A 44,257-nucleotide genomic window follows, 5' to 3' on the forward strand; every position below is an offset into this window, starting at 1 on the left:
AAAACAGCAATTTTCAAACTTTTTTTGTCTTGGTTTAAATGGAAAATGTGGAAATTAGAAGTTTTAGAATTTTGTATTATGGTTGTAAAAATGAATTATATAATTTGTAATAAACTTGATGGACTTGGGACTAGACTAAGTGCTGTATGTTACAATCTCTATTTAGTAAATATATTTGGCGATAAAAATTGTTTTAAGTTTATAAGGTTAAAAAATTCATTAAAAGAGACAAATTATAGACCTCTTGAAAGTTATTTTGATTATAAAGAAGCCTTAAAGATAAAGGAATATTTTTCTTATCAATTAGGACTTGCTTTTATAAAAGCTTATAAAAATAAATGGCGTGGAGATTTGATTAAGTTTTATTTTAAAGATAGAACAGAGTTAAAGGCAAGGTATAAAAAATGAAAAAAATGGTAAATATCATACTTTGCGGAGGTAGTGGTACTAGGCTTTGGCCCTTAAGTAGAACCTTTATGCCTAAGCAATTTTTGCAAATTTTTGACAATTTTTCCTTGTTTCAACTTTGCTTCAAAAGAAATTTAAAGCTTTGCGATAAAACCTTGATAGTTTCAAATATTTCTCAATATTTTTTAGCACTTGACCAAATCAATGAACTTAATGAAAATTCCAACACTTCTTATATCTTAGAACCCTTTGGTAAAAATACAGCCCCTGCCATTAGTCTAGCTTGTTTATCCTTAAATAAGGATGATATTGTCTTAGTTACTCCAAGTGACCATTTAATAAAAGATGAAGAAGCCTATCAAAAGGCAGTTTTAAAGGCTAAGGAGTTAGCAGAACAAAATTTTTTAGTTACTTTTGGGATAACTTGTGATTTTGTATCAACGGGTTATGGATACATTAAATTTAAAAATGAAAACGAGGTTTGTGGCTTTTTTGAAAAGCCTGATTTTCAAAGGGCACAAGAATTTGTAGAGTCAAAAGAATATTTATTTAATTCGGGCATGTTTGCCTTTAAGGTTGGTTTTTTCTTAGAACAAATGCAAAAATTTGCACCCGATATTTATGAAAGTTCTTTAAATGCCTTTAATAACGCCTTAAAGCAAGAAAATTTAGTAAAAATTTATGAAAAAGATATGCAAGAACTTCCAAATTTAAGCATTGATTATGCCTTAATGGAAAAATCAAGCTCAATCAAGGTCGTTAAAAGCGATATAAGATGGAGTGATGTTGGTAGTTTTGAGTCTTTGTCTAAGGAATTTAAAAGCGATAAAAATGGCAATTTTAACAACGCAAAGGGTATATTTTTAGATTCTTATAATAATTTTGTCTTGGCAAATAAAAAATTTATAGCCACCATTGACATTAATGATTTAATGATTATTGACACCGATGATGCCTTGCTTATTGGTAAAAAAGAGTCAGCTCAAAGGGTAAAAGAAATTTATGAAAATATCAAAAATGATGATATAGGAACGACCCCTATAACCATGCACAGACCTTGGGGTACTTATACTACTTTAGAAGATGAAAAGGGCTATAAGATAAAAAGGATAGTGGTTAGACCTGGAAAAAGGCTTTCTTTACAAAAGCATTTTCATAGAAACGAACACTGGATAGTTTTAAGTGGTACGGCTAGTGTGCAAGTAGAAGATGAAATAAGACTTGTTAGGCCAAATGAGTCAATTTATGTAAAAATGGGGCATACTCACAGACTTAGCAATGAGGGCAAAATTCCAGTTGTCTTAATAGAGGTTCAAGTTGGAGAATACACAAAAGAAGATGACATAGTAAGAATAGAAGATGATTTTAACAGAGGTAAATTATGAAAAAGGCTTTAATTACAGGGGTTACAGGTCAAGATGGGGCTTATTTGTCCGAGTTTTTATTAAAAAAGGGATACGAAGTACATGGCATAAAAAGAAGGTCTTCGCTTTTTAATACTGATAGAATAGACCATTTATTTGAAGGCCATCATAGTAAGGATAGCAAATTTCACTTACACTTTGGGGATATGACAGATTCTATGAATTTAACAAAGTTAATAGCCCAAATTCAACCTGATGAAATTTATAACCTAGCAGCAATGTCTCATGTAGGGGTTAGTTTTGAAACGCCAGAATATACAGCAAATGCCGATGGAGTTGGAACTTTAAGAATTTTGGATGCAGTTAGATTTTTAGGACTTATTGAAAAAACTAGAATTTATCAAGCTTCAACTAGTGAATTATATGGCAAGGTACAAGAAATTCCACAAAATGAAAACACCCCTTTTTATCCAAGGAGCCCTTATGCAGTGGCAAAAATGTATGCTTATTGGATTACTATAAATTATAGAGAAGCTTATAATATCTTTGCTTGTAATGGAATTTTATTTAACCATGAAAGCCCTGTTAGAGGTGAAACTTTTGTAACCAGAAAAATCACTCGTGCAGCATCTAAAATAGCCTTAAATTTGCAAGATAAGTTATATTTAGGAAATTTGGACGCAAAAAGGGATTGGGGACATGCAAAAGATTATATAAAAATGATGTGGTTAATTTTACAATATGAAAAGGCAGAAGACTGGGTAATAGCCACGGGTCAAACTACTATGGTGCGTGATTTTGTAAGACTTGCTTTTGAATATTGTGGAATAAAGCTTGATTTTAAGGGCAGTGGCTTAGATGAAAAGGGAATAATTGATGATTTAGACCTAAATAGGGCTAGTGAGCTTGGGCTTGATTTTAGCCATTTACAAAAGGGGCAAGTAGTAGTTGAGGTTGATAAAAGGTATTTTAGACCAACTGAGGTGGATATATTGCTTGGCGACCCTAGTAAAGCAGAAAAAAAATTAGGGTGGAGTAGAGAGTTTAACTTGCAAGATTTGGTAAATGATATGATGAAAAGTGATTTAAAAATGATGAAAAAAGATGTTTATCTTAAAAATGGTGGTTATACCATTTTAAGATATTTTGAATAAGGAGCTAAAAATGCAAACGTTTTTGCAAAATTTAAATGAAAAATTAAAACTAAATAACGAATTAAACTACCAGCTTTTAATGTCACAAATCATTTTAAATTTAAGCATTGATAAAAAAGACAAAGAACTTTTATTATTATTGCTTCAAAATAGGTATAAAAATTATATTAGAATTAATCATAATGAGGGGTGTTTTGAAAATGTAAAAAGCTATCTAAGGCTTTTAAGACCATTAAAGCTACCTAGAAAAAATTTAACTCGCATAGGTGGCAAGAACGATGGAGGCTATGTAATGCACTCAATGGGGGGGGGGATTTGAGTAAGATAAAAGCCCTTTCTCTTGGGGTAAGTGAGCATTCTCCTTGGGATTTGGAAATGGCAAATTTAGGCATTAAGGTTATAGAGTATGATGCAAGTATACAAAACTCACCTTATAAGCATGAAAATATAAGCTTTCATAAGAAATTTATATCAAATAAAAACGATGATTTAAATATCACCTTTGAGAAAGTTTTAAAGGATAATGAGCTTAAAGGTGATGAAAATATCTTGCAATGTGATATAGAAAATAGCGAATGGGATATGCTAGAAAATTTAGATATAAGGGAGCTAAAAAGGTATTTTTCTCAAATTATCTTTGAATTTCATGGGTGTAATCCAGAAGAATCAAGTGGCTTTGAAAAAAGGATAAAGATTTTAAATAAATTAAATAGCGAATTTACGCCCTTTCATACGCATTTAAATAACCATGGAAAAATTTTTTATTCTAGGGGCTTATTTTTTAGTACTACCATTGAAGTAAGCTTTTTAAGAAAGGATATAGCAAGTAAGTATAAGCAAGTTTATTATAAAAAGGGTGGAAATATAAAGAATTTAGATTATCCAAGTGTGCCATATAATCCAGAATTACCACTTTATTTTGAAAGGCTTGATAGGTGAAGACTATATTTTTAACAGGCGGTAGAGGCATGGTAGGGCAAAACATATTAAAATGTGAATTTGCTAAAAATTATAAAATTTTAGCCCCTAGTAAGTATGAGTTAAATTTATTAGATAAAGGGGCAATTGATAGCTTTTTAAAGGCAAATAAAATTGATTATGTAATCCATGCAGCAGGGCTAGTTGGGGGCATTGCAGCAAATGTAGCAAATCCTGTTAAGTTTTTAGTACATAATGCTTATATGGGTTTAAATTTAATAACTTCTTGCTTTGAAAATAATATAAAAAATTTTTTAAATTTAGCAAGTTCGTGCATGTACCCAAAGGATTTTAACGGGCTTTTAAAAGAAAATTTAATTTTGAGTGCTAGTTTAGAACCTACAAATGAAGGCTATGCCTTGGCTAAGATTTTAAATACTAGGCTTTGTGAGTATATAAACAAAGAAGATAAAAATAAAACTTATAAGACCTTGATACCTTGTAATCTATATGGTAAATTTGATAAATTTGACAAAAACGCCCATTTAATCCCAGCTATCATTGCAAAAATTCATTTTGCTAAAAGCAATGATTTAAATATAGTTGAAATTTGGGGGGATGGTAGTGCAAAAAGGGAATTTATGTATGCAAGTGACTTAGCTAAAATTTGCTTTTTTTCGCTTGAAAATTTTAATAACCTGCCAAATAATTTAAATGTAGGCACGGGAAAGGATTATAGTATTTTGCAGTACTATAAAATAGTAGCTAGGGTGCTTGGTTATAAAGGAGAATTTAGTTTTGATTTAACTAAGCCTGTTGGAATGAAGCAAAAATTGCTTGATATTTCTAAGTTAAAAGCCCTTGGCTTTGACACTTATACCAATTTAGAAAGAGGAATTATGCAAACTTATGAGTATTATAAAAGTACCTTAACGGGGGGGGATTAGGTCTTAACAAAACCACAAAACAAATCCCTAGCAAGGTGGCGTAAATGGGATTTAGTTTTGATATACAAGAATCTAAGTTAGCAGGGGTTTTTATAATAAAACCAAATATAGCTTGGGATAACAGAGGTAGTATTTATACTTCATTTTACAAAGATGACATAGAAAAGCTTTTACCAAAGAATCTTTTTTTTAAACACGATAAATTTTCCCTATCTTGCAAAAATGTTTTAAGAGGAATTCATGGAGACTCTAAGTCCTATAAATTAGTAAGTTGCGTTTATGGGGAGATTATTCAAGTTGTAGTTGATTTAAGAAAGGAAAGTCCTACCTATCTAAAATGGGAAAAATTTATCATAAATAAAGACAATCAACTTTTTATTTTAATGCCACCAAATATGGGTAATGCGTATTTTGTAAAATCTAACGAAGCTTTGTATCATTATAAATATGCTTATACAGGCGAGTACCTTGACGTACATGAGCAATTTAGTCTTGCTTACAATGATAAAAGCATTAATATAAACTGGGGCGATATAGACCCTATATTAAGTAGTAGAGACCTTAACCATGGATAGTAAAATTTACATTGCAGGGCACATGGGAAGTGGTGGAAGTGCTATAAAGGGGTATTTATTAAAAAATGGCTATACGAATTTAGTATATAAAAATCACAAAGAATTAGATTTAACAAATCAAAAAGCAGTAAGTGAGTTTTTTAAAAGTGAAAAACCTGATTTTGTATTTTTATGTGCAGTTTTACCATGTGGGGTTGCAAATACCTTACAAAAGGCTGATTTTTTATATGTAAATACCATGATAGTAAATAATATTTTATACAGTGCTTATGAAAATAAGATTAAAAAGCTTATTTGTTATGGTTCAGGCTATATGTATCCAAAAAATGCTATAAACCCTATAAAAGAAGAAAGCTTGCTTGATTCAAAGTTAGAAAAAAGCGTGAGTTATTATGGGCTTTCAAAAATTCATACAGCCATGCTTTGTGAGGCCTTTAACTTACAATATAACACAAATTTTTTATGTCTAGCCTTAAATAATCTTTATGGCATAAGTGCAAATTTTGACCTTGCAAATGCTAGGGTTTTACCTGCCTTGCTTAGAAAATTTCACCTTGCAAGATTGTTAGAAGAAGATAAAGAAGATTTAGTTTTAAAAGATTTAAATATGAGCTTAAAGGATGCTAAAAAATACCTTAGTGATTTTGGCATAAGCAAAGAAAGCGTAGAAATTTGGGGAACAGGACAGACTAGAAGGGAATTTTTACACAGCCAAGACTTTGCAAGTGCGTCCTTTTATGTAATGCAAAATGTGGATTTTAAGGACTTAAAGGATAATGCCTTGCTTAATATAGGAAGTGGGGTGGATTATTCCATAAAAGAAGTTGCCTTAATGGTTAAAAAGATAGTTGGCTTTAATGGGGACTTAGTATTTAATGCTAATAAGCCAGATAACACAACGCCTCGTCTCATGGATACTTCAAAGATAAATTCACTTGGATGGAAAAGTAAAATTGACTTAGAAAGGGGTATTAAAATGATGTATGAGTGGTATAAAAACACTTATGGGGGGGGGGATTTAGTTCTTAACAATTTAATCTTCCTTAAAAGTGCTTAGGAGGATTAAATGAAATTATATGAATTTTTACAAAAAGACTATGAAGAAATTTGCGTTTTAAATCTTAAAAAACTAAAAAATAAAACTATCTTAATAACGGGCAGTAATGGGCTAATAGGTAGTAATTTACTTTCTTTTTTATATTTTATAGACAAAAAAGAAAGGCTAAATTTAAAATTAATAGCCCATTCTTTTTCAAAGCCAAATTTAACTTTGCCAAGGGATGAAAATATCACTTATTTAAATTCTGATTTAAGTAAACAAGGCTTAAATGTAGATTTTGATTATTTGATACACGCAGCAACTTACGCCCAACCTAAAAAGGTACTTCAAAATTTATATCAAAGCATAAATTTAAATGTAAATTCTTTTTATGAGTTATTACAAAGGGCAGAAAGTAATAAAGCTAAGGTTTTATTTTTAAGTTCATCTTCTATTTATGGCGAAGTGGACGATTCTTTGCATTTTGGTATAAGAGAGATTTATAAAGGCAATATTGATATAAGTAAAATTTCTTCTATTTATGGAGAAGCTAAAAGAATGGGAGAATTAATAGCCCAAAGCTTTGCTGATAAAATCGACATTAAAATTGCAAGAATTGCCATAGCCTATGGTCCTGGAGTTAAATTTGATGATAAAAGATTTATAGCTGAATTTATCAAAAAAGCCTTGATTTTAGGCAAAATTGAGATGATGGATAGTGGTCTTGCAAGTAGGCAAATTTGTTATATAAGCGATGTTATAGAAATGCTTTTAAATGTTTTGTTAAATGGCAAAGAAAGAATTTATAATATAAGTGGGGCATTTTATGGTGGATATGGGGCTAGGATAAAAGATATCGCCAAAATCATAGCAAAATATACAAATGCAAAGCTTATAAGCCCAAAAGAAGATAAGGGCGTTGAGGGTGCTTATAAAAACGTGGTTTTAGACATTAGCAAATATACAAACGAATTTGAAAAGGCTAATTTTAAATCGATTGATTATGGCATTAAAAGAAGTATTGAGTATTTTCAAAGTTTTTTTGATAAAGAATTAAAAGGGGTGAAAAATGTTAAGTAAGGAGTTAAGAAAAGACATTTTAAAAATTTCAAATAAGGCTAAAAGTTCTCATATAGGCTCAAATCTTTCTTGCATAGATATCTTAATAGCCCTTTATTTTAAGGTAATGTATATAAATAAAGAAGACTTTGCAAATAGGGATATTTTTATACTCTCAAAGGCCCATGCAGCTTTGTCTTTGTATGTTACGCTTTATCATAAAGGCTTTTTAAGCAAGGAAAGTTTAGATAGTTTTTATCAAAATAATGGCACTTTGCCAGCTCATTTAGATAAATTTAGCAATGAATTTATAGAAAGTTCAGCAGGAAGCCTAGGCCATGGTTTGCCAATAGCCCTTGGAATTGCTTTGAGTTTAAAATTAAATTTTGAAAAGGGGGCTAAATTTAGAAAGGTCTTTTGTTTAATGGGTGATGGGGAAAGCCAAGAAGGTAGCGTTTGGGAGGCCATTATGTTAGCCCCTGTTTTAAGGCTTAATAACTTAAGGCTTTTAATTGATTATAACAACTTACAAGCCTATGCTAGGACAAATGATATTTTGCCCTTAAATTCGCTAAGCGCTAAATTACTAGCATTTGGCTGGGAGGTTTTTGAGTGTGATGGGCATGATATAGAAAAAATTTCTAGCTTGATTAATGATTATAAAGGTTCTAAGCCCTTATGTTTGATTTGCAAGACTATTAAAGGTAAGGGCGTTAGCTTTATGCAAGATAAATTGCATTGGCATTATTACGCGTTAAGTGATGAAGAATTACAACTTGCCTTAGAGGAGTTAAAATGAGAAACGAGGTGGCAAAAATTATTATTAATACAGCAAAAAATGATGAAAGATTATTTTTAGTAGCAGGGGATGCAGGGCTTGGTTTATGGGATGAATTTAAGCAAAATCAAAGGCAGTATTTTAACCCCGGCATTAACGAGGCTTGTTCTATAGGATTTTGTGCAGGCTTAGCATTAAGTGGTAGAAAGGCAATTTATTACAATATCGCCCCCTTTGTTTTAATGAGACCATACGAACAAGTAAGAAACGATATTTGCTACCAAGAATTACCCGTTATTTTAATAGCCATAGGAAGTGGACTAACTTATGCACCAAGTGGCATTACTCATTATGCAGTAGAAGACATAGGCTTAGCCTTAACCTTGTCAAATTTACAAATTTTTTCTCCAAGCGATAGCATAGAAGCAAGAAAAAGTTTTGAGTATGCTTATAAAAGCGATAAGCCAAGTTATATTAGGCTTACAAAGGCAAATGACCCTATTTTACATAAGCAAGATATAAGAGATATTACTTCTTTGCAAATTCATTTAAGTGGAGATAGTGATTGTTTAATAATAAGCCATTCTGTGATTATAAACGAGCTTTTTGATATAGCTAAAAGCTTAAATATTACCCTTGCAAGTTTGCCTTTTATAAATTCAAATAACATAGAAAATTTAAATTTTATGCATAAGTTTAAAACTATAATAGTAGTTGAAGAACATTTTAATTTTGGTGGTTTGGGTTCCTTTTTAGAATATAAATTAAAAAGATATGTGCATAAAATAGGCATTAAAAATCACTTTATACACGAGATAGGAAAGCAAGATTTTTTAAGGAAAAAATTTCACCTTGATAAAGATAGCTTAGAAGTAACAATTAACAAAATTATAAAGGATGAAAGATGTTAAAAAGAAAGGGTTCAAATTTTCATTCTTTTTTATTTTCTAAGCTTAGAAAGGTAAAAATTTCACATGGTGGGGCTAAGATTGTAGTTTATGAGTATAGATTTTGTGGAATTTTGTTTTTTAAAAAGAGCATTGATTTTTCAAAAAATTTAGTTTTAGATGGGGGGGGGGTCTTTGGCCTTTTCTTTAAGCGAGGGCTTTTTTGATGAAAAGTATTTAAATACGCATTTGCCAAAATTAATTAAAAATTTGGATAAAAAAAGTTGTGAGGTAGTGTTTAGCATAATCAATAGGCTTAAATTTACTTATAAAAATAATAAGCATATTTTTCCCTTTTTAACCAGTAAAGAAAAGGCTTGTTTAAAGGATATAAGGGAAAATTTTCAAAATAAAATTTTTAAGATTAATGAGAATTTATATTTTTATGATGGCTTTTATTTGCCTGTGTCAGCCTTTGAAATTTCTGTGTTTTATCATAAACATAGTATGCATGTTTTAAGGCATTTGGATAAGCTTAAAGATAAGGATATTATGGATATTGGAGCTTATATTGGTGATAGTGCTTTGATTTTGTCAAAATTTACTAATAAAAAAATTTATAGCTTTGAACTAGATAAGAAAAATTTCTCACTTTTAAAAGAAAGCATAAGATTAAACAAGCTTGAAGATAAGATTAAGCCCTTTAATCTTGGACTTGGTAAGCAAAGAGATAGTTTTTATGTAAAAAGTGGTGGGATAGGTTCTTGTATAGATAAAAATTTAAAAACGCAAGAATTAGCACAAATTACAAGTTTAGATGAATTTGTAAAAGAAGTAAATGTAAATATAGGCTTTATAAAGGTAGATATAGAAGGGGCTGAGATGGATTTTTTACAAGGTGCAAAACACAGTATTTGTAAATATAAACCTGCAATGTTAATTAGTATATATCATGGGGTTAGGGATTTTTTTGAGATAAAGCCCTTAATAGAATCGTGGAATTTAGGTTATAGCTTTAAAATTTATAAGCCAATTGATACAAATATATCAGCCGAAACTGCTTTGTATTGTGAAATTTTAGATTAGTATTTAAAAAGATATTGTAAAATGCTTTTATTTAAAGGATAACTATGAAAGATTATATTTTAGCAAGTTCTACCTGGGATAAGGAAGAATTAGACGCTATAGCTGAGGTGATTAAAAATAATACTTTTACAATGGGTAAAAAGGTAGCCCAATTTGAAAAGGATTTTGCTAACTTTGTTGGTTCAAAATACACTGTTATGACAAGTTCAGGTTCAACTGCAAATTTAATAGCCGTGGCCTCTTTGTTTTACACTAAAAAGCCTAAATTAAAAAGAGGCGATGAGGTGATAGTTCCTGCTGTATCTTGGAGTACTACTTATTATCCTTTGTATCAATATGGGCTTAAATTAAAATTTGTTGATATAAATTTAAATACTCTAAATTATGACTTATCAGCCTTAAAGGGTGCAATTAGCGATAAAACTAAGATGATAATGTGCGTAAATTTGTTAGGCAATCCTAATGATTTTAACGAGATTAATGCCATTATAAAGAACAAGGATATAATTTTGCTAGAAGATAACTGCGAAAGCATGGGGGCAAGTTTTGAGGGAAAACAAACAGGCACCTTTGGCATAATGGGTACCTTTTCTAGCTTTTTTTCTCATCATATGGCTACTATGGAAGGTGGGCTTGTGGTAACTAATGATGAAGAACTTTATCAAATTTTATTATGCCTTAGAGCACATGGCTGGACTAGGAATTTACCAAAGGATAATTTAATAAGCAAAAAAAGTGACGATTGTTTTAGTGAATCATTTCGCTTTATACTGCCAGGTTATAATGTAAGGCCTGTTGAAATGAGTGGGGCTATAGGTATTAAACAGCTTATAAAATTACCAAAATTTATAGAAGAAAGAAGAAAAAACGCTAAATTATTTTGCGAACTTTTTAAGGATAATAAAAATTTTTTAATACAAGAAGAAATAGGAAAAAGCTCATGGTTTGGCTTTTCTTTTATTATAAAAAAGGATTCAAAACTAAATAGAAAAGAGGTTTTAAAAAGGCTTGAAGAAGCAAGGATAGAATATAGACCTATAGTTGCAGGTGATTTTACTCAAAATGAAGTAATGAAATTTTTTGATTATGAAATTTATAAGGACTTAAAAAACGCTAAAATTTTGCATACAAATGGCTTTTTTGTAGGAAATCACCAAGTAGATATTAGCAAGCATTTAAATAAATTAGCAAAAGTGTTAAATGGGGGGGGGTTAGACTAAATTTAAAAACACTTACGCCATTGTGCAAAAAGGCTGCATAATGGCTATTTGTTTTGATATTAAAGAAAGTAAGATAATAAGTGGCGTTTATATCATAAGCCCTAGTAAATTTAAGGATTTAAGGGGTGAAATTTGGACTGCTTATAATGATGATTTAGATAGTTTATTGCCAAGTGATATTCATTTTAAGCATGATAAATTTATAACTTCTTCTTATAATGTTTTAAGGGGGATTCATTATGATGATAAGACTTATAAGCTTGTTACTTGCATACATGGGGAGTTAATTCAAGTTGTAGTTGATTTAAGAAAAGATAGTCCTAGTTATTTAAAATATGAAAAATTTGTTGTAAACCCTTGCAATCAGCTTTTAATTTTACTGCCACCAAATGTAGGAAACGCACATTATATAAGTTCTAAAAATGGTGGGGTGTATTATTATAAACTAGCCTATAATGGCGAGTATTGTGACGCACCAAATCAACAAACCCTAGCTTATAATGATAAAAAAGTAAATATTGACTGGGGCGATATAAGCCCTATATTAAGCGATAGGGACAAGTTAAATAAGGGTTAGTATTTAATGTTATTAACCCTTAAAAAATCCCTTAATTTTTCATACTCATTATTTTCTAAAAAGCGGTACTTTCCAGGCTTTAACATGCCAAGTTCTAACACTCCAAAGGCTACCCTTTTTAAATCCATAACTTCTAGGTCAAAATGCCCAAAAAAGCGTCTAAGTTCTCTATTTTTACCCTCATTTATAATAACCCTAAGCTTTGTAAAACCACCACTATAACCAAAAATTTCATAGTCTAAGAATGGGGCTATTTTCATTGAAGTAATCTTTGTTTTTGCGTGAGCGCCTTTTTTTTCATTGTGAAGTTTAATGCCTTCTTGCATGGCTAAAATTACTTTTTCACTAATTTGCCCTTTTATTTTTAAATAATATTCCCTTTCTAAATCACTATTTATAAGTGCATTTGCCACACTTACGCTATCACTTAACAAAAGTAAACCCTCGCTGGTAAAATCAAGCCTTCCAACACTTACCCACGATGAAAAGCCCTTTGGCAAGCTATCATAAATGATTTTTCGCCCCCTATCATCTTTTTTACTAACTAATTCACCCCTTTGTTTATGATACATGATGACGCTAAATTTAGTGCGTTTAGCAATTTTTGTTCCCTTTATATAAAGTTTATCATCATCTTTTATACTATCTCCAAGCTGTGCGATTTTAGAATTTATCTTAACTAGGCCTTGTTTTATAAGGTTATCAGCTTCCTTTCTTGAGTATTTAGTATTATGTGAGATAAATTTATTAATACGCATAAAAATCCTTGAAAAAAATTGTTTAATTCTAACTTCAAGCATTTTAAAACAAGGTTAAAAATAAAAGTAAGAAAAAAATTTTTTCTTTTAATATTTTTTTACTTAAAATAGGTTATTATTACAAAATCATTAATAAAGGTTTGAAAATGCGTATAAAATTACCTCATATTCCTTATATTACGAATAAAATTATCCTTGATATTGAAAATGCATCTTTTATTGAGATAAAAGACCAGGAAGATAAGCTAAAACAATGTATTAAAAAGGTTTTAGAAGAAGATATAGCCAATGAAAGAAGACTTGATGAAAGGGCAAAGGATTTATTAGAAGAACAAGAAGATAATGTAGATTTTGCACAAGTTGATAGGAAAAATATGTTTTGGCTAGTTAAAAAGCAACTAGCTAATGAATTTGGTGTTTTTTTAAATACAGAAGATAGGCACAATCACTTAGCCCATAAAATTTTAAATGCCTTAGTAGATGAGGATTTTGTAAATTTCGTAGTTAGTGAAAATCGCGTTAAGAATTTGATATTTTCAAGCATAGAAGGCTATTTAAAAATTTATGAAGATATAGAAGATTTAGTTTATGAAAAAATAGATACTTATAAAAATAAACCTATTCCTGGCAGTGAAGAATACGAGCTTTTATTTGAAAAATTATACGAAGAAGAACTTCGCAAAAAAGGCATGTTTTAATGAAAGCAGTACTTTATTTAGAAAATGGACTTTACTTAGAAGCTAGTGCCTTTGGTAAGGGTGGTACCTTTGTAGCTGAACTTGTTTTTAATACCTCTATGACAGGCTATCAAGAAATAATATCAGATCCTTCATACGCAGGGCAATTTATAGTTTTTTCTATGCCTGAACTTGGCGTAGTTGGGACAAATAAAGATGATAATGAAAGTGCTGAGATTTTTGCAAGTGGGATTATATTAAGGCAGTTAAGTTCTTTTTATTCAAATTTTAGGGCACAGCAAAGTTTAAGTGATTATTTAGCTAAGCAAGGAAAAATTGGAATTTGCAATGTTGATACTAGGTACTTAGTAAAATTAATTAGAGATTTTGGGAATTTAAGGGCTATTATATCTACTGAAATTTTTGATAAAGATGAACTTAAAGAAAAGCTTAATTCAAGCAAAAGGATAGAAGAGACAAATTTAGTAGAAGAAGTTAGCACTAAGCAAACTTATACGCATAATCAAGGTATTTGGAACGGCAAGGCATATAACTTGGCTAAAAAAAGTGGTAAAAAAATAGCGGTGATTGATTATGGGGTTAAGAAAAATATCTTAAATGAGCTTGTAGAAGCTGGTTTTGAGTTAGAAATTTATCCCTTTAATACAAAGGCTGAGGTCTTTATAGATTTATTTAATAAGGGCGAACTTTGTGGGGTGTTTTTATCAAATGGGCCAGGAGAGCCAAAAATTTTACAAAATGAGATAGAACAGATTAAAAAACTAGCAAAGGCAAAAATTCCAATGTTAGGAATTTGTCTAGGGCACCAACTTTTAAGCAATGCCTTTGGTTATGAAACTTATAAAATGAAATTTGGACAACATGGGGCAAATCATCCTGTTATAAATTTAGAAAATAAAAGGGTAGAAATTACTGCACAAAATCATAATTATAATGTACCAGAAAATTTAAGCGAAGTAGCCTTTATAACGCATAGAAATTTATTTGGTGATAATGTTGAGGGCGTTCGTTATAAAGATTATCCAATCATATCGGTCCAACACCACCCAGAAAGTAGCTCAGGCCCACATGAAAGTAGATATATTTTTAAAGAATTTATGAAATTAGTGTGAATATAAGTGAAATTTTAGCCATTATTAGCGTGGCTGTTTTGTCTAGTTTTGGACATTGCTATTCTATGTGTGGAGGCTTTAATATAGCCTTTGTAAGACTTAATCAAAATGAGCAAAATCCCTTTATCTTAAGCCTTGTTTATCATAGTTTTAGAATTTTAGCCTATGTTTGTCTGGGTTTTTTATTTGGTAGTTTTGGCTCAATTTTGGCAATAAATGCTAAAATTCAAAATCTTTCTTTTTTCTTACTTGGTCTTTTTATGGTTTTTTTAGGACTTGCTTTGATAATTAGGGGTAAAATTCTAGCCTTAATTGAAAATGCCTTTATCTATGAGAAGTTCTTAAAAGTTCCTATAAAAAGGGCTATGAATTTTAAAGGCATAAAAGGAGGCGTAATCTTAGGCTTTTTAAATGGCTTAATCCCTTGCGGTTTAGTATATTTTTACCTAGCTAGTGCCATGAGTAAAAACTCAATAAACGGGGCGTTAATAATGCTTATTTTTGGACTTTCAACCCTGCCAGCCCTTTTATTTTTTAGCCTTATATCAAATGCCTTAAATCAAAATTTTAAACAACTTTTTAGCATACTTAGCTATATATTAATCATACTTTATGGCATAATACTTGCCTATTTAGGACTTAGAGGATTTAAATGAAAAGGGTACAAACTCAAATTTTTGATAGCTTAAAAAATAATTTTATATTTGTTAGACTTAATGAAAAAGATGAATTTAGCTTTGTGAGCGATGATTTTTGTAAAATTAGTGGCTATACGCAAAAAGAACTTTTAGGGCAAAAATATCATATTTTAAAACACCCTGATATTGATAAAACTTTTTTTGATAGATTATTAAAGGGACAAAACACTCACCATGTTATTTTTAAGCACATAGATAAAAAGGGCGAGGTTTTTTACTTAGATACTAAGATTATCCCTATTGTAGATGATAAAAATATTTTGCAAGAAAGAATTTTAATATCCTATGATGTAAGTAATTCTTATAAATTAAGCGAAGAATTAATAATCCACCACATAAGACTTAGGCAAATGAGTATGCAGCTTGATAATATAAGCAAAAAACATAAAAAAGAAAATGATAAATTACTAGCAAATTTTAATGATTCTTTTACAAAGGCCTTGCAAAAAAATGACGCCAATCACAAAGAAGTTTTTAAAAGAGTGCTTCAAACAAGCCTTGAAAAGCTAGTAAGTGATATAGCACACCAATGGAGACAGCCCTTAAATGGACTAGGCATTGCTATGTTTGAAATGAAACAAAGGGTGAAGGATGAACGAGGTTTTAGTGAAATTTATCTAAAATCAAAGGATGTTATTAAGTCTATGTCAGAACTTATAGATAATTCTAGGAATTTTTTTAATCAACATTTAGAAGACAATTACACCTCTTTAAAACAAACATTAAACGAAGTGTTACAAATTTTATTTGAAATGCTTGAAAAAAATAACATTAAAGTAATATGTAAATTTAAACAAGATTTTAAGGTTTTAGCCTATAAAAATGACTTACTGCGCGTTTTTGCAAATATACTTCTCAATTCAATTGAGGCTTTTAATTTGCAAAAAAATAAAGAAATTTCGGTTAATTTTACTAAATTTGGACTAAATTATATTAAAATAAGTATTAAGGATAATGCTGGTGGCATTGAAGAAGAAAATTTGGATAAAATCTTTTTTCCATATTTTTCTAGCAAACATCCGAGTCAGGGCGTTGGAGTTGGACTTTGCATTTGTAAGCAGATTGTGGAGAACTTAGGGGGTAGTATCAAAGCAAGAAATGTGGCAAATGGAGTTTGTATTGAGATATTTTTAAAATTTATTAAGGACAGCTATGCAAGATTTTAAAGATTTAGTTATTATGGTCGTAGAAGATGAGGCTAAAATTAGAGAAGGCTTAGTTTCTATGCTAACCTTGTATTTTAATAAGGTTATCGGGGCTCAAAATGGTAACGAGGGCTTAAAGAAATTTAAGAAATTTAATCCTAATCTAGTTTTAACCGATATTGCTATGCCTATAATGGATGGACTTGATATGGCAAGGAGCATCAAGGAAATCGCAAAGGATACGCCTATTATTGTATTAAGTGCGTTTTCTGAAAAAGAACGGCTTTTAAAGTCTATTGATATAGGTATTGATAAGTATTTAATCAAGCCTGTTGATATTGAAGAATTGTTTAGGGTGCTAGAATCTGTTGTAAGCAATAAAATTCACGCTAGCAACATATTAGACATAAATGAACATTATCAATTCAACAAAACAAAAAGAACCCTCGTAAGAGATGGTAAAGACATAGACTTAACTAAAAAAGAACTTGCTTTTATAAGTTTAATGATAAAGCAACCCGGCGTTTTAGTACTTCACGATGATATTAAAAAAAATGTCTGGATTGATGAAAAGGTAACAGAAACTGCGGTTCGAACCTTTGTAAAAAGGATACGCGATAAGGTAGGTAGTGATTTTATAAAAAATGTTCCAGGACTTGGATATAAAATCAATGTGTAATATTTCTAGGGGACTTCAAACACTTTTTTAAAGGTGCTTAAAGGCTAGTCATTGTTTAAAGCGATGCTAAAATTAGCCTTTTTTAACTTTCACAAATTTTTAGCTTAAAATTAAATATAAATTAAATAAATATTTTTGATAAAAATTTTTTTTAATATAATTTACAAATATAACTCAAGCTTCAATTTTAAAAGAAAAAGCCATTATTCACTTTAAGTAAATTTCAAAAATACACAATAAAATTTTTATTTTGTAATAAAAATTTCACAAAGAAAAAATGTAATCTAATAGCCTAAATTTAGGTATTTTAAGACCATTAAAATTAGGATAAGAATAATATCAAATCTTTTTTTAGATAAAAAAACAATAAAAAATTAATGAAAAGAATCTTTTTAAAAAAAAATTTTGTTTATTTATCTTATAATAATATGTTAATCTAAATTTTTAAGGAGACTTAATGCATCCAGGTAATGTATTAAATTACGACTATACGGTTGCTAAATATTTTATGTTTGCGACCATATTGTTTGGGATTGTGGGCATGGCTATAGGGACGCTTATAGCCTTTCAGATGGCATACCCTGATTTAAATTATATAGCAGGTGAGTATGCGACTTTTTCAAGACTTAGACCACTACATACTTCTGGTGTAATCTTTGGCTTTATGCTTTCAGGTATTTGGGCTACTTGGTATTACATAGGACAACGCGTTTTAAAAGTAAGTATGGCAGAATCTGGCTTTTTAATGTTTATTGGAAAATTACATTTTTGGCTTTACATGATACTTATGGTAATTGCTGTAATCACACTTTTTGCCGGTGTTTCTACTTCAAAAGAATATGCTGAGTTAGAGTGGCCTTTGGATATTCTTGTAGTTGTAGTATGGGTTTTGTGGGGAGTTAGCATTTTTGGGCTTATTGGAATTCGCCGTGAAAAAACTCTTTATATTTCTCTTTGGTATTATATAGCTACTTTCTTGGGTATTGCTATGCTATATTTATTTAATAATATGTCTGTTCCTACTTATTTTGTTAGTGGAATGGGTAATTGGTGGCATTCTGTTTCTATGTATGCTGGTACAAATGATGCTTTAGTTCAATGGTGGTATGGACATAACGCAGTTGCGTTCGTATTCACAGTTGGGATTATCGCACAAATTTATTATTTTCTACCAAAAGAAAGTGGTCAGCCGATTTTTTCTTATAAATTATCACTTTTTGCGTTTTGGGGCTTGATGTTTGTTTATTTATGGGCTGGTGGTCACCACTTAATCTATTCAACCGTTCCTGATTGGATGCAAACTATGGGTTCAGTTTTTTCTGTTGTGTTAATCTTGCCTTCTTGGGGTTCAGCTATCAATATCTTACTTACAATGAAAGGTGAATGGGAACAATTAAGAGAAAGTCCTTTGATTAAATTTATGATTTTAGCCTCTACTTTTTATATGTTCTCTACACTTGAAGGACCGATATTATCAATTAAATCAGTAAATGCTTTAGCACACTTTACAGATTGGATTCCAGGACATGTGCACGATGGAACACTTGGCTGGGTTGGCTTTATGACAATGGCAGCACTTTATCATATGACTCCTAGAATTTTCAAAAGAGAACTTTATAGTAAATCTTTAATGGAAACTCAATTTTGGGTACAAACCACAGGTATAGTTTTATACTTTGCATCAATGTGGATAGCAGGTATTACTCAAGGTATGATGTGGAGAGCTACTGATGAGTATGGTGGTCTTTTATATACCTTTATTGATACTGTTCTTGCTATCATCCCTTACTATTGGATTAGGGCAATCGGTGGCTTGTTGTATTTAGTTGGTTTCTTTATCTTTACTTATAATCTTTATAAATCAATAGCTAGTGGAAAAGTACTTGACGTAGAACCAAAAAGTGCTTCACCTATGGCAGCATAAAAGGAGATGAAATGTTTAGTTGGTTAGAAAAAAATCCATTCTTTTTTGCTGTGGCAGTGTTTGTAGTTATAGCTTATGCTGGTGTTGTTGAGGTTTTACCACATTTTGCAGAAAATGCAAGACCTGTTGAAAGTAAAAAACCTTACTCCGTTTTGCAACTTGCAGGACGCAATGTTTATATTAAAGATAGCTGTAATGCTTGCCATTCACAACTTATAAGACCATTTAAAAGTGAAACTGATAGATATGGTATGTATTCTGTAAGTGGTGAATTTGCATATGATAGACCATTTTTATGGGGTTCAAAAAGAACAGGGCCTGATTTAGCCCGTGTGGGTAATTATAGAACTGCTGATTGGCATGAAAATCACATGTATGACCCAGTTTCAGTGGTACCTGGTTCGATTATGCCAGCATATAAGCATATGTTTTCAACAAATGCAGATATAGAAACAGCCTATGCTGAAGCTTTAACAGTTAAAAAGGTATTTAATGTACCTTACGATGTAGAAGGACAAACTCCTCTTGGAACTTATGAAGAAGCAAAAGCTTTAGTTCAAGAAGAAGCAGCCGCAATCGTTGAGCAAATGAAAAATCAAGAAATTAAAGATGCCTTTGCAAGAGGCGAGATTAAAGAAATCGTTGCTTTGATTGCATATTTAAATAGCTTAAAGTAAGAGTATGGGTGATTTAGAAGTAGTTTTTGGTGTTGTTAAAAATTTATTGACACTAAATTTATCAGCCATTACTAAGGGCGAGTGGGAAATTTTTCAAGGATATGGCTTTTTCTTTCTTGTCCTATTTTTAGTGGTGGTTTTATACTCATATTGGTTTCATCTGTATAAAAATGAAAAAAAAGGCGAGAGAAACTATGAAAAATACGCAAAACTCGCCCTTGATGATGAAATTGATGATAGTGTTTTAGAAAAGAAAAGGAGTGCTTAATGCAGTGGTTAAATTTAGAAGATAATGTAAATTTGTTATCTTTAGTAGGTGCCATTCTTATCATTTTAATCACGCTTGTGGTTGTTGGTAGAATGTTCCAACAAATGAAAGTTAAAAAAGAAAGTGCTGAACTTGCTGAACATAACTGGGATGGCATAGGTGAATTTAAAAATGCTGTTCCTTTGGGTTGGGCTGTGATATTTTTACTTCTTACTGTATGGGCTATTTGGTATTTTTTATGGGGATATCCTTTAAATTCTTATTCTCAAGTAGGTGAATACAATGAAGAAGTAGCAGCTCATAATGCAAGATTTGCACAAAAATATCAAAATCTTTCAAAAGAAGATAAAATAGCTATGGGAACGAATTTATTCTTAGTACAATGTTCTCAATGCCATGGAATTACAGGCGATGGCATTAATGGCAAGGCTCAAAATTTAAAAATTTGGGGCTCAGAAGAGGGCTTAATCGAAGTTATTACTAATGGTTCTAAGGGTATGGATTATTTAATGGGTGAAATGTCAAGTGCTGCGGATTTAGGCATAGCAAAAGAAGATATTCCTGCTGTGGCTGCTTATGTGGCAAAAGAACTTTCAGCCATTAAAACAACTGCTAATGAAGGGCTTGTGGCAAGAGGTAGGGAAGTATTTGCAACTTGTACTGCTTGTCATGGCGAAGATGGCACAGGTAAAATAGGTGGCGAGGTTTTAGCACCCGATTTAACAAAATATGGGTCATCTGAGTTTATAGTTGAGGTCTTAAATAGAGGTAAGAATGGGGCTATTGGTTCTATGCCTAAATTTAGTAGCGATTTATTAAACGATATTCAAAAGCAAGCTGTTGGCGAATATATAATTTCTCTTTCAAGGGGTGAATAATGGAAAATTCAAGTAGATGTGTATTTGCCTTAAATGGTCTTACAGGTATGTTAATAGCGGTGGTTTTGTTACTTTCTATTTTGGTAGGGCTTACTTGCTGGGGTATTAGTGCACAACAAAGTGTTATGCAAGCACCTTATACCTTGCAAAATAAGCAAGATATTAAAATGTTTGGTTCAAGTAGAAACGACCATGTTATTATAAAAGGAGAAACAAAATGAATAAGATTGTAGAAACTTTGATTATTGTAGCCTTAGTTGTAACAGCAGTTGTTACTGTGTGGTCTGTTTTAACTCCAAATCATCTTTTTATAGGATGAGTATTATTTTTAAAGGCGGCTTAATTGTCGCCTTATTCTTTATACAAATTTTTGCACAAGAGTCTTTAAAAGCCGTAATTTACAATGAAAATGTTTTAAATCAAAAAGTAAGCGATGAGATAAATTTAATAGGCAAGGAAGTTTTTGATAAAACGGGCATTTTTATAGGCGTGGCTGTTAGCAAAGAAAGAAGTGTTGAAGACTTAATAAAAATGCAAGAAGATTTACCAAGACCAAATATTTTATTAATGCTTTCAATTAGCTCTCAAAAAGTAGATATAATAGGCACTAAAGAAGCCTTAACCTTTTTTGACAAAGAAGCTGTTTTAAGCCCTTATGCATCAACTGGTACTATTTTGCCTATACTTGCATCAAAAAAGGGTGATATTTACAATGCTGCTATAATAAATGGTTATGGAGATATAACAGATAGAATAGCAAAATATTTTAATATAAGCTTAGAACACTCCATAGGAAATTCAAACAAAGATACCTTAAATATTTTAAGGATACTAATTTATGGCTTTATTTGTTTTGCTTTGATATACTACATTCAAAGAAGAATAAAGAGGAGAAAAAATGTCTAAAACAAAGACTTTTTGGCCATATGGAATCTTACTTTCTATTTTTGCAATTATCTTAGCTTGTATAGTTACTATTGTTTTTGCAAGTAATTACCCTGTTTATGAGGATGATTTTTACTTTGATAAGTATCAAAATGTTGAAAGTAATTTTGATAAAATTCAACAAAAACAAGCCGAATTTAATAAATTTTTTAATGTAAATTTAGAACTTGATGAAAAATTTGATAAAAAAGATCGCCCCTTTTATGAACTTTATAAAGACCAAAATAATATTATGATTTTCATAAAAGAACTTAGTGATTTAAGTGCTAGTGATATAAAAACAAGTGGGCTTTTAACAAGACCTCATACAAATAAACAAGATAAGAATTTAGACCTTAATTTATATCTTGCAAATGAGCCTATCGCCAATGAGAATGGGGTATTAAACAAGGGGCTTAGGACAAGTTTAAATACCTATGCTTTAAATACTATTTTACCAGAGCTTGAAAATGGCAGGTGGCAGTTAAAATTAAAATTAGAAAAAGATGAAAATACTATAGGCTTTTTTAGCTTTAATCTTTTTGTGCAATGAATTTACGCATATTTAATTCTCAAAGGCAGATTAAAGCTTATTTAGCAAAGGCTAAAGAAAAAAATATTTTGTTAGATAGGCTTATGCTTGATAATGAATTTATAGAAAATATTTGTGAGATAGATTTATTTAGGGCAAATACTTATGAGTGTTTATTGTTATTACAAAAGGCCTGTCTTAAAAGCAAGGATTTAAGTAAAAAGCTTGGAATTTCTAATGAATTTTTTGCCTTTTTAAAAAGCCATACTTATCTTTTTTCATTTTTTAAAGAACTTGCCATTGAAAATAAAAGCGTGGACGATTTAAAAAGCAATGATTATTATGCAAGTTATATAGAACATTTAGAAATTTTAGACGAGGTTTTTAAGAATTATTTAGCAAATTTAAAGGAAAATAAGCTTTTTGATGATATTTCTTTGTGTAAAGAATATAGCTTAAATGTAGATTTTTTACAACAATATGACTTGATAATTTACAATATGCAAGGCTTTTTAAATTATTTTATGAGTAATTTATTAGAACAAATTTCAAAGCATAAAAGGGTGATTTTATGTTTTCGTACTAGTAAATTTAATATGGATGCCTTAAAAAAACTAAGCTTTTTAAATGATATAGAATTTAAACTAAACGTATATTATGAGATTGATATTAGTAGCAAAGAAATTTTAAGAAAGCAAGAATGTATTAATAAAAACAAAGAACTTAACCTTAAAAGCTTTGATTTACGCACCCTACAAGCTACTTTTGTACAAGATGAACTTAGTAATTTTATAGCTAAGGGCGTAGACCCACAAGATATTATAATAATAACCCCTGATGAGAGTTTTTGTGAGCTTTTACACCTTTATGATAAAAACAATAATTTAAATTTTGCAAGTGGCTTTAAGCTAAGTAATACCTTATTTTATCAAGCCTTACAAGCCTTATTTGAAAGTGTTAAATTAATAAAATACGAACAGGATAAGGATTATTTTAAAAACGCTAGTTTTTTTGATTATCAACATAGCATATTAAATATTTTAGATTTTAATACCGAATTTATCAATACTTTCAAGGTTAAATTTAAGCAAGATTGCGATTTTGTATTTTTAGAAAAAATTTTAAATGATTTAGCAAAAAATGAGAGTAACGAACTTAAAGAATATATTAAAAAAGAATTATATCTTATAAAAGAACTTTTAAACTCTTATACACTAAGCCTTGAGACCATTTTAGAACTTTTATTTATATCTTTTAATAAACTTAGCCTTAGCCATACAAGTGGGGGTAAAGTAACTGTTGCTGGACTTTTAGAAAGTAGGGGTTTAAGCTTTAAGGGTGTGATAATAGTTGATTTTAACGATGAATTTGTGCCTACAAGGGATATTAATGAGTTATTTTTAAATAATGAAATACGCAAAAAAGCAGGTTTAATAAGCTATGAAACAAGGGAAAATTTACAAAGATTTTATTATGAAAATTTAATTAAAAATGCTGAATTTGTAAGTATTTCTTATATACAAAATGATGAATTTACAAAATCTCGCTTTTTAGATGAACTCGATATAAAAGCAAATTTTAAAGATGATATTAGTAACGAGGCCTATTTAAATGCCTTAAATTTAAACTATGAAAGTGTTATTTTAAATTTAACTCCTCTAAATGCCCCTATTATGTGGCATGATATCTTTAAAAATCCACTATCTTTTAGTCGTTTAAATTGTTTTTTAAAATGCAAAAGAACCTATTATTATAAGTATATTTTAAATTTACAAGAAGCAAGGTCCTTTGGGCAAGATGATAAAAAAGCCTTGAAAATGGGAAATTTTGTGCATGATTTATTAGAGAAATTTTATACAAATTCAAGTAAGGATTATTTTGATGAAAGGGCTTTTTTTGAATTTTTTAAAGAACACAGCAAAGAACTTAACGCACTTGATAGGGCTATGTTAAAAATTAGGCTTAAAAATTTTGCACAAAAAGAAAAAGAACATTTTGAAAATGGCTATAAAATCAAGGCTTTGGAATTAAATTTTAATAGTAGCAATGTTAAGATTTATAAAATTGCTGATAGAGAGATTAAACTTGAAGGAAAGATTGATAGAATCGATGAGTTAAATGGAAAAAACTTAATCATTGATTATAAATATGGCAATGTGAAAAACTATCAAGATTCCTATCAGCTTGCCTTTTATAAGGCCTTGTATGATAGAAATGCAGATGGTATTTTTTACGATTTGATAAATGTTAAATTTGATACAGCAAAAAATAAAAGCTTGTTAGAGTTAGAAGAGTGTTTAAAAGAACTTTTAAAAAATCAATTTATAGAATTTGATAGCAAAGGCAATCTTTATTGTCCTTATAAACTCATTTATGAAAAGGATTTTAAATGAGTGAATTTAAACCTTATTTAGCCCTTGAGGCAAGTGCAGGTAGTGGAAAGACCTTTGCTTTAAGCGTTCGTTTTGTAGCACTTATCTTAATGGGTGTAAAAATGAATGAAATTTTGGCTCTTACCTTTACAAACAAAGCAGCCGCACAAATGAAAGAAAGGATAGTTAATACCTTTTTAAATATTGAAAAGGACGAAAAAAGTGCAGAATGTGCTGTTTTATGTGAGCTTTTAAATAAATATAAGGCTCAGCTTGTAGCCATTAGAGATAGTTTAAAAGAAGATTTTTTAAGACAGAATTTGCATATTAGCACACTTGATTCTTTTTTTTCAAGGCTTGTACGGGTATTTGCCTTAAATTTAGGCTTAATGAGTGATTTTGATATAGTAAGTGAGGGCAGTTTTGATAAAAATATCTTTATCAATAGCCTAGATGATGAAAATTTAGATAGTCTAGCACATTATCTTATACAAACTGAGGATAAGAATGATAAATTTTTTGAGTTTTTAAACATGCTTTATAATAATGCCTTTGTTGAAGAGATAAAAGAGTTAAGCTTTCCTAATAAAGATGCATTGCAAGAAAAATATTTAGAACTTAGAAAATTTATAAATGATAGGTATCTTAATGTAAAAGGTTATAAAAATTTAACTGACCAGTTTCAAAATGAAAATTTAAATATTAAAGAATTTTTTACAAAGGCTTTTATTAAAAATAGTACACAATACATGGAAAAATGTATGCAAGATAGCGAATTCAAGGCTAAAAGAGAAGAATTTATAGAATTTGCAAATAATTACGCCCTTAATTTAAGGGAATTTAAAAAGGCTAAACTTTTAAAACTGTTACAATTTTACACTTATGCTAAGGATAAGTATTTTAAAGCAAATAATATTTTAAGCTTTGCAGATATTGCAAAAAAGGCATTTGAACTTATACAAGGTGAGTATAAAGATATGATTTATTTTCGTCTTGACGGGCGAATTTCACACCTTTTAATAGATGAATTTCAAGATACAAGCGTTATACAGTATCAAATCATTAAGCCTATTATTGCTGAGCTTGTTTCGGGACAGGGTGTTAAGGATTTTAGGAGCTTTTTTTATGTGGGCGATAAAAAGCAAAGTATTTATCGTTTTAGAGGTGGTAAAAAGGAGCTTTTTGACCTAGTTTGTAATCAATTTAGCCAAATTCAAAAAGAAAATTTAAAGATTAATTATAGAAGTGCCAAAAATATAATTGATTTTGTAAATGAACATTTTAAAAATAAGTATGAATTTTACATTCCACAAGAACTTTCAAGCAATGCAAAGGAAGGCTTTTTAGAAGTTGTTGAGCTTAGTAAAGAAGTTGAATTTAAGCAAAAAAGCTTTGAAATGATACTTCAAAAGGTTAATTTTTTGCAAATTAATGGCATTTTATTAAATGATATTTGTGTTTTGTGTTGGAAAAATGACGATGCAAATTCAATATGTGAGTTTTTAAAGGAAAATAACATTCAAGCCTTTACGCAAGGTGATATAAAATTAATCAATAAGGCAAATGTGAAAATTTTAGTAGAATATGCAAAATACTGCATTTTTGGCGATGAGTTTTATCTGCATTTTTTAAATGAAATGTTAGGTTTTAAGCCTAAAAAATTAAGGCTTGATTTAGCAAAAAGCACCATTCAAACCTTATTTTATTTGATTAAAAATTTAAGATTAAGGCTTGATTTAGCCCTTGTGCAGTTTATAGAATATGCTAGAAAAAAGGAAAATATACTTAAATTACTTTTTGAACCTTGTGAGGAGACATTAAAAGGGGAGCATAATTTTGGCGTTAATGTTATGAATGTGCATAAGTCAAAAGGGCTTGAATTTGATAATGTTATATTACTTGATGCTTTGTCAGGAAATAAACCTGATGATACAAGCTTAATGTTAGAATATGATATAAATCAAGGCTGGTGCCTTGAAATGAGTGATGATATAAGAAAAAATACCAATGAAATAAATTATAAAAATTTCAAAGATAAAAGGGATAAGGAAAATTTAGAAGAAGATATAAATAAGCTTTATGTAGCACTTACAAGGGCTAGGGATTCTTTGATTATAATTAAAAATAATACTAATAATAGCGTTTTTAGTGATTTTAAGCCTATTAAAAAAGGGGTGATAGAGGCTAAAAATATAAATTTGCAAACTTCAACTTTAAAAACTGATAGCCTAAAGCCCTTTGCAAGGGTAGGTCCTCAAAATGAAGAAAGCAATAAAGAGATAAATTCAAAAGAAATTTATTTTGGAAATGCCTTTCACTTCTTTATGCAAAATGTAGAATTTAACGGCTTAAATTATGAAAAAATTTGCTTTAAAACTCGCCAAAAAATGCGTAATTTATTGCAAGATGATGATTTTAAAAGGCTTTTTAAAAGGGTAAGTTTACTTCTTAAAAATGATAATTTTCAAAATTTAATCAAAGATAAAAAGATTTTTAAAGAACAAACTTTAAGCTTTAATAATGAAATTTTGCGTCTTGATTTACTTTGTGTTAATGAAAAAGAGACTATTATAGTGGATTATAAAACTGGTTTAACATATAAAGAAGAACATAAAATTCAAGTAAGTGGCTACAAGGATGCTATAAAAGAAATTTTACAACTTCCAACAAGGGCCTTTATTGTTTATATTTTAGATAATGAGATTAATATCAACGAAATTTAAAGGAGCAATTATGCAAAGAAGAGAATTTTTAAAACAAGGTGCAAGTCTTGGGGCAATAGCCTTAATGCCAAATTTTCTTAGTAGCGATATATTAAATTTTAAGGGGGCAAAGGTGCCGGAAGTGATTTTAAATAATAAAATTTCAATGCCACAATTTGGTTTTGGAACTTGGGATATAAGAGGAGAAGAAGGCGTAAATGCTATGCTTGAAGCCTATAGGGCAGGATATCGTTTGATAGATAGTGCAAGTTATTATAAAAACGAAGAACAAGTAGGCATTGCATTTAGAAAAAGTGGACTTAAAAGAGAAGAAGTTTTTATAACCACAAAAATAGCTAGTGAAAGCGATACTAAACAAGCCTTTGAAAATAGTTTAAAACGTTTGCAAATGGATTATGTGGATTTGTACTTACTTCATTGGAGCACATCTGATGATATAAATCGTTATAAGGTGCTTGAAAGGCTTTATAAGGATGGCAAAATTCGCTCAATCGGGGTAAGTAATTTTAATATATCAGAACTTAATAATTTAATGTCAAATACAAGCATAATCCCAGCAGTAAATCAAATAAAGATTAATCCTTTTGAAAGAAATAATAAAACAATTGAATTTTGCAAGGATAAAAATATAGCTATAGAAGCTTATACTCCACTTGGCAATATTAAAAGGGCTATGAAGAATGAAATTTTAACAACTATTGCTAAAAATCATAATAAAACAGTGGCTCAAATAATGTTAAAATGGAGTGTCCAAAGTGGCTTTATAGCCATACCAAAATCAAGCAACGCGTCAAGAATTAAAGAAAATATAGATATTTTTGATTTTACATTAAGCGCTGATGAAATGGCTAAAATAGGGAGTTTAAGCTAGTCTTGTGTATTTAAGTTATAAAAAAATGACAAAATTTTAGAAAAATATATCTTTTTTAAAATTTTGTCGATATAATTTTTATAATTTAATTTGTAAGGGTAATGTAATGAAAAAAATTTTTATAATAGCCTTTTTATTAGTAAATTTTAGCTACAGCTTTTCTTGGGGAACTCAGTTTTTAACACCAGTGCAATATTATAAAAATTATTTAAATTGCTTGAATACTGCTAAGAATGGTACTGCAAAACAAAAAATTTTAGCACAACAATTTTGCCTTGAAAATTATGGCGTAGATACAAATCCATAAGGAAAACAAAATGGCACTTGATTTTTCATCAATGAAAGTAGATTATGATAAAATAGGCACTTCTACTATTTATAAGTCATTAAGAAATAGTATAAGTTATATTAGTAATAGTAGTTTAAAAGAACTCGATATAACTTTGTCGCTAGAATCTGGTGTTAAAGCACAAAATTCAAATACTATCTATTTTAAAGACCTTATTACTTCCCGTCTTACTCAAAGTACTTTAAGCAAAGAAAGTATAAGTATCTTAAAGGAAAATTTTAGCCAAGATGATTTTTATCAAAGAAGTGATGGAAGTTATATCTTAACAGGTAAAGCAGAGAGTTTTGTAAGTGGTTGGTACGCAGATATAGCTTATCAAAGGGCGTATTTAAGTGCTGATGAAAACAATGATGGCTATTTAGAACAAAGCGAACTAGATAATACAAGAAGTGGTTTTATAACACATGGTTGGTATACTAGAAATAATGATAAAATTTTGTCAATGTCTAATGTTTATACAGAATCTTATATTCAATTAAATGGTTATTCAAAGTCTATTGCAGGAGTTAGCCAAAATTTTAAATTAAATCAAAAAAACCTTTATAACGATGGAAAATTTGCCTCAAACACGATAGACTTAGAACTTGATAAAACTATAAAAAATGACAAAAATTTAGATGGTATTTTACAATATAATGAAGTTTTAAGCAGAAGTGAAATGCTTCAATCAAATATTGATAATATAAGCTATATGGCTAGAACAAATGGCTTTGGTGAAGGTTTTTTTGATTTTAATGCCGATTCTTATACCTTGTTTGATTTTATGGAAGATATGCAAAGCTATGAAAAATTAGCTCAAAATGACTTTGATATAAGTAGCTTAGATGAGACAGAATTAGCAAGTTTAAAGGAGAAATTGCTTGAATTTTTTGATGGTGATGAGTTTAAAAAGTATGACTTTAAAGAATATTATGAAAATTTACAAAATGAATTTAAAAATATAAGTTCAAGGTATTTAAATGATACAGAAAAAAATTTAGATTATGAACAACTTAGTAAGGTTATGAAAGAAATTTTTACAAATTATAAAGAAACAAATACTTCTAGTATAAATTTTACTAGTCTTAATCTTGATTTAAGGGTATAAGCTCAACATTAAATACCCTTAATATATCAAGTGTTTTATTATGCAAATCATCATCAAAACTAGCAGTAGCATTTAAATCAAGTATAAGTTTAGTATTAAGACTTGCAGAGTGTGCTAAAATGATATTTGCAAATACACATATATGAGAAACTAAGCCACAAAATTCTAACTCATCATAATTTTCATCTTGTAAAAAATTTGCTAATTCCAAACTTCCAAAGGTATTTTTATAAAAAATTTTCTTCGCCTTTTTTAAAAAGGGAGTAAAATTTTCTGGCATGTTCCAACCGGGGCTATTTATAAGGCAGTGTTTTATAGGTAAATTTTTTCCTTCCTTGCTTTGTAAATACTCATCATCATGGGTATCAAAGGTAAAAATTATATCATCTTTAAAATTTGTAAGCTTTTGTAAAATTACCTTTTCAAGCCTTTTTGCCTTTTCAAAACCTAAACTCCCATTTATAAAATCGTTTTGAAAATCAACGACAATTAATGCCTTTTTCATTTTTGCGTCCAAAAACTTTCATAATGTATATTTGAAAATGCCTTTTTTAAACTAGTAAAAAGTTTAGGATTTTCTTGTTCTAATTTTGCTAATAACTCCTTACACTCAGCCCTTGCGTGTGGAAATTTTACATTTCTTTCGCTTAACTTCATACCAGGGCAAAATTCATTGCCTATTACTTGTAAATTATTTACATTTGCATTTTCTATCAATTGCCTTTCACGCACAAAAATAAGTGGTCTAATGACAATTATCTCTCTTTTGCTTTTATAAATAGGAGCTAAGGTTCTAAGTGCCCCATTATAAATAAAATTCATAAAAAAGCTTTCAGCTGCATCGTCTAAGTGGTGGGCTATTGCAAGTTTATTAAAACCCTTTTCTAAGGCATAAGTATATAAAGCCCCTCTTCTCATCCTTGAAAAATAGCTACAAAAGCTTGAATTTTTGCGTATGCTTTCTTCTGAAATTTCATAAATATTTGAGTCTAAAACACTATGTTTAATGCCATGTTCTTCGCAATGCTTATGCAAATGCGAGTAATCTTCACCCATTCCATAGCTTAAAGTTACTGCTTCAAATTCAAAATTAAAGGGGGCGTGTGCTTGCATTCTAGCAAGTAAATGTGCTAGGGCTAGTGAGTCTTTACCACCACTTAGTCCTAAAAGTACTTTGTCGTTATTTTCTATAAGTTTGAATTTAGCATTTGCTTGTGCCACTTGGCGAATCAATCTTTTACTAAGATTTATCATAATCTATCGCAGATTTTAAAGATAAAATTTGCTGAAATTTTAGCTGATTTTACTAAAAACTCATCAAAGTCAAATTCTGCTTTTTCTCCTGCATTATCGCTAATTGCTCTTAACAAAAGGCAAGGTACATTTAAGGCATTGCAAACTAAAACAACATTTGCTCCTTCCATATCACAAGCATCTGCGTTAAAAATTTGACGAATTTTAGCCTTTTTATTTTCATCACAAATAAATTCATCGCCCGTGGCTATAATGCCTTGCAATAATTTAATATTTAAATTCTTTGCTATATCAAGGGCAAGATTATTTAATTTTGTATCAGTTTTAACAAAAATTTCATTACCAGGCACAAAGCCTAAAGGATGTCCAAAGGCTGTTATATCAAGGTCGTATTGAACGACCTTTGAGGCTATTATTAAATCGCCTATTTTTAATTTTTCATTAAAAGACCCAGCCACCCCTGTAAAAAGCAAGACCTCTGCCTTAAATTTTTCTATCATAATACTAGCACTAAGGGTTGAGTTTACCTTACCTATCTTTGAATAAGCTAGTATTAAATCGTGATTTTTATACTTTGCTGTGTAATAGGTATTATTTGCGTAATTTATGCTTTCATAATCTTTTAAAGTTTCAAGTAAGGGGATTAATTCTTCTTCCATAGCACTTAAAATGGCAATTTTCATTTAATTTTCTCCACAAATTCATCTATATCATTTATATTTAATAAGGTAAACGTTTCTTTTTGAGTGATTTTTTTATTAAGCCCTTTTAGGATATTTGTGCTAAATTCTACAAAACAATCAACTCCATTTTCTATATTTTTTATGCTTTGTTTATATAAAACGGGTTTAACAAGTTGATTTTTAAGCAAGTTTAAAGCATTGATTTTATCTGTGTAAATTTTGGCATTTACATTTGATACAACGGGGTTAAAACTAGCATTTAAAATTTTATCAAGTTCTAAGCCAAGTTTTAAGGATGCATTTTGTAAAAGTGGACAATGACTTGCTACGCTCATATTTAAAAGCATAGTTTTTTTTGCCCCTGCCTTTCTAAATTCATCTTCAAATTCTTCTAAATCAGGTCTTAAACCAGCTATTACAATCTGTCCATCGCAGTTATAATTTGCTACATAAATTTGTTTATTTTTTTCTTGTGCATTTTTGCATAAATTCTCAACCATCTCATCATCAAGGCCCAAAATTACCATCATAGAAGCCTTAATCTTACTGCAATCTTCTTGCATAAAAAGCCCACGTTTATGAACTAGTAAAATAGCATCCAAATAACTAAAAGCCCCACTCACTGCTAAAGCACTAAATTCACCCAAAGAATGACCAAGACAAAAGCTAGGTGTTAAATTTAATTTTTCTTTTAAGACCACGTAAGCCATTAATGAGCTTAAAACTATGGCAGGTTGGGTAAATTCGCTTTTATTTAATTCATCATTTTCACTAAAAAGTAAGTTTTTAAAATCTATCTTACAATAATCACTTGCTTCTTCTAGTAGGTTTTTTGCACCATTACAATTTTCATAAAAACTTTGTCCCATGCCTATTTTTTGAGACCCTTGCCCAGCAAAGATAAAGGCAAATTTTGTTAATGACAACCACAACCTCCATGGCCACCACAACAACCTTCATGTTTGTGTTCGCCACCATGTTCGCAACCACAACTTCTACTTCCTGCTATAATGCCAGTTAGAATTTCATCTTCGCTAGCTGCCCTTGTATCGACTATATTTAAGCTAAATAATAAATCCTTACCAGCATAAGGGTGATTATAATCAACGGTTACTATATCATCTCCTATTTTTTTAACTATAACTTGAACTGTGTCGCCGTTTTCACTTTCTCCAAAAAGTGCCATTCCAACTTCAAGATTAATACCTGCAAATTGTTCTTTTGGAAGTTCTTGTATAGCTGTTTCATCGTACTCGCCTAAGCCTTGTTCTTTTTTTATGATAACATCGGCATTGCAAGGACTTTCAAGCTTTGCTATTTCAGTCTCTAAGCTTTCTAAAATTTGACCCTTGCCAAGTATAAAAGAAAGTGGTTCTGAATAGAGATTTGTTTCTAAAATCTCACCTGTGTTTGCATCTTTTAACTCATAAAACATAGATACAACATTATTTTTTTCTATAGCCATTTTATTCTCCGTGTGTTTATTTACGATTTGGGGCAGCCTTTGCTTCGGCAGAATTTGGAAATTCTTGCTTTAAGGCCTTGTAAAATTTATTTGCACTTGCAGTGTCTCCAACCTTATCCAAAGAAATTGCAGTGTGATATAAAAGCTTTGGATAATAATCTGACTTTTTACCTCCATGAGAGGTGCTTATCTTATAGTAATTAAAGGCACTAGCGTAGTTTTTTTTCTTATATTGAATTTCACCTAGATAGAAATTTGCTGTAGCAGGGCGATATTGTTTGCTAACAAGATATTGAAATTTTTCACCAGCACTTTCTAGGCTATTTTTGTTAAATTCGCTTAGGGCAAGTTCTAAAATTTCATTATTTTGTTTCTTTTTCCAACTATCATCAACCTTTTTTTCAGTTACTTTTTTTGTTTCTTCTTTTACATCGGGCTTTTTTTCTTCATTTTTTACACTAGGGGTTAATAAAGCAGAAGCAGAGCTTAAATTTCTATCAATTTCATTTTTAGAAACATAGTTATCATTAATAGAATCAACTAAAGAACTTAATTCTATTAAAATTGTTTTAATTTGTTTATTATTTTTTTCTTGAATTGTTCTACTTTCTTCCACATAGGCTTTAAGGGCGGCAAGTTCATTGCTTAAATTATTATCATCATAGCTATTTTCAAGCTGGGCAAGGCGAGAAGTTGATTTTGCATATTGAGAATTTATACCCTCTAAAGTACTTTGCAAACCTTCTAATCTTTCATTTGTTTCATTAATTTTAGCGTTTATTTGTGAGTAATTATCACTTAAAAAATCTATTTTTTCTTTAAAATATTTTTCATTAGCGTTTAAGCCATAAGGCGTAGAACTGCTAGCAACTCCAGCACCAAAGGCAGAAGTTTCTGCATAAAGAAAGGTAGCCCCACATAGGGCTACCAGGAATGTTTTTTTCATTAATTATCTTGCTAGTTTAAATTCTGCACGACGATTTTGTGCATCGCAAGCTTTTGTTTTGTCTGTACAAACAGGATTAGTTTCGCCATAGCTTTTAATAGCGATTCTATCAGTATTTACACCTTGAGTAACAAGTGCATCTTTAACAGCTTTAGCCCTTTTTAAACCTAAAGCTTGATTGTATTCATCAGTTCCCCACTCATCGCAGTTTCCTTCGACAGTAATGCTTACACCACTAACTTCTGTATTGAAGATATTTGCATTTGTATTAACTACTGATTGCATATCACTTCTAATATTGAATTTATCGAAGTCAAAATATACTTTTTCTAAAGTATCGTTTAATCTACTGATTCTAGAATCAATACTTTCTATGTCTTGACTACCAGTTGCCTTAGAAGTATCAACTGTAGTATCACTACTTACAGAGGTTTTTTTAACACTACAACCACTGATGATAATTGCAAGAGCTGCAATTGACGAAAAAATAACTTTGTTCATTTAAGACCTTTCTAAAAAAAATGTTGCGATATTATACCTAAATTTTAATTAAAATCAAGATAAAAATAAATTTTTTTACCAATCAATAGATTGAATTTTTCCTACCTTTAAGGGAAAATAAAAAGTTTTATTAGCATTAACGCGTATAACACCTAAGGCACTTTGGGCACCTAAATGTTTTATAAATACTATACTTCCTCCATCGCTTGAAAATCTAGGAAATAAATTCTTTCCATTTGCAGTAAGCTGTCTAATATAATCACTCTTAATAGACATTAAATAAATATTAAATACGCCTGATTGATTTGGTTCTCTACTTGAATAAACTAAAAAGTCTTTATAAGTAGAAACGGCTGAATTATTTTTCCCATGAAATACCACTTGTTCGGCTGATTTGCTATTTAAGCCTTGCATAAAGATATTTGGATAACCAAGTCTTTCTGATACAAAAACAATCCTTGACTCATCTTCTCCTATGAAATTTCCATTTACATCTATACCACCATAATTTGTAAGTTGGCTAACTTTTTTTGTATTTAAATCATATAAATACACATCAGGTTGGTCTTTTGGTGCCATAGTGATCAAAACTTTTTTGCCATCATTACTAACATCGCTAGCTACTACCATTCCACCACTTGAAAGGATTTTAGTAGCCCTATTATTAGTTAAATCATAGCGATAAAGTGTTGGCATATCATGGTCGTATGCTGTATAAAAAAAGGCAGTTTGTTCTACATTTGCCCATTTTGGAAAAAGATTTAAACCCCCATCTACTATAACCTTTTGATAGGTTAGGGTATAATCAGCCATTATTATTTGACTTTTTTTAGAACCAGCCGTCCTAGCTATTAAAATTTTATGGTCCATCCATTCAACAGGAGCAAGTCCTAGAAAACCAACAGAATCCTTTACGCTTTTATGTGATAAAAAAGGATAAAGTTCTACATTATTTACACTATAATTTTGATTAGATTTTTGAGCTCCACCGGCTTTAATCACTACATTTAAATTTAAGCCTTTGCCATTTTTTGTAAGCTCATATTCAAAGGTATAATTTGTACTTTCACTACCTTCGCTAACCACTTCAAAATTGGAACTTACCTTTAAGTCGTTTACAAGTATATTGTAAAAACTGCGTTTTAAATTACCATCATTTAAGGCATTAGAATTATCCTTAACTATAATCTTTGGCAAAGCAACGCCCTTATTTATAACCTCAATCACAGGGTCTTCTGCATAAACAATGCCTAAACACAACAAACAAAGTATTAAAATCTTTTTCACTATAAGCTCCTAACTTGTATTAAATTTCTAAATTTTACATAAGAAAATTTAACAAAATAAAATTTTATTAATAAATTTTATCATTTAAATGTTTTCTTGATGCAAAATAAAGCCCATTTGCTAAGATTAAACAAGCACTCATAACAAGGGCTAGTACTAAAGGGGTATTTGCATTTGTAGCACCTACTATAAAAGAAATAAAACCAGCCAGTGCAAATTCTACCATTCCTAAAATAGCAGATGCTGTACCTGAGTGTTCTTTAAATCTTGCCATGGCTAAGGTAGTTGTGTTTGGGGCTATAAAACCTAGCATTGATATACCTATAAAAAGTGCAATCTCAAAAAGCCAGAAATTTGGATATATAAAAGAGGTTAAAAGCACTATTAAAAGCGAGATTAGCATTACTAGCAAGGAAAGGGCTAGAATTTTTTCAGGGTCATAGCTTTGTACCCATTTTGCATTTACATTTGCAAAGATTATAAAGCCTAGTGAATTTACGCCAAAAAGTATAGCATAGGCTTGTTCTCCTAAGTTAAAAAATTTAGTAAATACAAAATTTGAACCTGTCAAATAAGCAAACATTGACGCAAGGGCAAGGGCAGCTACAAAGGTATAAACTAAAAAAGGCTTATCTTTTAATACTGCTTTATAACCTTGCATAGCTTCTTTATGTGAAAATTTCTTTTCTTTTAAATGCGGTGCACTTTCTTTAAAGCCAAAAAGAACCATAATAAAAAGTAAAATTCCTAATAAAAAAAGCGTTGTAAATATACTTTGCCAAGAAAAATATTGAAGTAAAATTCCACCAAATGTAGGCGATAACATAGGGGCTAGTGACCTTACTACCATTATCAAGGCAAAGATTGCAGCGGCGTCTTTTATCTCAAATAAATCATTCACAATAGCCCTTGCTATAACCACTCCAGCACAACCTCCAAGGGCTTCAAAAAAACGCAAAATAATAAAGCTATTAATATCATCAATTACCACACAACCCAAACTTGACATAATAAATATAAAAACCCCTATTAAAATAGGCTTTTTTCGCCCAAAAATATCGCTTAATGGTCCATAAATTAATTGACCAAAGGCAAAAGCTATAAAAAAACTAGCAAGGGAAAGTTGAGTTAAAAAAGTATTTGTTTTAAAACTTTCTTCTACATGAGAAAGCGCGGGCAAGTACATATCAGTCGAAAGAGGTGCCACGCTTGACATAAAGGCTAGAATAACTACAAGCTTAAATTTGGCAAAGCCATGGAATTTTGAATGTTTTAACATTTTGTAACCTTTATTATTTTATATTTGAAAGAAGTTGGAATTTTACTAAGTTAATCTTATAAAAAACTTTGAATTCCTCCTTAAAGGAGGAATGAATTAAGCAAAGATTGGTACTAGGACAAAGCCTAGGGCAACTGATATTGCGATAGCTAAAATACCCGGTATAAAAAATGGATGATTGAAAATATAATTTCCTATTCTAGTACTACCCGTATCATCCATTTGAACGGCTCCTAAAAGGGTAGGATAGGTAGGAAGTACAAATAGGGCTGAAACAGCGGCAAAGCAAGCAACAAGCATATATGAATCGCCAGGCTGTGTAGCACTTATGCCAAGGGCTGTTATTATAATAGGAGTAATGGCCTTTGCAGTGGCAGCTTGTGAATATAAAAGCATACTTGCAAAAAAGAAAGCTACGGCTAAAAGCGCAGGGATTTGTTGAACCCAATTAGCCGCCATGCTTTTAATCTCTTCTTGATGCCCTGCTACAAAGGTATTTCCAAGCCAAGCTACACCAAAAACGCAAACGCAAGCCGTCATACCACTTTTAAATACGCTAGTTTCAAGTATAGAAGCTGGTTTAACCTTGCAAATTAAAGTAATCAAGCAAGCAGCAGTTAATAAGAAACTCATAATAGCTTCATCTCTTTTTACTATAACAGGGTCTATTAATTTTACATTATTTGAAATGGCAGTTGCATAAAGTACCACACAAAGTACGGCTATTAAAAAAATAGCTACTGAAATTTTAGCACCCGGTTTATCAACTGAGTTTAAAACTTCGCCACTATCCTTTACAAGCCCGGCCTTTAAACGTTCTTGATAAACCTTGTCTTTACTTAAATCAAGATTAGTTATTAAACCCACTATAAAAGCAGTTGCCATACAACCTATAAAGGTAGTTACTATCCAAATAAGTATTAAGGTAGGATAATTCCAACCAAATTCTTCTAAAACTCCACTCATATAAACAACTGCAGCACTTACCGGACTTGCTGTAATGCCAATTTGTGAAGAAACTACCATTAAAGAAAGAGGAGCTGATGGCTTTATATTTTGAGATTTTGCAACATCAACTACAACAGGCATAAGAGAAAATACCGCATTACCCGTTCCCGCAAGTATGGTTAATAACCAACCGCAAGCTGGGGCTAGATAATTTATAAATTTTGGATTTGCCCTAAGAATTTTTTCTGTTATACGAACCATATAATCAAGGCCACCAGCTTGTTGCATGGCTGAAATTGCAGCAATGGCTGCAGCTATGATTAAAATAACATCCCAAGGAATGCTACCTGGTTTCATTCCTAAAACAAGTCCTAAAACGACAACGCCTAAACCTCCAGCATAGCCTATGGCTATACCTCCAAGTCTAATTCCTAGAAAAATCGCCCCTAAAAATACTACTAATTGTGCGATAAGCATTAAAGTTTCCATATATACTCCTAGTTTTGCCTATGTGGATTTAGCATATTTTGAGGCGTTAAAATTTTATCTATTTCTTCTTTTGGTAAATAACCTCTTTCAAGGCAGATATCAGCCACAGGTTTTCCTGTTTGGAGAGCTTCTTTTGCAATGCTAGCTGATTTTTCATAGCCAAGGACAGGATTAAAGGCAGTTACTATGCCTATACTATTATAAACAAAATTGCTACAAATTTTTTCATTTGCACTAATGCCATCTACGCATTTTGTGGCAAGGGTTAGCATAGCATTTCTTAGCATGGTAATTGAATTAAACAATCCATAAGCAATGACAGGTTCAAAAACATTAAGTTGTAATTGCCCCCCTTCACTTGCAAAGCTGACGGTTACATCGTTGCCTATAACTGCATAGCATACTTGATTAACAACTTCTGGTATTACAGGATTAACCTTGCCTGGCATTATAGAACTGCCCGGTTGCATTTTAGGTAAATTTATCTCATTTAAACCAGCCCTAGGACCTGAACTTAATAATCTTAAATCATTACAAATTTTTGAAAGCTTAACTGAAACGCGTTTTAAAACCCCACTTACTTGTACATAAGCTCCTGTATCTTGAGTAGCTTCTATTAAATTATCTGCTGTTATAAAAGAATGTCCTGTGATTTCAACAAGCTTTGCTTGGACTAATTTTGCATATCTTGAATCAGCATTTATTCCCGTGCCTATGGCAGTACCACCCATATTTATCTCTTTTACAAGCATTCTAGCTTCTAAAATTCTTTCAATATCCTCTCCTATCATAACAGCAAAGGTTTGAAATTCTTGCCCTAAGGTCATAGGGACGGCATCTTGAAGTTGAGTTCTACCCATTTTTAAAATATCTTTAAATTCTTCTGCCTTCTTTTCAAAAGATTTTTTAAGCACTTTCATATCATCGGCAAAATGCGATAACTCACTAGCTAGTGCCACACGCATAGCCGTAGGATACGCATCATTTGTAGATTGAGACAAATTTACATGGTCATTTGGGTGGCAGTATTGATACTCACCCTTTTTATGCCCTAAAATTTCAAGGGCTAAATTTGCAATAACCTCGTTTGCATTCATATTTGTACTAGTACCAGCCCCTCCTTGAATCATATCAACTACAAATTGCTCCCTATACTCACCTGCAATTAACTTATCGCAAGCCTTACAAATAGCATCCTTTATATTTGCATCTAGTAATTTAAGGTCAAAATTTGTAAGTGCAGCTGCTTTTTTAACTTGTGCTAAAGCCTTTATAAAGCCCGGATAGCTACTTAATTTATCACCTGTAATATTGAAATTTTGCAAAGCCCTAAAGGTTTGCACTCCATAATACACATCATCAGAAAGTTCTAGTTCCCCGATAAAATCGTGTTCTTTCCTAGTTCCCATAAAAAACCTTTTTAGTGAATTTTTACATAAATCAAAATATCTATGTAAATTGCACGGCATTTTAGTACTTTTATATTTAAACTAAAATTAAATAATAAAAAAGTTATTTTTTGTTAAAAGCTTTAAAATTCGCTTTTGAAAAAAAAAAAAAAAAAGATTAATAAAAAATTAATATAATTTTACTTAGAATTTTTGATATTTTAAATAAAAGCGATATAAATGAAAGATATTTTAATTAATCAAATGAGCGATGAGTGGCAAGAATTTTTAAAAGATGAATTTAACAAGCCTTATTTTATAGCACTTCAAAATCGTTGTTTAAAAGCACTTGAAGAAAAAGAACCTATTTTGCCAAGTGTTGATTTATTATTTTACGCCTTTAAAATCACGCCTTTAAAGGATTTAAAGGTGATCATCTTAGGGCAAGACCCCTATCACAAAAAAGACCAGGCCATGGGACTTAGCTTTTCTGTACCAAAGGGAGTTAAAATTCCTGCAAGTTTACGTAATATCTTTAAAGAATTAAACAGCGATTTAGGTATAAAAATTTCTACAAATAGGGATTTGAGCAAATGGGCAAAACAGGGCGTTTTGCTTTTAAATTCTATATTTAGCGTTTATGAAAATAAACCACAAAGTCATAAAAATTGGGGTTGGTGTGAATTTAGTGATGAAGTGATTAAAAAGCTAAGTTTAAAGAAAAAAGATTTAATTTTTTTACTATGGGGAAATTTTGCTAAGTCTAAAATTCCATTAATTGATACAAATAAGCATTTTATATTGAGTGCTTCTCATCCTAGTCCACTTGCAAGAAGTGGTTTTTTAGGTTGTAAGCATTTTTCAAAAACAAATTCTTTATTAAAAAAACTTGGAAAAAAAGAAATTATTTGGGCTTAGTTTTATATAATTTTACTTTTTAAAGGAAAATTATGGCAAAACTTTTTTTACAATCCTTAGGCTGCAATAAAAATTTAGTAGATAGCGAAATAATGCTTGGACGTTTAAGCACGTATGATTTAACACAAGAGGCAAACAAGGCTGATATTTTGATAGTAAATACCTGTGGTTTTATCAAAAGTGCAAAAGAAGAAAGCATACAAGCTATTTTAAATTTACATAGCATTCGCAAACAAGATTCCTTGCTTATAGTAACTGGTTGTTTAATGCAAAGGTATAAAGATGAGTTGATTAAGGCCTTGCCTGAGGTGGATTTATTTACCGGCGTCGGCGATTATGAAAAGATAGATGAGTTGATAATAAATAGGCAAAATTTATTTTCAAATTCTACTTATTTACAAAGCACAAATTCAAAAAGGATAATTACTGGCTCAAAATACCATGCCTTTATTAAGATAAGCGAGGGCTGTAATCAAAATTGTTCTTTTTGTGCCATTCCTACTTTTAAAGGTCGTCTTCAATCAAGAAGCATTAAAAGCATAACAGAAGAGGTTGAAGATCTAGTAAGTAAGGGCTTTAAAGATTTTTCTTTTATAGCACAGGATAGTTCTTCTTTTTTACTAGATAAGGGCGAAAAAAATGGACTCATTAAACTTATAAAAGAAATTGAAAAAATAAAGGGCGTTTTGGTAGCTAGAATTTTATATCTTTATCCAAGTACTACTACTAAACAATTGATAAAAACAATTATAGATTCTAAAATTTTTGCAAATTATTTTGACATGCCCTTACAGCATATAAATGAAAATATGTTAAAGATAATGCAAAGAAAGCATAGTAAAAAGCATATTTTAGAACTTTTAAGTTTAATGAGAAAGGCAAAGGATAGTTTTTTAAGAACGGGCTTTATAGTGGGTCATCCGGGTGAGAAAGAAAGCGAATTTAATGAATTATGCGAGTTTATAGCAAATTTTAATTTTGATAGGATCAGCCTTTTTGCTTACTCAAAAGAAGAAAATACAAGAGCCTTTGATATGGTCCAAATTCCAAGGTCTACTATAAATTCTCGTCTTAAACGGCTTGAAAAAATAGTAGAAAATTCCATAAATAAAAGCTTTGAAAATAGGGTAGGACAAAGGGTTTTAGTTATTTGTAATGGGCAAAGTAGCGAAGGGGAGTTTTTTATAGGTGCAAAGGAGTTAATCTGGGATAGGGACATTGATGGAGAAATTTTAATAAATGAAAGCCTGTGTGGGCCTTTACAAATAGGCGAGATTTATGAGTGTGAAATTTTAGAACATTTAGATAAAAAATTACTAGCAAGGGCTATTAAAAAATATGAAAATTGAGCTTAAATATTTAAGGCTTTTAAGGGGTAAAAAAAATTTACTAGCCTTTAGTTATGGGGGCGATAGCAGGGCTTTATTTGAGTGTTTATTAAGGCAAAATATAAGCTTTGATTTAGCCTTAATTAATTACAAAACAAGAAAGCAAAGCGATTTAGAAGAAAAAAAGGCAAAAGAGTTAGCAAGTAAATTTAATAAGCAAATTTTTACAAAAACAGCTCCCAAATTTAAGAACAATTTTGAAAGCAAGGCTAGGGAGTTTAGATACGCTTTTTTTAAGGAACTTTGTGAAAAAAAAGGCTATGAAAATGTACTTTTAGCCCACCAGTTAAACGATAATTTTGAATGGTTTTTAATGCAGTTTTCCAAGGGGGCCGGTTTTTTAGAACTTAGTCCCATGCAAGATATAGTTAAAAAGGATAATTTTTTATTAATAAGACCTTTTTTAAATTTTAGCAAAAATGAAATTTTAGCCTTTTTAAAGCAAAATCATATTTTTTATTTTGAAGATGAAAGCAATGAGAATGAAAAATTTAAGAGAAATTACATTAGAAAGCATTTTAGTAATGAATTTATAAACAATTTTGAAAGAGGTGTTAAAAAAAGCTTTGAGTACATAAACAAGGATTTAAGCCTTTTAAATACTGAAATTTTAGAATTTAAGGGGATTTTGTATTGTGCTATAAATGAAAGCGTGATTGCAAGGGCTGTTAAAAGATTTGGCATTGTTATGAGTGCAAAGCAAAGAAAAGAAAGTAAAAAAGACTGCGTTATAAGTGCTAAATTAGGCATTTGCTACGCCTTTAACAAGGCCTTTATTTTTAATTTTGAAAATGCTTTAAAAATGCCAAAAAGCTTTAAAGAAGAATGTAGAATCAATAAAATCCCAAAGTTACTTCGCCCTTATCTTTTTAATCATAATGTCAATATAAAGGAGTTTTTAGCAAGGGTAGTAGTTTAATGTTATAGCAATCTTTTTAAACTATCATTATAAAAAAAAATTTATGAAATTTAAATGTTAAGTACAATCGCGTTTATACTCGCCTTGTAGTAGCTTTTGTTTTACAATTTATTATGCTACAAATGAGCTTTTAAAGGTCTAGGTTATACCATTTCTTTTAAGTTAATGTTTTTGTTTGTTTTTAAATTTGGTTCTTTTATATTTACTTAATTTTTTCGGTATTAAACAAGATAAGATACAATTTACTTTGGGCTTAGCCATAGGGTCGAGACCCCTATATGGTTAAATTTTTTTTAAGATTAAAAAAGGAGTGCTTTCTTACTCATCTTTAAATATGTTTTTTACTTAAATAATTTATTTGTTGTTCTAGTGCTTTTGCAATGAAAGCCGACCTAGAAAGTTCTAATTTTTGTGAGTATTTATCGGTTTTGTCTATTATGCTTTCTTTTAAGGCTATGGCTAAATTTTTACTTTTATTCTTTGAATTTGGTTCTTTAATCTTATCGCCACATTTTAGCATAACTTCTATAGCCCCACTAAAAGCACTTTTAACATTCTCAATCGCTGTGGCCTCACTTTGACCGTCGCCCATTATATAAGGAAAATCCTTATATCTTGCAAAATACTCTCCACCTTCTTCATCGCTTAATTTTCGCACTATAATCTCATAGGGCAAATTCAAATAATAATTTATATCCTTTTTCATAATCACCTTTAATTATTTTTTTATAAATTTTTTACTTACTCATAAGAGCATATTATAATAAAAATAAATAAAAATATTTTAAAGCCAACTTGAAATAAAAATAAGCATAAAAAAAGGAGTGCTTTCGCACTCCTAAACATTCACTAGCAAACTCCAAACTAAACTAGCTATTGAAGTAAGCTAAGAACATTTTGTTGAGACGCATTTGCTTGGGCTAGTGCGTAAGTACCACTTTGGGCTAAGATACTAGTTTTTGAGTAGTTTGAACTCTCACTTGCAAAGTCAACGTCTCTAATGGTAGATTCAGCTGATTTAAGATTAACTTGTGTAACTGTTATGTTATTTATAGTTACTGTTAATTGATTTTGCACAGAACCTA

48 protein-coding genes and 1 pseudogene are annotated in these 44,257 nt (G+C 30.4%); 35 read left to right on the top strand and 14 right to left on the bottom strand.

All coding sequences use genetic code 11. The features are described from left to right. The 15 genes and pseudogenes from FMM56_RS00660 to FMM56_RS00725 form a co-directional block, all read left to right on the top strand. Positions 1 to 408 (top strand): annotated as a pseudogene (locus FMM56_RS00660) (hypothetical protein); the annotation flags it as partial. Positions 409 to 413: 5 nt separating this feature from the next. Next, on the top strand, positions 414 to 1,793 hold the full coding sequence (locus tag FMM56_RS00665; RefSeq protein ID WP_150152075.1) for a mannose-1-phosphate guanylyltransferase/mannose-6-phosphate isomerase: 1,380 nt from the start codon (positions 414 to 416) through the stop codon (positions 1,791 to 1,793). Continuing rightward, positions 1,790 to 2,926 (top strand): GDP-mannose 4,6-dehydratase, encoded by a 1,137-nt coding sequence (gmd, locus tag FMM56_RS00670; protein ID WP_150141787.1) that lies wholly within the window; start codon positions 1,790 to 1,792, stop codon positions 2,924 to 2,926. Before FMM56_RS00665 ends, gmd begins: the two co-directional genes overlap by 4 nt. A 10-nt stretch (positions 2,927 to 2,936) precedes the next feature. Then, the gene (locus FMM56_RS08850) at positions 2,937 to 3,245 is read left to right on the top strand and encodes a hypothetical protein (protein WP_223811454.1); all 309 of its coding nucleotides are present in this window, start codon (positions 2,937 to 2,939) and stop codon (positions 3,243 to 3,245) included. After that, entirely contained in the window at positions 3,242 to 3,865 is a 624-nt protein-coding gene (locus FMM56_RS00675; protein WP_223810294.1) for a hypothetical protein, read from the top strand. The genes FMM56_RS08850 and FMM56_RS00675 overlap by 4 nt, the downstream gene beginning before the upstream one ends. Beyond that, on the top strand, positions 3,862 to 4,791 hold the full coding sequence (locus FMM56_RS00680; RefSeq protein WP_150141788.1) for an NAD-dependent epimerase/dehydratase family protein: 930 nt from the start codon (positions 3,862 to 3,864) through the stop codon (positions 4,789 to 4,791). The genes FMM56_RS00675 and FMM56_RS00680 overlap by 4 nt, the downstream gene beginning before the upstream one ends. 44 nt (positions 4,792 to 4,835) lie before the next feature. Further along, the gene (locus FMM56_RS00685; protein WP_150141789.1) at positions 4,836 to 5,366 is read left to right on the top strand and encodes a dTDP-4-dehydrorhamnose 3,5-epimerase family protein; all 531 of its coding nucleotides are present in this window, start codon (positions 4,836 to 4,838) and stop codon (positions 5,364 to 5,366) included. Then, a complete protein-coding gene (locus tag FMM56_RS00690; RefSeq protein ID WP_150207448.1) occupies positions 5,359 to 6,423 on the top strand; it encodes an NAD-dependent epimerase/dehydratase family protein in 1,065 nt (354 codons plus the stop codon). Before FMM56_RS00685 ends, FMM56_RS00690 begins: the two co-directional genes overlap by 8 nt. Before the next feature lie 9 nt (positions 6,424 to 6,432). Continuing rightward, the gene (locus FMM56_RS00695) at positions 6,433 to 7,485 is read left to right on the top strand and encodes an NAD-dependent epimerase/dehydratase family protein (protein WP_150206115.1); all 1,053 of its coding nucleotides are present in this window, start codon (positions 6,433 to 6,435) and stop codon (positions 7,483 to 7,485) included. Then, the gene (locus FMM56_RS00700; RefSeq protein ID WP_150141792.1) at positions 7,475 to 8,263 is read left to right on the top strand and encodes a transketolase; all 789 of its coding nucleotides are present in this window, start codon (positions 7,475 to 7,477) and stop codon (positions 8,261 to 8,263) included. Before FMM56_RS00695 ends, FMM56_RS00700 begins: the two co-directional genes overlap by 11 nt. Further along, positions 8,260 to 9,153 (top strand): transketolase family protein, encoded by an 894-nt coding sequence (locus tag FMM56_RS00705; RefSeq protein WP_150141793.1) that lies wholly within the window; start codon positions 8,260 to 8,262, stop codon positions 9,151 to 9,153. Before FMM56_RS00700 ends, FMM56_RS00705 begins: the two co-directional genes overlap by 4 nt. Further along, complete coding sequence (locus FMM56_RS00710; protein WP_150207450.1) at positions 9,147 to 9,356, top strand: hypothetical protein; 210 nt, start codon at positions 9,147 to 9,149, stop codon at positions 9,354 to 9,356. The genes FMM56_RS00705 and FMM56_RS00710 overlap by 7 nt, the downstream gene beginning before the upstream one ends. Then, on the top strand, positions 9,310 to 10,215 hold the full coding sequence (locus FMM56_RS00715; RefSeq protein WP_150207452.1) for an FkbM family methyltransferase: 906 nt from the start codon (positions 9,310 to 9,312) through the stop codon (positions 10,213 to 10,215). The genes FMM56_RS00710 and FMM56_RS00715 overlap by 47 nt, the downstream gene beginning before the upstream one ends. Before the next feature lie 44 nt (positions 10,216 to 10,259). Beyond that, positions 10,260 to 11,435: a DegT/DnrJ/EryC1/StrS family aminotransferase gene (locus FMM56_RS00720; protein ID WP_150141795.1), complete on the top strand. Its 1,176-nt coding sequence runs from the start codon at positions 10,260 to 10,262 to the stop codon at positions 11,433 to 11,435. A gap of 40 nt (positions 11,436 to 11,475) precedes the next feature. Beyond that, a complete protein-coding gene (locus tag FMM56_RS00725) occupies positions 11,476 to 12,012 on the top strand; it encodes a dTDP-4-dehydrorhamnose 3,5-epimerase family protein (RefSeq protein ID WP_150141796.1) in 537 nt (178 codons plus the stop codon). Here the strand turns inward: FMM56_RS00725 and FMM56_RS00730 are convergent. Then, positions 12,009 to 12,770 carry a pseudouridine synthase gene (locus FMM56_RS00730; protein WP_150141797.1) on the bottom strand — a complete coding sequence of 254 codons (762 nt, stop codon included), beginning with the start codon at positions 12,768 to 12,770 and terminating at the stop codon, positions 12,009 to 12,011. The two genes, FMM56_RS00725 and FMM56_RS00730, sit on opposite strands and share 4 nt — an antisense overlap. A 146-nt stretch (positions 12,771 to 12,916) precedes the next feature. Here FMM56_RS00730 and FMM56_RS00735 point away from each other — a divergent pair, with 146 nt between their 5' ends. The 17 genes from FMM56_RS00735 (at position 12,917) to FMM56_RS00815 (ending at position 29,707) form a co-directional block, all read left to right on the top strand. Further along, positions 12,917 to 13,468 carry a DUF507 family protein gene (locus tag FMM56_RS00735; protein WP_150141798.1) on the top strand — a complete coding sequence of 184 codons (552 nt, stop codon included), beginning with the start codon at positions 12,917 to 12,919 and terminating at the stop codon, positions 13,466 to 13,468. Next, complete coding sequence (carA, locus tag FMM56_RS00740; RefSeq protein ID WP_150141799.1) at positions 13,468 to 14,580, top strand: glutamine-hydrolyzing carbamoyl-phosphate synthase small subunit; 1,113 nt, start codon at positions 13,468 to 13,470, stop codon at positions 14,578 to 14,580. The genes FMM56_RS00735 and carA overlap by 1 nt, the downstream gene beginning before the upstream one ends. A gap of 2 nt (positions 14,581 to 14,582) precedes the next feature. Further along, positions 14,583 to 15,236, top strand: coding sequence for a sulfite exporter TauE/SafE family protein (locus FMM56_RS00745; RefSeq protein ID WP_411675284.1), 654 nt, complete (start codon positions 14,583 to 14,585; stop codon positions 15,234 to 15,236). Continuing rightward, positions 15,233 to 16,444: a PAS domain-containing sensor histidine kinase gene (locus FMM56_RS00750; RefSeq protein ID WP_150207454.1), complete on the top strand. Its 1,212-nt coding sequence runs from the start codon at positions 15,233 to 15,235 to the stop codon at positions 16,442 to 16,444. The genes FMM56_RS00745 and FMM56_RS00750 overlap by 4 nt, the downstream gene beginning before the upstream one ends. Then, a complete protein-coding gene (locus tag FMM56_RS00755; protein ID WP_150141802.1) occupies positions 16,431 to 17,102 on the top strand; it encodes a response regulator transcription factor in 672 nt (223 codons plus the stop codon). Before FMM56_RS00750 ends, FMM56_RS00755 begins: the two co-directional genes overlap by 14 nt. Before the next feature lie 457 nt (positions 17,103 to 17,559). Beyond that, positions 17,560 to 19,026, top strand: coding sequence for a cytochrome-c oxidase, cbb3-type subunit I (gene ccoN / locus FMM56_RS00760; RefSeq protein WP_150141803.1), 1,467 nt, complete (start codon positions 17,560 to 17,562; stop codon positions 19,024 to 19,026). An 11-nt stretch (positions 19,027 to 19,037) separates the two neighbouring features. After that, a complete protein-coding gene (ccoO, locus tag FMM56_RS00765; RefSeq protein WP_150141804.1) occupies positions 19,038 to 19,703 on the top strand; it encodes a cytochrome-c oxidase, cbb3-type subunit II in 666 nt (221 codons plus the stop codon). Positions 19,704 to 19,707: 4 nt separating this feature from the next. Continuing rightward, positions 19,708 to 19,971, top strand: a complete 264-nt coding sequence (locus tag FMM56_RS00770; protein WP_150141805.1) for a cytochrome c oxidase, cbb3-type, CcoQ subunit — start codon at positions 19,708 to 19,710, stop codon at positions 19,969 to 19,971. Then, complete coding sequence (locus FMM56_RS00775) at positions 19,971 to 20,849, top strand: c-type cytochrome (protein ID WP_150141806.1); 879 nt, start codon at positions 19,971 to 19,973, stop codon at positions 20,847 to 20,849. The genes FMM56_RS00770 and FMM56_RS00775 overlap by 1 nt, the downstream gene beginning before the upstream one ends. After that, a complete protein-coding gene (locus FMM56_RS00780) occupies positions 20,849 to 21,070 on the top strand; it encodes a DUF4006 family protein (RefSeq protein WP_150141807.1) in 222 nt (73 codons plus the stop codon). Before FMM56_RS00775 ends, FMM56_RS00780 begins: the two co-directional genes overlap by 1 nt. 94 nt (positions 21,071 to 21,164) lie before the next feature. Continuing rightward, positions 21,165 to 21,755 carry a hypothetical protein gene (locus tag FMM56_RS00785; protein ID WP_150141808.1) on the top strand — a complete coding sequence of 197 codons (591 nt, stop codon included), beginning with the start codon at positions 21,165 to 21,167 and terminating at the stop codon, positions 21,753 to 21,755. After that, the gene (locus FMM56_RS00790) at positions 21,748 to 22,326 is read left to right on the top strand and encodes a hypothetical protein (protein ID WP_150141809.1); all 579 of its coding nucleotides are present in this window, start codon (positions 21,748 to 21,750) and stop codon (positions 22,324 to 22,326) included. Before FMM56_RS00785 ends, FMM56_RS00790 begins: the two co-directional genes overlap by 8 nt. Beyond that, complete coding sequence (locus FMM56_RS00795; RefSeq protein WP_150141810.1) at positions 22,323 to 24,698, top strand: PD-(D/E)XK nuclease family protein; 2,376 nt, start codon at positions 22,323 to 22,325, stop codon at positions 24,696 to 24,698. The genes FMM56_RS00790 and FMM56_RS00795 overlap by 4 nt, the downstream gene beginning before the upstream one ends. Then, positions 24,695 to 27,400, top strand: coding sequence for a RecB-like helicase (locus tag FMM56_RS00800; RefSeq protein ID WP_150141811.1), 2,706 nt, complete (start codon positions 24,695 to 24,697; stop codon positions 27,398 to 27,400). Before FMM56_RS00795 ends, FMM56_RS00800 begins: the two co-directional genes overlap by 4 nt. 10 nt (positions 27,401 to 27,410) lie before the next feature. Continuing rightward, entirely contained in the window at positions 27,411 to 28,271 is an 861-nt protein-coding gene (locus FMM56_RS00805) for an aldo/keto reductase (RefSeq protein ID WP_190318958.1), read from the top strand. A 106-nt stretch (positions 28,272 to 28,377) separates the two neighbouring features. Next, complete coding sequence (locus tag FMM56_RS00810) at positions 28,378 to 28,578, top strand: hypothetical protein (protein WP_150207457.1); 201 nt, start codon at positions 28,378 to 28,380, stop codon at positions 28,576 to 28,578. A gap of 10 nt (positions 28,579 to 28,588) precedes the next feature. Beyond that, positions 28,589 to 29,707 (top strand): hypothetical protein, encoded by a 1,119-nt coding sequence (locus FMM56_RS00815; protein WP_150141814.1) that lies wholly within the window; start codon positions 28,589 to 28,591, stop codon positions 29,705 to 29,707. On the opposite strand, the gene FMM56_RS00820 is transcribed toward FMM56_RS00815, so the two are convergent. The 11 genes from FMM56_RS00820 to aspA all read right to left on the bottom strand — a co-directional run bounded on the left by FMM56_RS00820 (position 29,685) and on the right by aspA (position 39,968). Next, positions 29,685 to 30,212: a cysteine hydrolase family protein gene (locus tag FMM56_RS00820; protein ID WP_150141815.1), complete on the bottom strand. Its 528-nt coding sequence runs from the start codon at positions 30,210 to 30,212 to the stop codon at positions 29,685 to 29,687. The two genes, FMM56_RS00815 and FMM56_RS00820, sit on opposite strands and share 23 nt — an antisense overlap. Continuing rightward, positions 30,209 to 30,961, bottom strand: coding sequence for a tRNA 2-thiocytidine biosynthesis TtcA family protein (locus FMM56_RS00825; protein ID WP_150141816.1), 753 nt, complete (start codon positions 30,959 to 30,961; stop codon positions 30,209 to 30,211). The genes FMM56_RS00820 and FMM56_RS00825 overlap by 4 nt, the downstream gene beginning before the upstream one ends. Further along, positions 30,958 to 31,644 carry a 5'-methylthioadenosine/adenosylhomocysteine nucleosidase gene (locus FMM56_RS00830; protein WP_150207458.1) on the bottom strand — a complete coding sequence of 229 codons (687 nt, stop codon included), beginning with the start codon at positions 31,642 to 31,644 and terminating at the stop codon, positions 30,958 to 30,960. Before FMM56_RS00830 ends, FMM56_RS00825 begins: the two co-directional genes overlap by 4 nt. Continuing rightward, entirely contained in the window at positions 31,641 to 32,570 is a 930-nt protein-coding gene (gene fabD, locus FMM56_RS00835; RefSeq protein ID WP_223811455.1) for an ACP S-malonyltransferase, read from the bottom strand. Before fabD ends, FMM56_RS00830 begins: the two co-directional genes overlap by 4 nt. Next, positions 32,561 to 33,109 carry a peptidylprolyl isomerase gene (locus tag FMM56_RS00840; protein WP_150141818.1) on the bottom strand — a complete coding sequence of 183 codons (549 nt, stop codon included), beginning with the start codon at positions 33,107 to 33,109 and terminating at the stop codon, positions 32,561 to 32,563. Before FMM56_RS00840 ends, fabD begins: the two co-directional genes overlap by 10 nt. 16 nt (positions 33,110 to 33,125) lie before the next feature. Next, positions 33,126 to 34,055, bottom strand: coding sequence for a tetratricopeptide repeat protein (locus tag FMM56_RS00845; protein ID WP_150141819.1), 930 nt, complete (start codon positions 34,053 to 34,055; stop codon positions 33,126 to 33,128). Positions 34,056 to 34,058: 3 nt separating this feature from the next. Continuing rightward, positions 34,059 to 34,556 (bottom strand): peptidoglycan-associated lipoprotein Pal, encoded by a 498-nt coding sequence (gene pal / locus FMM56_RS00850; protein WP_150141820.1) that lies wholly within the window; start codon positions 34,554 to 34,556, stop codon positions 34,059 to 34,061. 75 nt (positions 34,557 to 34,631) lie between these two features. Further along, complete coding sequence (tolB, locus tag FMM56_RS00855) at positions 34,632 to 35,843, bottom strand: Tol-Pal system protein TolB (protein WP_150141821.1); 1,212 nt, start codon at positions 35,841 to 35,843, stop codon at positions 34,632 to 34,634. A 67-nt stretch (positions 35,844 to 35,910) separates the two neighbouring features. Further along, positions 35,911 to 37,122, bottom strand: coding sequence for a multidrug effflux MFS transporter (locus tag FMM56_RS00860; protein ID WP_150152062.1), 1,212 nt, complete (start codon positions 37,120 to 37,122; stop codon positions 35,911 to 35,913). 96 nt (positions 37,123 to 37,218) lie between these two features. Continuing rightward, a complete protein-coding gene (locus tag FMM56_RS00865) occupies positions 37,219 to 38,559 on the bottom strand; it encodes an anaerobic C4-dicarboxylate transporter (RefSeq protein ID WP_150141823.1) in 1,341 nt (446 codons plus the stop codon). 8 nt (positions 38,560 to 38,567) lie between these two features. Next, positions 38,568 to 39,968 (bottom strand): aspartate ammonia-lyase, encoded by a 1,401-nt coding sequence (aspA, locus tag FMM56_RS00870; protein ID WP_150207460.1) that lies wholly within the window; start codon positions 39,966 to 39,968, stop codon positions 38,568 to 38,570. A gap of 219 nt (positions 39,969 to 40,187) precedes the next feature. Here aspA and ung point away from each other — a divergent pair, with 219 nt between their 5' ends. Genes ung through tilS form a run of 3 tightly spaced genes read left to right on the top strand, consistent with a single transcriptional unit; the run spans position 40,188 to position 43,172 of the window. Next, positions 40,188 to 40,865 (top strand): uracil-DNA glycosylase, encoded by a 678-nt coding sequence (gene ung / locus FMM56_RS00875; RefSeq protein ID WP_150152064.1) that lies wholly within the window; start codon positions 40,188 to 40,190, stop codon positions 40,863 to 40,865. 32 nt (positions 40,866 to 40,897) lie between these two features. Then, on the top strand, positions 40,898 to 42,214 hold the full coding sequence (gene rimO / locus FMM56_RS00880) for a 30S ribosomal protein S12 methylthiotransferase RimO (RefSeq protein ID WP_150152067.1): 1,317 nt from the start codon (positions 40,898 to 40,900) through the stop codon (positions 42,212 to 42,214). After that, entirely contained in the window at positions 42,204 to 43,172 is a 969-nt protein-coding gene (gene tilS / locus FMM56_RS00885) for a tRNA lysidine(34) synthetase TilS (RefSeq protein ID WP_150207462.1), read from the top strand. Before rimO ends, tilS begins: the two co-directional genes overlap by 11 nt. A 328-nt stretch (positions 43,173 to 43,500) precedes the next feature. Here tilS and FMM56_RS00890 read toward each other — a convergent pair whose 3' ends face one another. Then, positions 43,501 to 43,878, bottom strand: a complete 378-nt coding sequence (locus FMM56_RS00890; RefSeq protein WP_150207464.1) for a type II toxin-antitoxin system HicB family antitoxin — start codon at positions 43,876 to 43,878, stop codon at positions 43,501 to 43,503. A gap of 167 nt (positions 43,879 to 44,045) precedes the next feature. Beyond that, positions 44,046 to 44,257, bottom strand: a 212-nt coding sequence (locus FMM56_RS00895; protein ID WP_263312595.1) for a flagellin, incomplete at its 5' end; no start/stop codon positions are given.

Source organism: Campylobacter sp. LR264d (assembly GCF_008633895.1).
In the GTDB taxonomy this organism is placed as follows: domain Bacteria; phylum Campylobacterota; class Campylobacteria; order Campylobacterales; family Campylobacteraceae; genus Campylobacter_D.

Coding starts and splice junctions, on each gene's coding strand:
- FMM56_RS00865 (WP_150141823.1), bottom strand. CDS start 38,559: ATGGAAACTTTAATGCTTATCGCACAATTAGTAGTATTTTTAGGGGCG.
- FMM56_RS00730 (WP_150141797.1), bottom strand. CDS start 12,770: ATGCGTATTAATAAATTTATCTCACATAATACTAAATACTCAAGAAAG.
- FMM56_RS00775 (WP_150141806.1), top strand. CDS start 19,971: ATGCAGTGGTTAAATTTAGAAGATAATGTAAATTTGTTATCTTTAGTA.
- FMM56_RS00710 (WP_150207450.1), top strand. CDS start 9,147: ATGTTAAAAAGAAAGGGTTCAAATTTTCATTCTTTTTTATTTTCTAAG.
- FMM56_RS00720 (WP_150141795.1), top strand. CDS start 10,260: ATGAAAGATTATATTTTAGCAAGTTCTACCTGGGATAAGGAAGAATTA.
- gmd (WP_150141787.1), top strand. CDS start 1,790: ATGAAAAAGGCTTTAATTACAGGGGTTACAGGTCAAGATGGGGCTTAT.
- FMM56_RS00890 (WP_150207464.1), bottom strand. CDS start 43,878: ATGAAAAAGGATATAAATTATTATTTGAATTTGCCCTATGAGATTATA.
- FMM56_RS00755 (WP_150141802.1), top strand. CDS start 16,431: ATGCAAGATTTTAAAGATTTAGTTATTATGGTCGTAGAAGATGAGGCT.
- aspA (WP_150207460.1), bottom strand. CDS start 39,968: ATGGGAACTAGGAAAGAACACGATTTTATCGGGGAACTAGAACTTTCT.
- FMM56_RS00845 (WP_150141819.1), bottom strand. CDS start 34,055: ATGAAAAAAACATTCCTGGTAGCCCTATGTGGGGCTACCTTTCTTTAT.
- carA (WP_150141799.1), top strand. CDS start 13,468: ATGAAAGCAGTACTTTATTTAGAAAATGGACTTTACTTAGAAGCTAGT.
- tilS (WP_150207462.1), top strand. CDS start 42,204: ATGAAAATTGAGCTTAAATATTTAAGGCTTTTAAGGGGTAAAAAAAAT.
- FMM56_RS00815 (WP_150141814.1), top strand. CDS start 28,589: ATGGCACTTGATTTTTCATCAATGAAAGTAGATTATGATAAAATAGGC.
- FMM56_RS00750 (WP_150207454.1), top strand. CDS start 15,233: ATGAAAAGGGTACAAACTCAAATTTTTGATAGCTTAAAAAATAATTTT.
- FMM56_RS00665 (WP_150152075.1), top strand. CDS start 414: ATGGTAAATATCATACTTTGCGGAGGTAGTGGTACTAGGCTTTGGCCC.
- FMM56_RS00700 (WP_150141792.1), top strand. CDS start 7,475: ATGTTAAGTAAGGAGTTAAGAAAAGACATTTTAAAAATTTCAAATAAG.
- FMM56_RS00695 (WP_150206115.1), top strand. CDS start 6,433: ATGAAATTATATGAATTTTTACAAAAAGACTATGAAGAAATTTGCGTT.
- FMM56_RS00725 (WP_150141796.1), top strand. CDS start 11,476: ATGGCTATTTGTTTTGATATTAAAGAAAGTAAGATAATAAGTGGCGTT.
- FMM56_RS00825 (WP_150141816.1), bottom strand. CDS start 30,961: ATGATAAATCTTAGTAAAAGATTGATTCGCCAAGTGGCACAAGCAAAT.
- FMM56_RS00860 (WP_150152062.1), bottom strand. CDS start 37,122: ATGTTAAAACATTCAAAATTCCATGGCTTTGCCAAATTTAAGCTTGTA.
- ung (WP_150152064.1), top strand. CDS start 40,188: ATGAAAGATATTTTAATTAATCAAATGAGCGATGAGTGGCAAGAATTT.
- FMM56_RS00830 (WP_150207458.1), bottom strand. CDS start 31,644: ATGAAAATTGCCATTTTAAGTGCTATGGAAGAAGAATTAATCCCCTTA.
- FMM56_RS00780 (WP_150141807.1), top strand. CDS start 20,849: ATGGAAAATTCAAGTAGATGTGTATTTGCCTTAAATGGTCTTACAGGT.
- FMM56_RS00715 (WP_150207452.1), top strand. CDS start 9,310: ATGGGGGGGGGGTCTTTGGCCTTTTCTTTAAGCGAGGGCTTTTTTGAT.
- FMM56_RS00795 (WP_150141810.1), top strand. CDS start 22,323: ATGAATTTACGCATATTTAATTCTCAAAGGCAGATTAAAGCTTATTTA.
- ccoO (WP_150141804.1), top strand. CDS start 19,038: ATGTTTAGTTGGTTAGAAAAAAATCCATTCTTTTTTGCTGTGGCAGTG.
- FMM56_RS08850 (WP_223811454.1), top strand. CDS start 2,937: ATGCAAACGTTTTTGCAAAATTTAAATGAAAAATTAAAACTAAATAAC.
- rimO (WP_150152067.1), top strand. CDS start 40,898: ATGGCAAAACTTTTTTTACAATCCTTAGGCTGCAATAAAAATTTAGTA.
- FMM56_RS00840 (WP_150141818.1), bottom strand. CDS start 33,109: ATGGCTATAGAAAAAAATAATGTTGTATCTATGTTTTATGAGTTAAAA.
- FMM56_RS00685 (WP_150141789.1), top strand. CDS start 4,836: ATGGGATTTAGTTTTGATATACAAGAATCTAAGTTAGCAGGGGTTTTT.
- ccoN (WP_150141803.1), top strand. CDS start 17,560: ATGCATCCAGGTAATGTATTAAATTACGACTATACGGTTGCTAAATAT.
- FMM56_RS00805 (WP_190318958.1), top strand. CDS start 27,411: ATGCAAAGAAGAGAATTTTTAAAACAAGGTGCAAGTCTTGGGGCAATA.
- FMM56_RS00810 (WP_150207457.1), top strand. CDS start 28,378: ATGAAAAAAATTTTTATAATAGCCTTTTTATTAGTAAATTTTAGCTAC.
- FMM56_RS00820 (WP_150141815.1), bottom strand. CDS start 30,212: ATGAAAAAGGCATTAATTGTCGTTGATTTTCAAAACGATTTTATAAAT.
- FMM56_RS00785 (WP_150141808.1), top strand. CDS start 21,165: ATGAGTATTATTTTTAAAGGCGGCTTAATTGTCGCCTTATTCTTTATA.
- FMM56_RS00735 (WP_150141798.1), top strand. CDS start 12,917: ATGCGTATAAAATTACCTCATATTCCTTATATTACGAATAAAATTATC.
- pal (WP_150141820.1), bottom strand. CDS start 34,556: ATGAACAAAGTTATTTTTTCGTCAATTGCAGCTCTTGCAATTATCATC.
- FMM56_RS00705 (WP_150141793.1), top strand. CDS start 8,260: ATGAGAAACGAGGTGGCAAAAATTATTATTAATACAGCAAAAAATGAT.
- FMM56_RS00770 (WP_150141805.1), top strand. CDS start 19,708: ATGGGTGATTTAGAAGTAGTTTTTGGTGTTGTTAAAAATTTATTGACA.
- FMM56_RS00790 (WP_150141809.1), top strand. CDS start 21,748: ATGTCTAAAACAAAGACTTTTTGGCCATATGGAATCTTACTTTCTATT.
- FMM56_RS00800 (WP_150141811.1), top strand. CDS start 24,695: ATGAGTGAATTTAAACCTTATTTAGCCCTTGAGGCAAGTGCAGGTAGT.
- FMM56_RS00690 (WP_150207448.1), top strand. CDS start 5,359: ATGGATAGTAAAATTTACATTGCAGGGCACATGGGAAGTGGTGGAAGT.